Origin of the sequence: Halioglobus sp. Uisw_031, from assembly GCF_047729875.1 — a bacterium.
Taxonomy (GTDB): Bacteria; Pseudomonadota; Gammaproteobacteria; order Pseudomonadales; family Halieaceae; genus Marimicrobium.
Genome location: NZ_CP159826.1, coordinates 3,344,264 through 3,401,934 on the forward strand (window position 1 = coordinate 3,344,264; position 57,671 = coordinate 3,401,934).

Genomic DNA, 57,671 nt, shown 5'->3' on the forward strand with positions numbered 1-57,671 from the left:
CGATGCCGAGCGAACGATCCGGTGAATCGGGCAGCCACCCGCCAATACACAGGCGCACGAGTGGCAGCGTGATCCAAGACACCGCCGCTACCCCTAGAATGTTGCTGACTAAAAGTTTCACGGCCCAAAAATCCCGATAGTTTCAACTCCGCTTCTGCCATGCGGCCTAGCCAATTTTTAAACTGCTGCTCACAACCGGGACGGACGAGCCGTGTGACGACGAATATGACTTCACCACTGATTGATTCGATTTTTTTCCTTCAATTTACGGGGGCTCCCGCCGGAAACACCAGCACACACTTTCCAGCTCCAGATAAGGAAAAAGTTCGGCAATACCGAACTTCTTATATAGACCTCACTTACGAAAAATTTTTGTTTAGGTGATGGCGCCTGTCTCTGGCCCTTTCTTTACAATGTTAGTTGCCAGTGCAACCATCGATGCGATATCAGAAAGGTTAGCAGGTACAACCAGCGTGTTGGCTTCTTTCGCCAGATTGCCGAACTGCTCAATGTAGTCTTCGGCAACGCGAAGTTGCATTGCATTTTCACCACCGGGTTCGCTGACGGCAGAAGCGACTTGGCGCAGTCCTTCCGCAGTAGCGGTTGCAATCGCAAGAATAGCAGCAGCCTGACCGTCAGCCTCATTGATCTGCTGCTCTTTTACGGCTTCTGACTGTTTAATCACGCGTATTTTGTCACCCTCGGCCTCATTGATCTTTGCATCGCGCTCGCCTTCAGACGTTAGTACTACGGCGCGCTTCTCGCGCTCTGCACGCATCTGTTTCTCCATTGCGCTGAGAACATCAGCGGGCGGGTTAATATTTTTGATCTCATAACGCAGTACTTTTACGCCCCAAGGGTCAGAGGCTTTATCCAGCTCGGATACAACGTTGGAATTTATCGACCCTCTTTCTTCAAAAGTCCGATCTAGATCGATCTTACCAATTTCGCTGCGCAGTGTGGTTTGCGCGAGCTGTGAAATAGCGAACACATAATCGGTAATGCCATAAGAAGCACGATCCGGCTCGAGAATCTGCAAGTAAAGCACGCCGTCCACTCCAACCTGCACGTTATCTTTAGTGATACAGACCTGTTCAGCAATATCGATCGCTAATTCTTTTAAGCTGTGCTTATAGGCCGCCCGCTCGATAAACGGAATCAGTATATGAAATCCCGCGCGTAGTGTACGACTATATTTACCAAGGCTTTCGATGACGAAAGCATTTTGCTGCGGCACGATAACAGTCGTTTTTGCGAGAATAATAATAACGACAAAAACGACTGCCAATGCGACAATAAAAGTATTTTCAACCATTTCCTTTATGCTCCTAGTTTTAGATTGGGTTTTATTTAATGATTAGATTGAGGCCGCTTACTTCTGAAATTTTTGCTTCAGTGTCGGCAGTGATATCGGTTGCACTGCGGTTGACTACGGTCCATGTGCTACCACGGTACTCTTGACGGCAACTTGCACCCGCAGCCAGCGGCGCTTTTAAACGAACAAATTCACCGACAGGCCCATCCTGATAGTCCGTGCCACGGCTACGTAGTTTCTCATAGAGCCGGCCGCGAAAAGCGAGCATGGTGACAAGCGATAACGAACCGAAAATTAGCCATTGCACCCAAGCCTCTAGAGTCACGCCACTTAGCAGCACCAGACCTGTTATTGCCGCAGCGATACCAAGAAACACTAGATAAAAGGCAGCATCTAAGAACGTCAGTTCCGATCCCAGTAGCACGGCACCCAAAATCATCCATCCCCACCACTCCATTATCTGCTCCTCAAAAAGTGTGAGTGTCAATTTACTCGCTTATCCCTGCCCGTTATATTGCAGCCGGGCAGTAAACACCATCATATTGCATGCAGTATAGTCGAAATACATACGATGTGTTATGTTGACTGGCCTAGGCTGAAATCGTCAGGTCGCTCCGATCGGTCTAGGGAGCCCGAGATCAAATAGCGCGTGATAAGGTGGCGGCTTCCCGATGGGGAAGCTAGATGGGCCGATCCCCAATGATGGTGACACGATCCATCTGACGGCGTTGTGGCCAGTAGTCGTTCACAGCGTAATGCTGAACGACTCGATTATCCCAAAAAGCAACACTATCCCTCTCCCATTTAAAACGACACTGGTACTCAGGCACGCGGGCTTCAAGGAAAAGTCGACCAAGAAGCTCATCGCTTTCATTACGATCCATTCCCACAATGTGGCTGGTGAAAGGGGCATTTGCGTAGAGGGAGCGTGCTCCTGTTTCCGGGCTTGTGCGAACCAGTGGATGTTCGACCGCCGGAAATTTCGTTTGTTGCTCAGCAAGTTCCGCGGGAGCCAAGAAGCTGCCGAAGCTTTGCGTGAAATCGTTGACCGCACGCTTGCCCTCCAGTAGTTTTTTGGTTTCATCATCTAAACATTCGTAGGCTGCGACCATGTCGGAAAACAGCGTGTCGCCGCCAATGTCTGGCACCACATGTGCACGTAAAACCGAACCCAAAGACGGGATCTCGCGCCAGCTCACATCGCTATGCCAGACGTTTTCGACGCCCACCACCTTCTCATCTTTATCAAACCGGATAACCTCGGCATCAGGGGCGTCGGAAGGAATGAAGGGGTGTTCTTCAAGCTCACCAAAACCCTTAGCGAACTCCATATGTTGCTGCGAAGAGATGTTTTGGTCACGAAAGAAAATGACGCGGTAGGCGAGAAGCGCTGCATAAACCTCATCGAAGGTCTCCAAATCAAGTGGCTGGCATAGGTCCACTCCCCCGATCTCTGCACCAATGCACGGACTGAGCCGTTTCACGTTGATTTTCTTCCACTTGAGTTGGCCGAGCTGGTCGTTTCTTTCTTTGAGATAGTGACGAGGCCCTGGCGTGATGTTGTGTTGAGATTTCATTTTCGATTCCATCGTGTTGAACGAGAGCTTTGGCTGAGACCGCCATTGAGAGCTCAATGTACCTAAACTTTAGAGAGTATCCAAAGCCAATTCATTGATTATTTTATACGCCTTAGATTGAGTGGTATTAGCAATATAAAAGACAACCCTAATACGGCGATAAAGAGATAGAAGCTATTAGTGTAATCACCGTAAATATCAAATAGTTTAGCGCCTAGTATAGGTCCCGGCATCACCGACAATGCAATCACCGGCATCATGGCGCCCATTGCCCGTCCGTAACTCTTCATTCCGAAAACCACCGCAATCATCGCACCCCACACGGGCAACATGCCACCTGTCGCCAACCCCAGAAACAACGCAGCAACCAGCATAGTAGGATAACTAGGTTCGCTCGCTAAAATAGCGACACCGATAGCCGCTAATGAGATGGCCGCCCACAATCCATATTTAAGGTTAATACGGTCAGCGGCATAGCCAAACAGTAATTTCCCAATCAACCCCATCCCAGCCAGAGTAAATATTAAGGTCTTGGTTTTATCGCCCACACCAGCGCCTTGCATATAAGCGCCTATGTTAGTCAGCACTCCCGTCTGGCTCATAAATAGTAATCCCAAAGTTAAACCAATAAACCAAAACGCCGGCGTTGTAAGAATTTGTTTCACATTCAGGTCCGGCCCATCAGCCATTAGCTCGGCACTACTGAGGATAGCACTCGTGTTTGGAAGATTCGATTCCCCCACTAGACCTTTATCCGCAGGAAAGTTGCGCATTGTTAGATAGAGGTAAGGCAACAGCAATAACAATACGGTTATGCCGAAATAGAACATCATCTCGCGCCAACCTAGTTCAGTAATACCGCGATCGACTAAATAGGGTATGACCATTCCACCCAGCGAGGTCCCAACTGCGGCGATGCCCAGTGCACGCCCACGCGATGCCGAAAACCAACGGGCGACGACAGTCGAACCCGTTAGCGGTCCTAACAGGTTATTTGCTAAACAAATAAATACAGCAAATAATAATGAAAACTGTAATATATTTTCGCTTTTTGACAGCAAAATTAAACCGAAACCGAAAGCAGCAGCACCCACTACCATTAATCCACGAATAGACCATTTGTCCGCTAGCATGCCGATTAGTGGCGACACCAGTAACCCCAACCCAGTAGCCCAGGTAATGCCATACATCACTTCGGTTCGGCTTACGCCAAACTCGGCTTCAACTGGCATCACCATTAATGGGAAACCATAAGTGAAAAAACCAGTGACAAAAAATTGCGCTGTAAATGCGCCCGCGACTATCAGCCAACCGTAATACATTTATCTATCTACCTTTTATTATAATGATGAGTCGTCAGCCTACTCGACGCATTCTGTTTTTAATTTTTATACGTGTGGCCCTAGGTGACCATGGCACGCCCCTTTTGTGCCAGAAATATTGTGTGCCGACTGCCCTTCCCAGGGCGAGCCCTTACGGTCCGGGCAACAGCGTGAAACCCACTTTTTTTCAATCGAATAAGAAATAGTGGGTCCGAGGCAGCTGACCAAATAGCCAATGTACCCTCAGGACCAAGTGATCGATAAAGGGCGCTTAGTCCATCGACTGAATACAGCCAGCTGTTTTCAGAATGGGTGAGTCCCTCAGGGCCATTATCCACATCCAGTAAAATCGCATCAAACGATTGGCTATTTTGGGTCAATAGTTGCGCCACATCGCCGATGTACAGTCGCGTACGCTCATCTTGTAATGGCTGTCCTGCACATTCCCCCAGCGGCCCACGATTCCATTCTACGACGGCGGGTATTAACTCAGCCACGGTCACCTGTGCTGAAGGCAGAAGTGACTTGAGTGCGGCGGCAAGTGTAAACCCCATGCCCAGACCGCCTACTAACACGCGAGCACGATCAATAGCGCCGAGGCGGGCGCAGCCGAGTTCGGCAAGCGCTTCCTCCGAACCATGCTCACGGCTATTCATCAGATCGCCCCGTATACCCGAAAGCCGGATAGAGAAGTCTTGCCCTCTCTGCGACAATTTGAGTTGCCCGCCGTTATTGGGTATGTCTGCAGTGCCTAGAACGGCCCACTGATTCATGCGGTCTCGCTGACTTTTGTTAATTAATGAGTAGTGAATTTTACCATGAATTGGCAAAAAGGAAATTGACCGAGGGCCACGTATCAAGACCGGACGGTGATAGCTTCCTATGCGGACTTGGAAGCTCTCTAGATTTACCAACCCCAAGCCGATTGTCGGTCATACTGGCGGCCAGTAACGCTATCACGCTTCCTGTAGCGCGAGGGGCTTGACCAGCGCAGTCGAGTGCCCGACAAACCAAATGACGCGGTCGGTGGCACCCGGCTGACAGCGAGGACCGTCCGGGGTAATACCGCTTTGCAGCCCCCACCCATGATTTGTCGCTCAAGACACGCGGCCTAGTCAAAGGGCGTTCCTGGAAAACGTAAATTGCCACATTTCCATCATTTATTAGCTTGCGTTGGCGGCCAAGATGAGCTGCAATGATGGCAAATAATTAAACCGGAGCAGAATCATGTCTACACTGTTTAAAAGTACCCCGATTATCGCAGCGCTAGCACTGGCGACAGCCAGCCAGTTGGCAAGCGCCCAGCAGCTAGAAGAAGTCATCGTTACCGCGCAAAAGAAGGTTGAAAGCCTGCAGGACGTCCCTATTTCGGTCGTCGCGATGCAGGGTGAACAAATTCAGCAAGCGGGCATCCAAAATATGATGCAGCTGTCTGATTACGTGCCCAACCTGCATATCGCCATCGCCCCGGTAAACACCAACATCTATATGCGTGGCGTAGGCTCTGGCAATAATCAGGGCTTTGAACAATCGGTAGGTATGTATGTCGATGGCATCTATATGGGACGCGGTCGTCAGTATCGTAACGCCTTCTTGGATTTAGAGCGTGTGGAAGTCCTTCGCGGCCCGCAGGGCACCTTGTTTGGCCGCAATACGGTGGCCGGTGCCGTCAGTGTTATCACCGCCTCGCCCGTTATAGGTGAGGAGCTCAATGGCGCGATCTCCGTAGCCGCCGAGAGCAACAACGGGTTTATCACCGAAGGCTACATTGGCAGCGACATCACTGATACGCTGGCAGCGCGCTTTGCCTTTAAATATCGTGAAACCGATGGCTGGGTCGATAACAAGTACCTGAACGAAGACGAACCTAATCTTGAGGACACGACCTACCGCCTCACCACTGTGTGGCAGCCCACTGACGAACTCGACGTCAATTTTAAATACGGCCACTCTGACGAAAAGCGCACAGGCTCTACCGCTGCAACCTGGTTATATCTGACGCCAGCCCAGCGGGATGAATATGTGCCTAATCGCGGTCCGTTTGCCATCGCTGCTTACTCCTTAAACGATGAGAACTTTCCGGAACTCGCTGTGGAGGCAGGCCAGGACTTCACTGCTTACCGAGATAATAATTACGGCAGCCTGGATTACGTTGGCCTAGGCCGCAACCCCGACGGGGATAAAGGTGATGTCAATAACGTCGCCATGGCGATTAACTACGACCTCGACGGTTATATGATTACCTCGATAAGCGGTTATACGGATTATCATGTCACCAGCGGCGCAGACGTTGACTGGCTACCGCTGCGTTTCATTGCTCGCGACGACGACGAGAAGTTTGATCAGTGGAGCCAGGAATTGCGCGTACAGTCTCCCGGCGGAGACTTTATAGACTACACCGCCGGGCTGTATTACGACACCAGCACGCTCGATAACAGTCGCTTGGTTCCGGTAGACGGTTCTTTTCAGGGCCTGTTCGGCTCGATTCCAACCTGCTTGCTTGTCACCACTTTACCGTGCGTTCCAATCGGAACGCTTTTGGGCGCCGAGTCTCTGGTTGGCGTGGTGACGGATCCTCTTTTAGTGGGCTATACCAGCAATCAGCTCGGCCGTAATCACAGGTATATATTGGACTCAGAGTCTTATGCGGCGTTCGCACAGGGTATGATTAACATCACCGATGAAATCACTCTGACGCTGGGCTTGCGCTATACCAAGGAAACAAAAGACGTACAGAGCACCCAGTTCCTAGTGGACGATAACAGTGGTTACGACGCCCCGAGCGATAGTTTCTATCTAGCACAAATTCAGGCTACACAATTCAACACCTACGCCTATGACTACAAGCAAAACAGAGAAACCGAGGATTGGATTCCGTCAGCTGTTCTGCAGTGGAACTACTCCGATGACAGCATGCTCTATGCCAGCTTTTCGCAGGGCTTTAAAAGTGGCGGATTTACCGGCGCGGACGATGGACAGCCCGACAACTTGCCTGTCGGCGGGTTCCCTTGTGCCAATGGGAATGTCCCAGTGCAGCCTGCGGACGCCACCCTTGATGTTTCGACCTGCTACGATCCGACACAACCCAGTGACGACTTTCAGTTTGAGGATGAAACTGTGGATGCCTTCGAAATCGGTGGCAAGCACCGATTGCTAGACGGCGCTATGACCCTCAACTGGGCCGCCTTCTACAGTAAGTATGACAACCTGCAAACGGCAATCTTTAAGGGTGTTGGATTCGGCGTAACCAACGCCGGTTCTGTCGACATTCAAGGTATTGAGATTGAATCACGCTGGGCCGCTACCGACAATCTGACACTGGGTGCGAACCTTGCTTACTTGGATGCCACCTATGGCGAGTTCAAAGAAGCGCCTTGCACCGCGATACAACTCGATGCGAATCCACAGTGTGGCGTTGACGGCCCCACCAATGTGTTGAACACGTTCAACGATCTGGATGGCGAAAACACGCTGTACGCTTCGGATTACAGCGCCTCAGTGACGTGGGACTTTGTCTACCCGCTAAGTAGTATGGATGCGTTCGTCAGTGGCGAAGCCAATTATCGGAGTAAGTTTTTCTCCAACGGAGACAACGATCCCTTTGACCAGATCGACAGTTTTACCAAGGTGAACCTGCGTGTGGGTGTGCGGACAGAAAGCTGGGAGCTGACCGCTTACTCTCGCAACGTGTTTGATGAGGCCGCCCTATCACAGAGCTTCGATGTACCGGTGCTGTCTGGTTCACACGCGCACGTGATGGACGAAGGACGAGTTTTAGGTTTACGCGCAGCTTACATGTTCTAGGTAATAGCCTCGCGAAGTATTCGTGAAGTGAAGGGCGTGTTGCGAGTAGATTCTTTTCGATGTCCATAAAAGAATCTGAGAATCTCGCACCACCCCTGTCTAGCGATCACTATCTAAAGACCACCCCTAAACATCATCCCCTAAAGAATGGACTTCACCGTCCATTCTTCCTGTTTTTTCAGCACTATTTAGCCGTGTAATATCCCCTAATCAGCGGCAGGTCGGCGTACGTTCGAATGCCTGCATTCGCGTTGCATACGGCTGAAATAGCATTCACTACCGGCATAGCGGTGACCACGTTGGCCAGATCAGCGGGGCGACCTCCTTGCATTTGAGCTTTGGACGGTGCGAATTTCACCCGCGTGTGGATACCAGGATCACCTTGTACTTCCATCGTGTAACCGTGACTTACCGGCCAATCGGGCTGCAGTCCCTTGCCAGCATTCCACACCACTTCCAATTCAATCACCGCTTCTTGATCTACCATGCCGGTCCACACACATTTTTGTCCGGCGATGGTACCCGCAGGGATCGAGTAGCCGTGAAATTCTCTATCATCTGTGGCAGTTGCTGACTCATAGTCAAAACGGATCTCAGTGATTGGAATGTGCAGCAGGTCAGCAATTAAATCGATGCACTCAGCATAGGTTCCCAACACACTCTCATTGGTCGCACGCCACTTCTCCTCTGGCGGCTGCCCCCAACCCAGGTTGGCGTAATTGGCGATCGCTTCATAGTGTGTTAAATCCACCGATTCCAAAAAACGTATCTTGGTGAAGCCATAACTCGCCGATGCCATCAGCGCAGCGACAAAATTGGCAAAGCCCGGAAATATTCCAGACCCAAACAAACTGACCCCGCCTTCTTCGGCGGCCTTAATCAGGCGACCCTGAACCTCTGGGCCCCAAGAGCGAGCATTAATAAAATAGCTGGAGACCACATTTTTACCGGCGAGCAGGATGCGCTCAACCTCATCGATGTCAGGAAAGGTTGGCATATAGCAAACACAATCCGCATCCATTGCCAGCAAATGCTCTATGTCGCCGGTGGCGATCACGCCGGTGGGATCAATGCCACACAGTTCACCGACATCCTTGCCGGCCTTGTCCTTGCTCCACGCGTAACAACCGACGAGCTCTAACTCGGGGTGTCGCATAATGCCTTTGACAGCTTCGCGGCCAACGTGTCCGGTTGTCCACTGAATCACTTTATAAGTCATAACTGTAAATCCTTGCTAAGCAGTACGCGGCATCCCAGCGCGATTGGCGCGATCAGCCACGGAAGATTAAAAACTAAATAGTAACCCAAGTTGGGGGGCGGGTGATCGCCCAAAAATGTTTGTACAAAGTAAAAAAACATATTCGTCGTCCCCGCGCCCGCATAGATAAGACCGACGGGCACAAGCCAGGGGCGTTGACGAATCAATCCAACAACGACAAATAGCAGTATGGGCGCCTAAAAGAAGCCGTCAAACAATGTCGCCGCAATCAGGTTCGGCGGCGGATTGAGATGCGCCGGTTCCTCGGCGACGGCCCAGCCATGAAGTGCACGCAACGGTGGCCACGGACTGTCCGCTGACACCGGAACGCCCAGTCCCTCGGGCAGGCTAAAAAGAAATCCGTAGAGTATTGAGATTGAAAAGAACGCTAAGAAAAGTAGGTCAATGGGTCGCCTGATGATGGCTTTTTTGGGGGTGACACTGGAACCCGTTTCAGCAGCTAGCGTTTCAAAAACACGAAAATTCATATCATCCTCCTTCTCAAAGCACAGATCGCAGCGAAGCTTAGCTAAAACAGTATCAATCTCATGCCGCTAGCTCAACTAACGATGACAGGTAAGTCACTTGCCAGTAACATGGTGGCACATTAATAATAACATCACCTAACAGAGCAACTCGCCATGTTATCCATCGCATTAATCGTTATCGCAGTGTTATTTCTTGCGCCGCCATTGCTGTTTCTGGTCTGCCTTAAAGTGGCTCCTCGCCCGCTATTGCAGTGGGTAGATAATCGAGCCTATAAGGCACTGGATGTCGACGCCTATAACCGCAATAGCCCCTATAACGCCCCAGGATTCAAGCCTGTACATACCCTTTGTAGCAACGCTGTACTGCAAGTGTCAGGCAAGATTCCTGACGATCTAGAGGGCGTATACCTGCGCAACGGCACCAATCTGCAGTTTGAGCAGACCAATGGCCGCTATCACATGTTTAATGGAGCCGGTATGTTGCACCAAGTCCAGATTAAAGGGGGCAAAGCGAGCTACTCGAATACGTACGTCAAGACCCCACGCTATCAAATAGAGGATGCTATGGGTCAAGACCAGTATCTGCATTTCGGCGACCTGGCCGGCGGTGGCAAGGCAGGGCTGGTTAGGATGGCTGTTGCTGCATTGAAGCAGCGGTCTGGTGTGCTGCCAGCTTTGGAGGTGCTCGAGAGCGGGTCATCCACGACCGCCGTTCAGTACCATCACAGCAAGCTTTATTGCTTGCAGGAGACCGGATACCCCTTCGCACTCAACACGCGTTTAGAAAACGGCTATTTGATACTGGATGGCGAAGGCGAGTGGGATAACTTTAGCGGTAAACTTGATGGCCCTTTTACCGCACACCCCAAAATCGATCCAGTGACGGGCGACTGGTACACCTTCAGCACACAGTTCAGCAGCGGTCGGCTGTATCACTCTGTGGTGAGGCAGGGCAAGTTGGTGCAACACAGTGTCATCGACCAACAAAAACCGGCATTAGCTTTTCTACATGACTATTATCTGACAGAGCACTATTTGGTGTTCCCTGATCTGTCCTTAAGATTCAATCCAAAAGACATGTTCGGGCCCGAGAAGAGCCCCATGGTATTTGACGCCGATTACAAAATGCGCTGGGGTATTATAAAGCGCGATCATCAACCGGGCGACCCTGTTAGGTGGTTTACGACAGAGCAGCCCGGGCACCTCTGGCACGTGGTCAACGGCTGGGAAGAAACCCGTGACGACGGCGGTACCGATATCGTATTGTTCGCGCCCGTCTTTCGCAGCTATCCGTCGAATCTGCCCATTCACAATCCCCAAGAGCCGCATGCCAAATTCAATAAATGGCGCCTCAATCTTGACAGCGGCCAGGTCACCGAAGATCGAGTGTTACTGGATCATTTTTATGAGCGTCCCAGCTTTAATACGGCCTATATTGGGAGGCAAAATCGTTACGCTTATCTCCTCGACGAGGAAAAGGAAGGCATGATGGCCAGGGGAGTGCTGAAGTACGACATGGTCGACGAGCGGGAAGTCGCCTACTTCGATTATGGCGAATTTTACGGCGGTGAGGCTCTGTTCGTGCCGCGCATGAATGCTTCAGGTGAAGACGACGGCTATCTGTTGGAATTACTGATGATGGCAGACCGTGCCGAACTACTGATTATTGATGCCGCCACTATGCAAGAAATGGCCCGCCTGCATCTGCCCCAACGCGTGCCATTTGGCGTACATTCTTGCTGGCTTAATCAAGAAAAGGTGGCGAGTCTGGCCTGATGGTCTAACGCTCTTTCAGCCACTGCTCAGACAACTCCCACAGGCGTCTACCCGCCACCTCGTTCGCTGTTTCTGCGCTGGGCTTTGCTCTGGCGCAATGCGAAAAATAGTGTCCGCCTAGCTCATGGCGCTCTCCCCATGTCGCACAGAATACTGACGTTGCAGCGCCTTGATTAGCCGTTTTAGTAAAAGGACGCACCAGTCGCATAGCCAGTCTAACCAGCGCTGAATCACGGCCTATATCCGTGGTAACCATGGTGCCTGGGTGCAGATAACACGCAGTAAGGCCTTGATCAGCGAAGCGGCGATGCAACTCAACGGCCATTAAGGCATTACAAAGCTTTGCCTGACCATAGGCTTTCATGGTGCTGAACTTATCCTTAGGATAAGGCAGTGCAGCAAAGTTAAGGCGCGACGGTGTGCGGTGAGACTCACTGGATACCATCACCACGCGGGGTGCAGGTGCCGTTAATAATTCGGGCAATAGTGTTTTTACCAGCAAAAAGTGACCGACATGGCATACGCCTACAGTCTGCTCAAAACCGTCGCGGGTCTCCCCATACTCCGGTGCTACCAAGCCCGCGTTGCAGATGATGGTGTCTATTTTTCGTCGCGATAACTGCCTACAGAAATCACTGACACTGTCTAGGGAAGCGAGATCCATTACGGCGACTTCTACCGAGCTTTGAGGGTGTGCTTGCAGCAGCCGCTGAAGCGTGGACGCGGCTTTTTCGGTACTGCGGCAGGTGGCTATGACCGTGGCGCCGGCAGCCGCCAGAGAGCGCGCGGTTTCATAACCGATACCGGTATTGGCGCCGGTAACAATAATGACCTGCCCGCTAAGGTTCTGGTCACGCAACACGTCATCGGCGGAGCTGCGATGGTTAAAAGACGGTACGTCGGACATAGGGGTAAATCCTCACAAGGTTGCAGAATCTTAGCAGGCACGAATCAAAAGTGCTCTTATTCCATCCGACGCTCCACTGACGTTGCGTCTATCGCAGAAAAGGCAACGTCGCGGATGATATCGAGAGCGTATTGGGGTGTCTTATTGGCACCCATTGATCGGTGCTAGCCAATAAAGTGTTGTAACACATCCCGGTTCGATGTAGCGTACGCAATCAAATATAACACGTGTTGTATAACAGATGTCACAGAGAATGGTGTACCAGACCGAGGAAACCAGGGAGAAAATTCTCGTGGCGGCAGAAGCTCTGTTTATCGAAAAAGGCTTTTTCGATGCCCAGATGAAGGCATTAGCGGTGGCTGTCGGCATTAGTCGTAATAGCCTGTATCGCTATTTTCAGGACAAGAACGACCTAGGCTATGCGGTGCTAGGCGTGGTATTTAACAGGATCGAGAGCCGCTTTCACCTGCTGCTGACGGACCCCGTTTTAAACGCTGGTCTGTGTGGGCGCGAGCAGCTAAGAATAGTTCTGAAGACGGGGTTTTTAAATGAGGATTTACGGGCTGACTTCTCTTTTATGGCCGAGTTCGACGCCCACTTCTCAGGCAGTCGGATACCCCCCGACTTTCAATCCCGTGTAGGAACCTCTGTGTCGACGTCCATGTGGTCCAGAGTCGGCGAGATTGTGGCGACGGGAATAGCAGATGGATCGATTCGTCAGGATTTCAGTCAAAGTGCGCTAGAGACCTTGGTACTGTATTCGATGAAGGCCCTACAGGGGCATATTCTACTGCGCCGCTCTGCCCTCGTCGGACTGTCCAGCGACGAAGTCAATCAACTAGTGCCGAACCTGATCACCGTCCTGATCGACGGCTTGAAGCCAACCGAGCCACAGTGACGAGGTACCGAACATGATGAACTCCCCCACACCTGAGCTACTCGATAGAGTGCATAGGGAGACCGCAACCGACATGGTTCGGCAATTAAGCAACGTCGAGAAAGCGTCCCTCTGCACCGGCCGAACATTCTGGGAACTGCAGGGGGTAGAGCGATTCAATCTCCCCTCTATCTGGGTGACTGACGGCCCCCACGGCCTGCGAAAGCAGCAGGGGGACAGCGACCACATCGGCCTCAGTGACAGTGTGCCGGCCATCTGTTTCCCCACGGCGGTCGGTCTGGCGAGCAGTTGGAACAGGGGTCTACTGATGGCAGTGGGTGAGGCACTTGGGCAGGCCTGCGTGGCAGAGCAGGTCAGTGTGCTGCTGGGCCCCGGCGTTAACATCAAACGCAGCCCACTGTGCGGGCGAAATTTCGAGTACTTTTCAGAAGATCCTTACCTGTCTGGGGAGATGGGTGCTGCCTGGGTTCAAGGTGTTCAAAGTGAGGGTGTAGGGGCAAGCCTCAAACACTATGCCGCAAATAATCAGGAAGGCCATCGCATGGTTGTCGACGCCGTTATCGACGAGCGTACCCTGCGGGAAATCTACCTACCGGGCTTTGAGATCACCGTCAGAAAAGCACAACCGTGGACAGTGATGTGCTCATACAACCTACTTAACGGCACCTACTTGGCTGAAAATCACCTGCTACTCACCCGCATCCTTAAAGAAGAGTGGGGCCACACCGGTCTAATCGTCAGTGATTGGGGGGCATGTAATGACCGAGTCAAGGGCATTGCCGCGGGACTGGAGCTGGAAATGCCTGGCAATGGCGGCATTCATACGCCCGCCGTGCTGGCTGCGCTTGCGTGCGGCGAGCTGAGCGAAGCGCAGTTGGATGCCGCTGCCATCCGGGTCGTCGAGCTGATTCTTAAATCTAGGCCCGCCCTCGAGCGGAACGCCACTTACGACCGCGATGCCCATCATCTAATCGCTCGGCGAGCGGCCGAGGAATCTTGCGTATTACTCAAAAACGCGGCAGGCCTGCTTCCACTTTCCAAACAAGAGAATGTGGCAATTATCGGCGCGCTTGCAGCAACGCCACGTTTTCAGGGCAGTGGCAGTTCACAGATCAATCCTACCCAGCTCGATATTCCGCTGGAGGAAATTCGCAACCTGCTAGCCACCGATAATCCGCCACCCTTCGCCCCGGGTTACAGCCTGACGCACGATGACATTGACCAGCAGCTCATTGAGGATGCCTTGACCCTCGCGCGGGACGCCGGAACAGTGGTGTTATTTGCGGGACTGCCCGACAGTTATGAGTCCGAGGGCTTCGACCGAAATCACATGCGGCTGCCCGCTGCCCAGCTCAAGCTTATAGAAGCCGTGATGCGGGTTACCGACCGGCTGGTGGTGGTTTTACAGAACGGCGCGCCGGTCGAAGTGCCCTTTCTCGATCAGGTTGGGGCGCTACTGGAAACCTATCTCGGAGGCCAAGCAGGCGGGTCCGCCGTCGCTAGAGTGCTATTCGGAGAGGTAAACCCCTCAGGCAAGCTGGCAGAAACCTTTCCTCTGCGACTGGAAGATGCAGCCTGCCATGACTGGTTTCCCGGAGAGCCTCGCCAGGTTCAGTATCGGGAAGGGCTATGGGTCGGCTACCGCTTTTTTGACACCAGCGAAACGCCGGTGGCATTCCCCTTCGGCCACGGCTTGTCCTACACCACCTTTACCTATCACCAGTTACGTGACGCTGAAACCGATCTACCCCCCGAGCAAGTGGACAGCGATCAGCTGGGGGAATGGGATGGGCTAACAGTAAAATGCGACATTGAAAATACCGGTGCAGTGGCAGGCTACGAAATAGCCCAGCTCTATATCGGTGCCGACACTCACAGCGTTTACCGACCTCGGCGCGAACTGCGGGACTTTGTCAAAGTCTGGCTGGAGCCAGGCCAAACTCATACAGTAGTCTTTGAGCTGGGTCGCAGGGGCTTTGCCTACTGGGACAAGGATGTCCACGACTGGATGGTCGAGGCAGGCGACTACCGCATCGGAATCGGAGCATCCAGTGCCGACCTTCGGCTGTCTTGCGGGTTAAAGGTACTCTCGGGTACGGCGGCAACACCCCCGAATCCAGCTCTGCAGGCGTATTTAGAGCCAGGAAAGCGCACTTTTGATACCGCCGCGTTCACCGCTCTGCTGGGTCAGCCGATTCCGAAGGTCAATCCCACGTTTCCCTATCACCCCAATTCGACTCTTGGCGAGATTCGAGGCACCTTCATTGGGAGAAAGCTACATAAGCTGGTTCTGCGTTCCGTCAAAGAAATGGTGCCCGATGAAGTAGACGAAAAGCTCGACCGAATACTGGGCGCCATGCTGGGCGAAATGCCCCTGAGAAACTTAGTGATGCTGTCCGGTGGCAAGTTCCCACCGTGGCTTTTAACACTGTGTATCCATCTGATGAACGGCCAGTATTGGCACGCTTTGAAAACGTTGATCAGCAGGGGTAAGCGCTGAACACAGACCGATAAAACCAAACACAAAGGCAACCAAAATGGCATTCCCCAACACACAAAGCAATACCGTATTTATCGTTATTACAGCGCTTATAAGCACGTTCAGCACCTGTTCTCAGGCGCAGCAACCCATGATCGAGGAGGTGATGGTTACTGCCCAGAAACGAGAGCAGAATGCCCAGGATGTCCCCATTGCCTTGACCGCGATTGACGCAGACACCATTCAGCAGGCGGGCATCGAGACGACTCAGGACGTTGTGCGACTGGCTCCGTCTCTGACGGTTAATGAAGCGAATCACAAGCAGACCAGCTCCTTTAGCATTCGCGGTGTTGGAACGAATGTGTACGGAATCGGCGTGGAACAGGGCGTTGCCCTGCTGGTAGACGACGTTGCTGCCGTCCAGCCCGGGCAGACTCTGGGTAGCCTCGTGGATATTGAGCGAATTGAGATACTCCGTGGCCCACAGAGCACCCTATTTGGGAAAAATGCATCGGCCGGTGTCATCAGTATCACCACGAAGGCACCTTCCGATACCTTTGAAGGATCCATGGAGGCAACCGCCACCGATGACGGTGAGACCGGCGTCGTGGGCTCGGTGTCAGGCCCCATAATGGATAATTTACGCTACAGACTGACAGGGAAATGGAATGACCGAGACGGCTACATACACAACCTCACGCCTAACGTCGATGACAAGAACGGTGCTCGGGTCAAAAACCTCAGAGGTAAACTTGACTGGGACATAACGGATAGTGCCACGGTGAAATTCTCCGCTTACTCTATGAAAGACAAGTCAAAATGCTGTGCCTTAACATGGGAAAGTATGCCTCTGGGCAACTCAATTTTGGGTCTACCCATCGGCTATCCAGCGGACGACATAAGCCCAGGGAAGGACAATTTCGATTTCCGTGGAGAGGATGGCCCCTACAGCACATCCGAATCGACCGGTGGAAGCGTTCGATTGAACGCCGCAGTGGGCGAGTTCGAACTGGTTTCGATTTCTGCCCTCGACAACTGGAACTATGATATACAAGAGGACGTCGATTTCAGCGACTTAGACGTGCTGGGTTTCTTTAGCGGCGATCAGGAGCAAGGAGGCTGGTATTCCAGCGGTGACATTAGCACCAACTTCTACTCGCAGGAGTTTAGGCTGCTATCACCTTCCTATGAAAAGTATGAGTACCTAGTCGGCCTCTACTACGCGAATGCCAAGACTACCGAATATTTTTTCCGCAACCTGACCCTTGCACTCGCGGACAACGACACCACGGCCAAGACGGAAAGCCTCAGCGTCTTTGGTCAGCTCACTTGGCATTTTACTTCCGCTACCAGCGTCACCGGCGGCCTACGCTGGCTAAACGAGGAAATTTCCGCTGATCTCATAAGTTATCTGGATACGGTACCTGAAAAAGTATCCGGCAATGACAGTGACTCCCCCATCGTGGGCAGAGTCTCGTTACAACATTTTTTGCACGACGACATCATGACCTATGCCAGCTATGCGCGAGGCTATAAAGGCCAAGCATTCGATATCGGTGGGGGAAAGTTTAGCGAATATGCGGCGAACAATCCCGTCGACTCTGAAAGCTCTAACTCTTATGAACTTGGTGTGAAAAGTATCCTTTGGGATCGGCGCTTGCAGCTAAACGTCGATGTCTTTTACACCACCTATGAGGATTTTCAGGTACAGCGTACTGACCTCATCGATGGCGTCGTCGTTTTTGAGCTCGACAATGTGGGCGAGTTGGTGACTCAAGGTATCGAGCTGGATTCCCTGATCCTACTCGGTGAAAATATCGCACTGACAATGAACGCGTCCTATATCGACGCCAGTGCCAATGATTATGACGGTGCCGCCTGTTGGTCTGGACAAACAGCTGCAGAGGGATGCGTACTAGGGCTGCAGAATGTTGATAACGGTAGACTGCCGGTTTCACCTGAATGGAAATACACGGCAATGCTGGACTACAAGATTCCTTTCGACTCAATGCCCTTCGATGCGTTTGCCAATATTATCTACACCTGGCAAGACGATACCATCTTCAATATCAACCAGGACCCCAGCCTGACCCAGGGAAGCTATGGCCTAACCAATCTGCGGCTCGGATTGAACGACGAGGAAGGCCGCTATCGCCTGACATTCTTTGCGAACAATCTGTTCGACAAAGCCTACGCTAGCAATAAGATCAATTTGACTCAGCTGTTTGCGCCGGGGCTCACAATCGGACAGGTCCTGCCCCGCAGCGCGCAGCGCTATGTTGGCGTTCAGGCAAGGTATAATTTCTGAAATAGCGCATTAGCGTCAGGGAGGAACTAACACTGGCGTCAATGGTCTTAACCACTATAAGCCTTGATGCCACAAATTCATGTGGCATCTAACTGTTAATGTATCACCATGAAATTTCTGTCCGCCACACGCGCTCCCCGCCTCCCAGTGTTGTCTCTGGCATTTATTTGCTGGCTTGCTTTTGCGAGTTCCGCCAGCTTGGGTCAGGCAAGTCGGCATTGTTCCGAGGCTTTAGGACAAGTCCGGATCACTCCGGGAGAAGCGTTCTCCGGTGATCTGGAAATCCTTAGCTGGAACATTCAGAAAGCGAGCAATGACGGGTGGGCGCAAGATCTGGCTGTGCTTGCTGACGAGGTGAACCTGGCTTTTATTCAGGAAGCGTCGGTTCAAGCCGAGCTTTCGAACGCGATCAACAGTCCCCTGTATCAGACCTTCGCCGCCGGATATGCTGACTCTAGCCAACAGACAGGCGTAATGACCCTCAGCACCACTTCCCCCATTGGGCAGTGCAGCCTCACCAGCTGGGAGCCCTGGCTAGGCACGCCGAAAGCCACCAGCGTCGCCGAGTTCCCCCTCGCCGGACGCGAGGACCGACTGCTCACCATCAATCTCCATGCGGTCAATTTCGCGCTGGGACTCCACGACTTACGACAGCAGTTTCGAGCGCTGGCCGAGTTGCTTGAGCAACATCAGGGCCCGGTGATACTCGCGGGTGATCTCAACACCTGGAGCGGGCAGCGGCAAACAGTGGTGGATAACTTCACTAACGAGTTTGGTCTCGGTGCCATCGCGTTTAACCCAGACCTGCGTACCACGGTATTTGGCCGTGCCTTGGATCATATTTATATTCGCGGCCTGCAGGCACAGTCGGCTCAGGCCATTCCGGTCACCAGTTCCGATCACAACCCCTTAAGAGTTAGGTTGGTATTTAATTGAAACAAGCACCTGATAGCACCCTCGAATTCGGCGACTGAATAGCCTGCTCTGTCATCGGCTAGAGGATCGAGAGGGCCACAAGGATCAGCGATAATATTTATCCCGCGCCACAGGCCTGTGCTAATCTGTGCCGATACTAAGGATCATATTTTTTCCGCGAGTGCTCAAGATAATGACCAGATTAGTCGGCCAACAGCTACCCTCAATAACGCTTAAGACACAGAAATCTTTTGGGGTCGCGCCTCGAATCGGCATGCTGGTGACTTTAATGCTAATACTGGCAAGCGCCGTTAATGCACAGACAACAGGAGAGGCTCAAAACGAGCAATGGTCTGTCGCCCGTGCCTCGATCTGGTACGACCAACTACCCTGGCCTGTTGGCTTCAATTACGCGCCGCGCTACGCCATCAATCAGCTTGAAATGTGGCAAGAAGACACCTTCGACCCTGTGATTATCGATCAAGAACTCGGCTGGGCAGCTGGAATCGGCTTTAACATGGTCCGTGTCTTCCTGCACCATCTGCCTTGGCAGCAGGATGCCGCAGCCTTTTCACAACGGATTGATCTATTCCTGAGCATCGCTGAGAAACATGATATTGATGTTATGTTTGTACTGTTTGATGATGTGTGGAATCCGGTTCCTCAACTTGGCAAGCAACCCGAGCCAACGCCGGGCGTGCACAACTCGGGCTGGGTTCAGTCACCAGGTGCGGCAATCCTCGGAGATATTCATCGGCACGACGAACTAGAACCCTATGTGCGCGGTATCTTATCGCGATACGGAGACGATGAGCGTGTCGCCATATGGGACTTATACAACGAGCCCGGGAATCTCAATGCCATTCCTTACGGCAATGCGGAAGTGGATGATAAACCCAAGTATTCGCTGATATTGCTAGAGAAAGTCTTCGCGTGGGCGCGTAGTGAAAAGCCCATCCAGCCGCTAACATCCGGGGTCTGGCGAGTGAAAGATGGGCGCTGGCTGGGCGAGGATAAAGATGACCCAGGTGCGGCGCTTTTTGACTTTATGCTGCAACACTCTGACATTGTGACGTTTCACTCCTATTTAAATGCCGCCGAAACAGCTATCGCCATCGATTCGCTCGCACTTCTCGATCGACCCATGATCTGTACTGAATACATCGCCAGAGGGCACGACAGCACGTTCGAAACCCTCTTGCCGTTATTTGCCGAGCAGGATATTGGCGCTATCCACTGGGGCTTCGTGTCCGGAAAAACACAAACCATCTATCCTTGGCGTTCCTGGGTGGGGGCTATACGTTTCTGGGACAACCTGTTCTCAGACGAACCTGATCCCTGGCACCACGATCTGCTATATGCGGACGGCAGACCCTATCGTCCTGCGGAGGTAGAACTAATTAGCACCCAGATCAGTGAGAAGGTCGCACATGCAAAAAAACATTAAAGGAACATTCCGCTTAGGAATAACGCGGCCATCACCCCATCGACAATAATCCCCGGCAGCGACTGCTTTAAGCTCGTTTTATCGACCATCATCGAATAAAAACGCGCCAGCAGCCCGAACCCCCACGCGACACCGAGTGTCATGTAAATCAGTGGTTCATTGAGCGCCAGCGCCATGATGCCACCGCCCAAGTGCAGACCCCCGAAGACCACTCTGGCCTCCGATAGCGCCATTGGACTCCCCAACTCGATATGCTGCCCATCAGTGATCAAGCGTGGCTTGAAAAAACCAATCAGCCCCAGAACTACAGTGAACAGCGCACCAACGCGCGGTAGCCAGTCTATGAGCATATCCATATTGATTATCCTTGTGAGTCATTAATGTTAGCCTAGCAATAGTAGGGCCAGAAATCATAGTCCTTTGCCCTCTCTACTAATCCCGAGCATGTAATTTCGATGCGCAGCGCAACATGTTATACGGCCGCACTTAACAGCCCCTTGTGAGGGTATCGGTTGAAGGAGTTCAAGGGCATCATTGAGATCCATTCATCCGCAGTATAGCTAGGCAACCAACAGGGTAGCAGACATGAGCACAGAGTTTGATGTGACAGCATTCGGTATTCAGTTAGACGATGAGTTTCACCACCCCTTTAGTGACGACCACCCCGACTGGAACGAATCCTACTTTTTCGATTGGTACGATGCGTCAGGCAGTAATGCTGGCCACTGTCGCGTCGGCTGGCATCCCGTCCAACAACGCATTCTATTCTGGCTATACCTTTACAATGGCTCCGAGTGGCTGGTGATAGAAGAATACCGCCTACCATTTTCAGCGCTACGGCTTGGCTGTGAAGATAGCCCAGGGGCGGCCAAGAATGCCTTCTCTTATGAGGGCTGGGGTCTCGCCTTCAAATACCAACCACAACAACCGCTGCGCACTGGTCAACTCAGCGTGAGCGGGTTCGCACGAGTGCTTTGCGGTCAGAGGCAGGGCATGATCAAACCGGTTGAGCTAGAACTGACTATTAGCGCCATTGGTCCTCCCTACTCTCGAGGTGGCGGCGCGGTTGAAAGCCATAGTGCGGATAATTTTAGCACTGACCGCTACGAACAGCCGACTCAGTCACAGGGGTGGATGGCTATAGACGGCGAAAGAACCGAGCTAACGGTGCGAGGAGAACGCGATCACTCATGGGGACCGAGACCCTGGGATATGGGTTGGCAGTTCTTTGTCGTCAATAACGAACGTTTTAGCTTGCTCGCCACACAAGTACAAATACCCGAATGGCCACTTATAACTATGGGCTACTATCATGGCCACGGTGAAGCGATGGAGCAGCTCGCGGAGACAGAGCTTGTTCTTGATTTTGACAGCACCAATCCAACACAGGCTGTTAGCGGGACATTTAGTCTCCTGTGTGAAAGTGGACGTAAAGTGCTAGGGTCTATTGAAACCATTTCAGGCACTGAAATCGATATTACGCATACGTTTTCGACCCCCCATAGAAGTGAGTACAGACGCTCACTCATTCGCTGTACCTTCGATGATGGCACCCAAAGCATCGGCTGGCTCGAATGTAATCGTGAAACAAACTAGCCTCGCGGCCTCGCTAAACAAAAAACCACGGGGCCTACAGCCCAGCAGGTGGTTACAAAGAGAAGTCACTGCTCATGAAAATTCTGAACAATAAAACTGTTGTGATCACTGGAGCTGCAAGCGGCATAGGCCGAGCAGCGGCGCTCGCCTTTGCCCGCGAGGGCGCCAACATCATTATCGCAGACGTAAACTCCGCAAGTGGTGTTGAGCAGGAGGTAAAGGCGCTGGGCGTCGATGCTATTGCCTTCGCGTTGGATGTTTCAGATCCGGTGGTTTACCAACAATTTTCCGAAAAAGCCATTGCGTGGAAAGGTGGCGTCGATATATTGGTGAATAACGCGGGCTTTATGGCGGGCGGCGCCATACAAGACTATAGCCTAGAACAATGGCACAACATTACTAAGGTAAACGTGCACGGGCCATTCCACGGCGTGCATTTCTTCCTACCGCATATGTTGGCGCGCAAGTCAGGCCACATAGTCAGCACCGCGTCCTTGTTCGGACTGGCTCATTTACCGTTTGTCGGTCCCTATTGCATGACAAAGGCGGCAATAGTGGCCTTTTCCAATAGCCTGCGCGCCGAGGTTGCTCATCAGGGGGTCGGAGTGTCGGTACTGGTTCCGGGGTCCGTTGACACGAACCTGGTAAACAATGGCGACTGGCATGCCTCATCAGGTGGCAACATGATTCCTGACATGTTTGAAAAATATGGTTCCTCATCAGCAGATAAGGTCGCACTCGCACTGGTGAATGGCGTAAAGAAAAACAAGCGCCAGATATTGGTGGGGACTGACGCTCAATTGTTATCGCGCTTCATTCGTTTGATGCCTGACAGTCTAAACAAGAGCTTTTGTGGTTTTGCTCGAAAAACGATGTCTGCATGATGACGAAAGCAGCCTGGTGAGAAACATTCGGCGCTGCTTCGCACATTCGACCCAGATCGTGTATAACGTTGCATTAACCCGATCCCACAAGACAACTGAAAATGCCATCACACTACCTGCATATGGATCCCTTTCTATCCGCCGGCGATGCAAAAGATATGTTGTCTATCGCGCAGTCCTTTGGCAGTTTTGGCACCTACGCTGATGAAGGGACCAGTGACACCCTTGGCGAGGAGCTACCGCAGCGCTTTGATGTGGGGATCAACTACTTTAACCAGGGTCTAGACGGTGCAGGCAATAGTGATTCCCCTGAGGTCGCGGCCAGCCGAACCAATTATTTTCGAGAGACATACGCGTACGGCAATGATATCAAAGCTCCGGGCATTGAGCCTTTTCTGGAACATCCAGAACTTTCCCGAACAGCCAAAGCCATCTCGGGATGTTCCAACGTTGTTCCGGCGATCGTCTACGCAAACCTGCTTATACCCGGCCAGGAGTTGGCGATACATACCGATGTGCCTGAGTTCCGAGGTGCAAATCGAAAGGTCGTACCGCAGTGGCTTTTAGTGGTGATGTTGCATTCCGGGCTATTTGAAAAATGGCGGATCCCCATTGTCACCTGTGTGTCATGGTTTGGTGATGCTAAAGGAGGTGCGTTCACTTTCTATCCTGAGGGAGCGAATGGCAAAAAATCTGCAATTTCCGCGCAGCATAACTCAGCGATCCTGATCGACACTGACATGACATTTCATGGCGTTGAGCGAGTGGCGGGAGGACTACCTGACCTCGCCCTAATCGGGAAGAAAACACGTCTACACTTCTGTGGCGAGACTACCTGGGAATTGCGCGAGTCAAAAGAGGTCATTGATACATTCAGCTGGTCGGATATACGCTATTCGATCTCTTGGAAGGCCTACTGCTTTGCTGATGACGAAGCAGAAGCCTTGTGGAAATCGGGTATTGATACTCTTTCTGCAACGGACATTATCGATACCCTCGAGGCTGCTCTGCGGGCGCGCGGATTACTGAAGGTCGCACGACCTAATCCTACGGAGCTCGCGTTATTACTGGTAGATACGTTTGTTAAGTATCCCACCGCAGCACACTCAACCTGCGGGCGTTAGCCGGCTCCTAGAGAAGGCGGAGCAATAGACGTCGACACGGGAGCTAGCGCCGATTCGCTGCGGAGCCCGATAAAATGTGCTACGAAATGACAACAAAGGCACTAGGCCTGAGCAGTAATTAAGAATTTCTAAGGGATGCAATTATTCAGATGTACAGGATTTTAACCTAGTGCGATTAAACAAATTTATCAGTGAATCGGGTTTGTGCTCGCGGCGTGAAGCCGATGAGCTAATTATCCAGCAGCGCGTTACGTTAAATGGTGAAATCGCGGTTACGGGTGCGAAATGGCTAGAGGGCATGAGCGTGCTGGTCGATGGCAATATTGTCAAACTGAAGCCAACCACAAAGAATAAGCGTAAGCATATTTATATCGTCCTTAACAAACCTGCTGGAATTACCTGCACAACGGATGAAGCGATAGCGGGAAACATAATAAATTTCGTAGACCATAAAGAGCGCATATTTCCTATCGGACGTCTGGACAAGAATTCAGAAGGTTTGATCCTGATGACGAGTAATGGCGATATCGTCAATCAGATTTTGCGTTCCGAGAATAAGCACGAAAAAGAATATCTCGTTGGCGTGAACAAACCCGTCAACGACGTTTTTTTACGCGCGATGGCACGCGGGGTGCGCATCCACAGACAGGTCACCCTCCCTTGCAAGGTGTCGAAGCTCGCGAAATACGGTTTTAGAATCGTACTGACTCAAGGCTTGAATCGGCAGATTCGGCTGATGTCTGAGGTACTCGGTTATAAAGTCGTGCAATTAAGACGTACCCGAATTGTCAACGTGAAATTGGGCACGCTAAAGCCCGGTGTCTGGCGCAATTTGTCAGACTCTGAACTGTCGGGTCTGCTCCCAGATTTTACGGATTGGTAAAGCCTCAGCTTGTGTTTCGCTATCGCACGCTTAGCGTATGGACGGATTATGAGAGACGTATAAACTGGACGCGAGGCTTACTGAAGCGTTAGTTTCCCCACCTTCCGCCTCGACAAATGGCCACTGTCATAAAGCCAAAGAATCACTTCGGCCAATGTGTCCTCACTGTCCGCAAAATGCAGTCCTAGCTCAGCCTCAATCTTGCTGCTGTCAGCATAGACCCATTGTGAGGCATACATCATACCTTCAGCAGTAAAAGGGAATTCCTTACCTGTTATCTTAATGACAACATCAGCACAACGCCCCAACAGTCTCAGTATCTTCCCTGGAATGTGCACTGAGTGTAATGTTCTACCCGTCAGCCTAGTAACAACCTCGAGCATTTCTGTCCAGCTGTAGTAATGGCCGCCCAGTATAAAGCGATCTGGACCGTCAATACGCTCAATAATAGATACGTGCGCATCCGCAATATCTTGGACATTTACCAGCTGTACGCCGCTACTACTGGTAAAAGTGAACACGCCAACAAACAGTTTGATGCCAAAATGGGGTTCGGACAGCCCCGGATCATGCGCGCCGACCACACCGGCTGGGTAAGTGGTGATGATGGACGCGCCCCGTGCTTGCAATTCGCGCACATAGTGTTCGCACTCAATTTTGGTGCGAGCGTAGGGGCTTTTCGCAACACTTACCGGCGTATCTTCGGTTATCACCAGATCGCCTGCGTTAAATAGCGCACTGACGCTGGACACATAGATAATCTTTTTAATTCCTGCGGCAAGACAGCCATCAATGACGAGTTTAGTGCCACCCACATTGATCTCCCGCATTTCTTCAGCATGTTTATCTGCTGTGGAAACCATCGCCGCCGAATGAATGACTGCGTCACAACCTTTAATCGCGCGGGCAACTGCGACCGGATCAGTTACATCACCGACTATGATCTCATCGACGTCAACACCAATGGCCTTAAACACACACTCCGCTTTGTGCCCTGAGCGGGCAAGGACCCGAACGTGATGGCCGGTCTGCTTCAAGGCTTTCACCGTATGCGAGCCAACAAAACCCGTACCGCCGGTAACAAGAACGTTCATAATGTCCCCAACACAAGGCGTCTAGATTGACGGGCATGAAACCCACGCTTTCGAATTACCGACGACGTATTGATCAACGCAGAAATTCGCTCGAATCGGAAGCAGCGAATCACTGATGCCGGCCAAAAAATCGCCCCTGCAATGGAGATTGCATCTGTCTACTGTGCGGGTTTTTCCGCGACAATTCTCCAGTTTAAATCTGCTATTTTTGCTTTCTCAGCCATAGTCCAAGATTCACCGCCGGTTTGAAGAAGATCAAGTGATTCTTCTACCCATGGCGGCATTATCCGAATCCTTTCAAGGAACCTGACGATTTTTCGTGCAACAAGGATCAAGTCACGTTTTTGCTCGCAAATGGGCCACGCTTCGCTTTTTGACGGCGCGGAAAGAATAATGTTAAAACCAGCGCTTTCTAGCGCTGCGCACACATCCGCCGGATACATCGACTGAGTTGCCGCCAACGTCGGCAGGTAAGACCGGTGCAGACTTACATGTTCTTCATTATTCCAATCAAAGTAGGGAGATAATAAATACTCAGAACATGAATATCGCGTACCGGGCTTCAATACGCGGAACATTTCTCTCGCATGGTCGTCTAATTCTTCCTTTTTGAAAAAGGGCCAAACGGCTTGGACAGAATAACAACCATCAAAAAGCCCCGACTCGTACTCGAGTGGGTCGTGATGATTACCCACTTTATAATGAAGGCGTTCGCTCATCTGGGTTTCTGCAGCCCAGTCGATGGCATTTTCAACTTGATCAGGATCGATGTTATAACCCGACACTTGGCCGCCCGTCATTGAGGCAATGTAATGCGCGATTCTTCCCCTGCCGCAACCCATGTCCAACAGGTGCGACTTCTCAGGGTCCTGTAGCGCCATCTCCTTTAACATAGCTTGTTCGCATAACAACTGATTTCCATACAAGCCCTCCTTTTCGTCTAACTGTGGAGGGATGTAGAGTTTCTCCAAATCGAACACCGACAGCATATTGTTCAAGACCTTGTAATAGGCTGCAATCGCTTTTGTCTCGTCTTCGGTAGTGGTCTCCTCTCCACCTTGCATGCGCTGCAGGAATTTATAAGCATTGACGCACGCATCCTTGTCCTCCTGCGGCAATGTCACCAGACGCTTTATCCCTGTAAACGACGTCTTGATACGGTACCAGTTCGCCCTCAGATTCGAGTTTTCACGTTGAAAATACTTCGGCATTAGTAGGGCCATAATTCACCTCAATTTCGTGCTCTGTTAATCCGCTATGGGCAGCGTTTGCGCCCAGGGTTTGACGTTATTGGTAATAAGGTTGGCATGATTGTCTTGTCGACTGGGTAGCCCGCCCTTTATTTCTTTAAGATTGACCATAACGTATTGATCTCTCTTGCATCAATGCGGTAACATATTAACAAGATATGATAATGTGTAAAGTAAAATCATCACTTTCATCCAAAAAAGGTTCCGAGATTGAGCAAGTCACTTTGGTCTGGCAACAGACCTAAAAATGATACCGAGGCGAAGAGCCGCGTCTGTAAAGCCGCTCTGGAGTGCCTCAAGCGCCTGGGTCTTGAAAAGACCACCATGACTGATATAGCCAAAGAAGCCGGCATCTCCCGACCGACACTGTACAAATATTTTAGAAATAAAGACGAGGTTTTTTTCACCGCAATTGACATAGAGGCCCATGTCTTTGCCCGGGCAGTGGTTAAACACGCACGACAATTTGGCACGATAGAGGAGCGTATCGTCGAAACCATTATTTATGTTGTAGAGGAACTCCCCAAAGATCGTAACCTGTCATATGTATTGAATCATGAGCTGGCGGGAACATTAAGAAATAGAGCTTTCTCAGATGAAGCAACCCTAGTCTTCTCAGAAATGACCGCATTGCCACTGATTGAAATTCGACCAGAGCTGGCTGATCAGGGCGTAGAGATATCAGAAATCATGGCACGTTTTGCAATTTCCATGATTCTCTTCCCGGGAAAATATTCAAACGACTACGATGGCTTACGTAGCTTGATAAAAATACGAATTTTACCTGGATTAATATAAAATCTTTGCTATCAGTCCTCAGTTTTTTACGACACGGCTTACATGCCCGCTGTGGTTTTTGACTAATCAGCATCGGATTTATGATTGTGCAGAGAGCCTATGAACTACTCAGATGAATTTGAAGCGGCACTTGCCTTCGTTTTCATCGCCTCTCTTTTGTGGATTACTGCAAAATTGATGAAATTGAACGTTCCCCTTGTGTATGGCCGCCATGACAAGGGACAGTACCGCATCAAAATTCCTACTCGTCTATCGTGGATATTGATGGAGTCGCCCGCCTGTTTGGTTTTTAGCTATTTTATATTTACTGGACCCTTGCCTGTGACGCCGCCGATAGTCGTACTGTTTATTATGTGGCAGATGCACTATTTCCATCGTGCGTTTATTTACCCGTTCCAGTTGCAGGTTCGCGCAGGATCGTCTACCCCACTGCGCATGACGTTATTTGGCGCTATTCTTTGTACGGCCTGTGGCTATTTAAACGGAGAATATATTTCAAAATACGCTATCCATTTACAATCGAACGATTGGTTTTATTCGCCGGCTTTTATCATTGGCACCCTCATGTTTCTGATAGGCTACACACTCAACAAAGTCTCTGACCGCACGCTCACAAGATTACGCAAACAGAACCCGAACGAATATAGCATTCCTTACGGTGGCGCCTACAGATGGGTCTCGTGCCCAAATTATCTCGGCGAGATTATTACCTGGTTTGGGTTTTGCTGTGCAGCGTGGTCAATTGCAGGACTTACATTTGCATTTATGACGGCATCTAATTTGATCTTCAGGGCGCTAGACAACCATCAGTGGTATCGCGAAAAATTTCCTGATTATCCAAAAGAACGAAAAGCGATTATTCCTTTTATTTTGTAAGCGAGGGCCCGACCCCACCGCTATTTAGCGGCTGCCAGTTTATATTCACTGGCATCGGTAATAAAATCAGCGTGGCCATAGCTGTCCAAAAGACTGGCGATCTTGTTGACCAATTTTTTGTCCAATAGACTCCGCAATCCCGGGATGCGCATGCCTAAAGTGTAAAAGCCAGAACTGGCGATAATCACCAATATCGTGAGCGCTGTGGCCAGTTTGTCTTCGAGACGATAGTGTATTCCTATCTCCTCGGCACGCGCGGTCTTACCATCGCAAAAATTCTGAATGAGGAAATATTTGGAAAAGCCTCGCTCCATCCAACTATGAATTCGACCTCGAACAGAAGGATCATCCAGTAGTTCTGCGTCCATTGTTCCTCGAACGAGCTCCCCGCATGTGTCGTCATCAAACTCCTCCCTCAACGACAGTGCCCGAGCCATTATAAGATCAACAATTTCTTGGGGTGTCTCACCCAGCAGGTCCTGCGGCAGACCCAACAGAAAGCAACGATAGCGGGCCATTTCCACGCGCTCGCGTTCGGCCGAGGTAAAGTGAGTGCGACCTTTTCCGAGCAGCTTGAATGACAGCAGAAAGATACCGATCAACCCCGCTGGCATCTGATCAACCTGAGGGATAGGAATGCCGTAGGTAGCGACATCCCATTCCCCACTCTGCATGATGTTGTAGCGAACCATAGAATGCATAAGGCGCACTTTGGCAGCCGCTTGAAACCCACGACCGAACCGGGCCATGGCGCCGGGCATCGCAGTTGCCGTAAAGAAGCTTGCTGTTTCAAGTACGCGTCTTGCTGATTTTGAGTCTGACAGCGTACCGGTCATAGTCATTGGCAAGGCCGTGTACTTATTCATGAAAGTGGCAATGAACGCACCCCGGATAGCAAAGGGCGAGATAGTGACGAGCGGGATACGTTCCTGTCGAGCGCCTTTTTCAACAAGGTCCATGTCGACCCAATCGGGTGTTGCTTCCATAGCATGGATGAAGGTAACAAGTTCCTTGGGAGCATTGGAAACCGCGTCAATACCATTCTCGCAGGCGTCCTCTAGCATCGCGACCAGCGTGCGAAATCCATATTCGGGTATCAGCGCTGCATACGCATCGGCTACCCCATCACCCATCATTGTGTAGTTGCGAATGTTTGCGACCCGCTCGGGGTCAGACAGTGCGCTTTGGGCATAGCGCTTGTAGCGCGAGGGCAGGCTGTTGGCTAGATCCACGCCACTGACATAGCGCTCTGGCAGGATTGAGAAATCAACATCGCCATAAATTGCGGGAATCGCTTCTTTCTGCGCCAAAACACAGTCGCGATACATCGACACTTCACTAGACGCCATGAGCTTGCTCTCTCAGATTCGTAAAAATACCGTGCCATGAAGCTATATCATTCGAACGGTTTGTCAATGTGTGTCCGCCTATTGGTGACGAGATAGCCTTTGATGGATTATAATTCGCCGCCTTAGGGTGATTTTTAATTAGTTATTACTAGTATTTTTCTTTCAATGACCCCAATTAGCAAGGCCTTAGGCCCATAACGAAAAAAAGCTGTTACCATCTTCATCCTATAATACTCAGGTTGCCCATTATGGTCAGACGGATAAAATTCATGCCAAAGTGCGCTTGGCTCCCAGTGCTACTCAGCGCGGCGATCATTCAGCTTCAAGCATGCACAACGGACAAGGAGGCGGCGGCACCGAAAGGTATTCCCGTTACTGTCCTTAAGATTGTGCCAAAAGATACCCCCGTTACCCTAGAGTTCATAGCACAGACGCAAAGCTCTCAGGGCGTCAATATTCAGGCCCGAGTGTCGGGGTTCCTTGAGAAGCGCGTTTACATCGAAGGCTCAGAAGTCAAGAAGGGCGATGTTCTCTTCGAAATGGACAAAAAGCCGTTCCAAGCGCAAGTGGATGCGGCTAAAGCCGCGTTACAGCGGTATGAGGCATCCGTCGGGGTAGCTCGGGCAAATCTCGCGCGTACAAAGCCACTGGTTGAACAAAATGCGCTATCACAGCGCGACCTTGATGATGCTCAGGGCCAGTTTGAAGAAGCCTCGGCGGCTGTTGCAGAATCAAAGGCGCAGCTATACAGCGCTCAACTCAATCTTTCGTACACAACTATTACTTCACCTGTGGATGGCGTGAGCAGTTTGTCGGCGATGGCTGATGGTTCCTATCTCGATGCAGCAAACTCCCAGCTGACGACGGTCTCAGTGCTTTCACCCATGTGGATTAATTTTAGCCTGTCTGAAAATATACTGGCGCGCATCGTTGGGGAGGAGAAGAAGGGGGTACTAAAGGCACCTAAAGACAACCAATACTCTGTGCATATCGTGTTAGTAGATGGGACTACCTTCCCACAACGCGGCCGTATCGACTTTACAGATCCGTCCTACAACGTAGACACCGGGACATTCCTGATACGAGCCTCCGTTGATAACCCTGCTGGTGTTCTTCGACCTAACCAATATGTGCGTACTCAGCTTATCGGCGCAGTTAGACCCGACGCAATCCTCATCCCGCAGAGTGCTGTGCAGCAAAGCGCAAACGGCCACTTCGTCTGGCTCGTCGATAAGTCAAACAAAAGCAAGTTAAGATCTGTAACAGTAGGCGAATGGAACGGGGCCGACTGGTTTATCAATGAGGGGCTTGCCAGCGGTGACCGAGTCGTCGTCGATGGTGCGATCCGTCTGACTCCGGATGCGCTTGTCTCTATTACGGCGGCCGACGCGCCGCAAGATAAAGCTTCTCCCTCCGCAACATCAACTAAGTAGGTAGGGAGTCACCCAATATGTTTTCGCGATTCTTTATAGAACGCCCAATTTTTGCCGGTGTCGTGGCGATTGTCCTCTGTTTAGCCGGTTTAGTCTCCATGGCTGTTCTACCGGTGCAGCAATACCCGACAATCACCCCAGTCCAGATCAACGTTTCTGCCTCCTACCCCGGCGCCGACTCTCAGACGCTGGCGGATTCTGTCGCAGCTCCGATAGAAGCGCAGATCAATGGCGTCGACAATATGCTTTACATGACATCGACAAGCTCGGCCTCAGGCCGGCTTTCGTTGTCGATTTATTTCGAACTTGACACGGACCCCGACATCGCCCAGGTGCAGGTGCAGAACCGCGTCGCCCTCGCTGAGCCGCAGCTGCCGACCGCAGTGAGGCAGCAGGGTGTCTCTGTACAGAAGAAGTCGTCTTCTATCATGATGTTGATTGGTGTGTATTCGGACGATGAGCGTTATTCAAGTGATTACATCGCGAACTATGCAAACGTCTATATCCTCGATTCGCTCAAGAGGGTTCCAGGCGCCGGACAAGCACAAATTATGGGGGTACCAGATCAGGCAATGCGAATATGGATGGACCCCGACCGCATGGCCTCTCTGAAAATTACCACCACCGACATCAAGACCGCAGTCGGCAACCAAAACGCGCTATTTGGGGCAGGGCAAATCGGACAGCGACCAACGGATGGCCCGGTGCAACTTACGCTGCCGGTCGTGACGCAGTCTCCGTTCACAGACCCGAAGCAATATGAGGATATTATCCTGCGCGCAGACCCCGACACGAATGCCATCGTCCGGCTAGGCGACGTCGCTCGCGCCGAGATTGGACTGCAGCAGTATATTGTTGACTCAAAAATGAACGGCAAGGAGGCCACTTTTATTGCTGTCTACCTGCAGCCGGGGGCAAATGGACTCAAGGTATCCAAGGGCGTGAGGGAGACATTAGAAAAGCTGCAGCCAAGCTTTCCTGCAGGCTTGCAGTACGATATATCGCTCGACACGAATGACTTCGTCAAATTGTCTATTGAAGAGGTTATCTACACGTTGCTTGAAGCCATACTGCTTGTCGTATTTGTGGTGTTCATGTTTCTGCAGAGCTTCCGTACGACCATCATCTGTATGATTGCGATCGTCGTAGCGCTGATCAGTACCTTCACGGGAATGTTAGCCCTTGGTTTTTCGATCAATCTAATTACACTTTTTGGATTAGTCCTCGCCATTGGAATGGTGGTGGATGACGCGATAGTAGTGGTTGAAAACGTCGAACGGAATATGCATGAGCACGATCTCCAACCGAAGGAGGCCACGATAAAGTCGATGCAGGAGATATCAACGTCTCTGGTTGCAATCGTATTGGTGATGGCCTCGGTGTTTATTCCTGCTGCATTCCTCCCAGGGACGACCGGTCAGCTCTACAAACAGTTTGCTATCGTAATCGTAGTATCGGTAACAATTTCGGGCTTTCTGGCCCTTACTCTCACCCCTTCACTGGCCGCGCTGATTTTAAAGAAGAACCCACGGCCGAAACGCGGATTCTTTGCCTGGTTTAATCGCAAGGTAGACTCTACGACGGTTGGTTTTGGCCACGCTGTGGAATTTGTGATTAAGCGCTCGGGGATTGCACTGTGCCTGCTAGTGTTTTTCCTGTGGTCGATCTATCATTTATTCTCAATCATACCGACCGGGTTTGTCCCAAATGAGGATCAGGGATACGTAATGGCGGCGATTGTAATGCCCGAGGCATCCAGCATGGGTCGAACGCAGGCCGTCGCTGAGAAAGTGGATGCCGCATTCGAAAAAATTCCAGGCGTCGAAACACGCTCAATGATTACAGGCTACAGTCTACTAGACAGTGGCTTCAAGACTAACGCCGGAGCGTTCTTTGTAACACTGACAGACTTCAAGGAACGTTATTCATCAGCAGCAATGGCCAAAAAGGAAAATGCGCGCGCTGTACTAACGACGCTGCATGCAGAAACTGAAGACATACAAGAGGCAGTCATTATTCCGGTCGCACCGCCGGCCATTCCCGGCATAGGTTCCACGGGAGGAGTGGAGTTCTGGATTCAGGATATCGGTACCGGTGATTCGGCCCAGCTTGACAAAGTCACAAAAGACTATGTTGAGCGCGCAAGCAAGCTCCCTGAATTCACTAGGGTAACGTCTACGTTCGATGCGAACACGCAGCAATTGCGCGTTAACGTTGATCGCGACAAGGCCGCATTGCTAAACGTAGCAATAGCAGATGTGTATGAAACAATTCAGGCGCAGTTTGGATCGATAACCGCCAGCCAGTTCACGCAATTCAGTCGGGTCTGGTGGGTCGTCCTACAATCTGACGCTCAATATCGGCAAGAGCCTGATGACCTGCTGCATTTGTATGCCCGCTCGAAGAGCGGCGACATGGTCCCCCTGTCTGCACTAGTCAGTCTTGATTGGGTAACCGGCCCTGATATGTTGCCGCACTTCAATGGCTTCCCTGCGAGTAAGGTGACCGCAACTGCGGCGACGGGTTATAGCTCAGGGCAAGTGATTACAGCAATGGAGGCACTGGCCGATGAGGTGCTGCCCGATGGCTACACGTATGCCTGGTCAGGCTTGGCCTTTGAAGAGAAACAGTCGGGTAGCACCTCAATACTCGCCTTTGGATTCGGACTCATTATTGTGTTTCTAGTCCTCGCAGCACAGTATGAATCATGGACGTTACCCGGCGCAGTAATGTCCGCTGTGCCGTTTGGTGTTCTCGGTGCACTGCTGATGATTATGATGCGTGGCCTAGAGAATGATGTCTATTTCCAAATCGGTCTACTGGTACTTATTGGTCTGGGCGCCAAGAACGCGGTGTTGCGTGTCTCCGCTGCCGTCGATTTCCGCAAGCAAGGCAAATCGATTATGGAAGCGACCATACTGGCTGGAGAACAGCGTCTGCGCCCTATTATTATGACATCGCTCGCCTTTGCGGCGGGCTGTCTGCCAATGGCCTTAGCGATGGGAGCTGGCGCCAATGCGCGTCATTCTATCGGTACCGGTATTATCGGCGGCATGATAGGCGAAACGACGCTTGCAATGCTCTACGTACCGCTGCTTTTTTACCTCTTTGACCGTTTTGGCGAGGGCAAAAATAAGGACTCAGATGCTCCAGATGAGAGCGAGACCTCAGAAGAAATTGTCGATCCGCAAGCATCACGAGACGGGGAATGATATGAATAGCCCTCTATCATTGTTGACTCGTTCTCTTGCCGCTGCGGTGAAAAAAACCTGCCTGTACTCCTGCATGTTGGCAGTGCCGGCCGCACTGATGGTGACGTCCGGTTGCACGCTGGCTCCAGACTACGAAAGACCCGACGTGGAAATACCGACGGAATTTCGTTATGAACCCAGGGTGGTCAGTGAGACGGCAAATACTACATGGTGGACACAATTTGGCGACCCTGTGCTCGACGAACTGATCGCCACTGCTCTGGTTAACAACTACGATGTGAAGATCGCTGCAGCGAATGTTGAACAGGCGCTAGGCATCGTTACCCAGACACGTTCAGACCTATATCCGCAGATCGGTTATGGTGCAAGCGGCGAAAAGCGGCGCCTGGGCCGGGGAGACACAGAACTGTCTGGGGCCCTTCCCGATAATCTCAAAATTCCTAATAAACTGGAGACCTACCAGGCGTTCCTCTCCGCCAGTTGGGAACTGGATTTGTGGGGACGCATAAGAAGTCTGTCTGACGCCGCTCAGGCCAATATGCTGGCCACTGAGGAAGTTCGTCGTGGTGTCATTCTAACGTTGGTTTCCACGGTGGCAACGAGTTACATCAACCTACGTGGCCTCGATGAGCAACTGGCGGTAAGTCGGGCCACACTGGCGACTTATGCAGAGTCCGTGAGACTCTATAAGCTTCAGTTTAAGTATGGGCAGACGTCGCTAATGACCGTCGCACAGTCAGAATCTCAGTATGAGACCGCTGCAACACAAATTCCACAGATCGAGTCTCAGATCGTCCAACAAGAAAATGCGTTGTCGGTATTGCTTGGGGACAACCCGGGCGCCATTCCGCGCGGAAAATCGATCTCGGAATTAGTCAGCCCGACTGTCCCCGCTGGCCTGCCCTCATTATTGCTCGAAAGACGGCCCGACCTGCTGCAGGCAGAGCAGGGATTGATCGGCGCCAATGCGCAAATAGGCGCAGCCAAAGCGCTCTATTTTCCAACGATCTCTCTTACCGGTGCCTTTGGCGATTCGAGCTCCAATCTGTCTGATTTATTTAAGGGATCGAGCCGCACATGGAACTATGCCGGCCAGATCGTCGGACCGATCTTCTCCTTCGGTGCGGTGAGCGGTCAGGTCGCGCAATCGGAAGCCGCACAACGGGCAGCCCTGGCAAGTTATGAACTTGCAGTACAAAGCGCATTTGCGGATGTTGATAATGCGCTGGTAGCGTATCTAAAAACAGGCGAACAGCTGGAAGCACAGCAACGCCTCGTATCTGCATTAACCGAGTACGAGCGGCTCGCTAAATTACAGTACGATGCGGGATATGTCCCCTACTCCACTGTGCTGCAAGCGCAGCAAAACCTATTCCCTGCCGAGCTGGCACTTGCGGCACTTCGTGCGGCTCTATTAGAAGCATCTGCCAATATCTATAAGGCAATGGGCGGCGGCTGGATCGACGAAGCGGACAAGCTGAGCGCAAGTGCGCCGACTGTCACTGCCGAGCCGCCTACCGTACCCCCTTTGTTCTAACCCCGCCGCCCCTACAACATTCATCACGCTAATATGGGTGCAGTCCTCTCAAAAATGTGACAGGGTGTGAATAGATTCAACAGTGTCGGGCCAGTCGGAAATCGTAGCCAAATTGCTGCTTATATCATCCGGCAACGCTACCCGTAACAATAAATTCTGCGCCTGAACTTCGTCCTCCCAAAAAGCCACCGTATCACCATCAAAAAATGTCGTGCCGAAAGCCAACTTCCCTGCCGCCAGCTGCCGTGCCTTAGAGGCCAATGTAGTCGCCGCCGAATTATGCCCAACGTTAGTTACGTAAATCGACAGGTAGCCATTATGTTCATCCACGAGCTCCAAAACTCTGCTCTGCATCGGGAAGTCTATCGTGGATGTTGTCATTAACTCCCAAAAACCACCCTCGCCGTTTGCCGTCTGTAAGCTTTTTCTGTCTCTATGGCCGTGCCCGGTGAGATGGAGAATCACGTTGTCCGAGCTCACCAATAAGTCCTTTACCATTTCACCAGAGACTTTACGTTTATCGTGAAAGTCTTGCAGGCGGTGGTGCGAGACCACAATAACCAATTCATGCTGATCAGCAGCACTCACCAATTCCTCATGCAACCATGTAAATTGGTGCTCATCCATAGAACCCAAAGGGGTATTCTTTGCAGCATCCGTCGAGTCCAAGACAATCATCCTAATAGGTTTATCTGCAACGGGATAAACACTGTAATAGCTTTTTTGGGCTGCGATATCCTCTGGACTGTAACCATGGCCCACCGGCGCACCTCCGGCTTCGTAAAGCGTTTGTAGCAACTCTGTCTCATTGAGTGGTATTCGGGCGGGGTCTGGCGGTGTCGTAACACTGGCATCTAGAACGACCTGATGATCTGCCGTATCACCCGCGACATAGCCGGCCCACACTTTGCTAAGCGGGCTGCCAGTGAACAACCGATCGCCCTGTGCTGCATCTCGCAGCGCGCCGTCGATTAAACCGAAGCCGCCAACGTGCAAGACGTCGTGATTGCCCAGCGCGACGTACCAAGGCGAATCAATACCGATTGCAAGGAACGGATCATTGTAGTCATTCCCAGGGCCAGGGACCGGGTCATCATCAGCGCCAGAATCGGGGTCAATAACACCGCCATTCAGCGCCGTGATCATCCAGTCGAGCTCATTCTTTTGACTAGTGTCCGTCAGGTCGCCCGCGATAATCGCGAAATCAAACGGCCTGCTGCTCCTGTCGCTGATACGCCGTGCGGTGCGAATATTAGCTTCAAAAACTTGGGGCGTCAGTTGCCCGCCAGGCCGATACACATTGGCATAGCCGTCCATTCTTATGGGTGACTCTTCATCAATGATCTGCGGGTCTGCCAAAACGAGAATGTAGGCGAGACTGGATCGCTGAGCGCCCTGCACCAAAAACTCGGGTGCCAATTCTAGATGCTCTATCCATGGCAGACCCTGTTCCAATCGAGTGCCAAGTCCGTTCTGCGCATACTGACGGTGTTGGTAGACGGTAAAGGTGCCATCATCCATCATCGCCCGAACCTCAGGCGAAGGCTCATTGGGCACCCATACCTGTTGTAGCGACGTATAAGGCTTTTCAGTGAGCCCATATTCAGACGCGGATGAAGACAAAGAGTCAGAATCAGACGAGCTGCAACCGAACTGCAAGCTCACTGATGCTAATACTATATAGAACAATCGGCCCATATTAATCGCCTCGCAACTTACAATACCCTCGTCAATCATGCCATATCAGAGCACTAATAGACTCTCTTATACCGCATGTTTGCGAATCATTTCCTCACCTTTATCGATCTTTGGCCTGATTGTCCAAATTAGTAATATCAAAAGCAGGCACATATAACTGCGGGGCTTTTCCTCCATCGACGGGCAATACTACGCCGGTAATAAAAGAGGCGTCGTCGGAGGCGAGGAAACAGATAGCGTGGGCCACCTCTTCAGCTGTAGCGGCTCGCAGCATCGGGATTGCGTCAGTAATTATTGTCTTCACCGCGTCATTTTTCATGGTGGCCGCATTGAGCCCCGGCGTCTCAACGGCGCCGGGAGCAACCACATTAATACGCACGTTGTGAGGTGCCGCTTCCATAGCCGCACATAGGCTAAATTGATTAAGTGCCGCCTTGGCTGCACCATAAGCACCCGAAGCGATCCCTGCCCGAAGACTACTCACCGAGGAGATATTAACGATCGAGCCACTGCCCTGAGGAATCATAATCCTCAATGCCGCCTGCACACCAATAAAGACACTATCAACGCCAATACCGAAATTCGATCGCCACTGATCCAAAGTCTGATCGACGACCATGCCCCCTATAACGGATGGCGCGTTGTTGACCAGTACATCCAGCCGACCATACTGTTGTGCCGTCTCATTAATGAGTCTGGCGAAAGCCTCTGTATCGCCAACATCCAATTCATGTCCAGTGAAGCTGCCACTTAGATTTTTCGATGCTTCTTCCAGCTCATCCAATTTGGGCTTACGGCGGGCGCAAGTTACGACATGAGCACCCTCTTCTACCAGCTGCAGTACTGTGCTCCTGCCGATCCCCATACTGCCGCCTGTAACAATAGCGACCTTTCCTTTAAAGCGTGATCTAGTCATATTGGTTGTCCTATAGCCTTTATTTTTTCCCTGAAAGTGCCAGCGTGGCGCTTCCCGATATATGCATGCCTAGACTATTCTCTCCTATGAATGTAACTGTCACCAAATCGGCCGAAGGTTCTAGCGTCAGAGCAACGACCTCCCCCGTCATCACCATGACATCCCCGGGAAAGTTAGGCGCCCTCAAATCAAATTGAAGTTTTTCCAAGCGACTATTCGCACCAGCCCAGTCACCCAGATAGCGAGCAGCCAGTCCGCTGGTCGTCAGAATATTCATGAAAATGTCTGGCATTCCCGCAGCCTGTGCTATGCCCGCATTGTGATGCACAGGAGTAAAATCTTGTGTTGCTAGTGCTCCACCTACGATGAGCCTGTGGGTAATGGGGATAACAACCTTTGGTAGTCGATCGCCCACGTGAAGGGCGGATATTTCTATATCTGTAGAGTCAGTCTGCTCACTAGACAGCCCTTTGATCAAGGGTGCCCCTGCCTCCATCTGCTTACTGTGGTGGTGTGTGTTCTCTTCAGCCTTTCCCTCAGCTGCCTGATACTGAAAGTAAGTAATTAGAGCATCTGCGAACGGTTTTTCATCAACCGTTAAGTACTCGAGTTGTTCGGTAACAAAAAATCCTTCGCCAAGTGACGTCGATTTTTTATCGCTGATCTTCACAATAGTCGTGTAATGCTTCACACGCTCACTAATGTGCAGGTCTCGATGAAAATTAATATCGTAGCTGACAGCAACGTTAGACGAATAGCCCATTGTGCTCATTTCATCAAAAACATGATACGGGGAAGCATCGGTTGAATTCGGCGCATAGCGGTCGCTGATATCGCGCATCGTCCACATCTGCATCATTGCGGGAGGCGCGACCTGATCATTTCCGGGTGAGTAGCGGGGGCTGTTATCGCCCATCGCTGAGCACCATTGCCAGATCTGCGTCGCGCTAACAGGGTTATGGCTCAAATAAGGGCCTTTACGCTGCCCTTTGAGACTTTCCAACCGCTGCTCTAACGATAAATTTTTATTTAACATACTGACACGGCAATTTCATTAGTAGATACCCATTGTACACCGAGCGAGCAGTGTTCTAAATCCACCCAGGGCAGCCCTAGAAAAGAATACAACTTTGTGACGGCCAATACACCGCTGCGGCATTCGGGGCTTTAACGCGCGCAGGGATCGACGGAGCAAGCCCTGCTGCGCTTGGCGTTTTTTTCTCTCGATTAGGTTAGAGTTACTAGTCTAATATGCACAGATAGAGACTTTTCTATAGACTGGAATCAAAACGTATTTGACCTACTCACACGCAATGAGACTGGTCTGCATCCCCTTCAAGGAGAAAAAAATGGACGAAAGCAAGTTAGCATTTGATCAATCAGTTGCTGCACTCACAGAAGCAGGCTGCGATTTTGAGCTCATTCACCAATCAATCGACAATGTAGAATACACCGTCTATAAAAATGCACCACAAACGCTGCAAGAGGTCTATTTCGCAGCTACTGCTCACGGTGACAGTGAATTTCTAATCTATCAGGGTGAGCGCTGGACGTTTAACACTTTTTTTCAGCAGGCATGGTCACTGGCGGATGCCTTAAACACCAAACACCATATAGCGCCCGGTGACCGCGTGGGTATTGCGATGCGAAACTACCCCGAATGGCTCAGTGCATTCGTTGCTATTACATCGATTGGCGCACTGGCTGTGCCAATCAACAGTTGGGGTACAGCCCGCGATCTCTTGTTCGCAGCACGCAATAGCGAATGTAAAACGGTGTTTTGTGATCAACAGCGTCACACGCTCATGGCGGCAGGGCTCGCGGAGTCGAGTATTAATGCAGTGATCGCCCGCTCCAGTGCCGCTTCACCTATTGAGCTTGGCCAAACACTGGAAGACTTTATCGAAGATAGCAAAGACGCTTCGCGGCCAAATGTCACTATCGAGAGCGAAGACAGCGCACTCATTATGTATACATCGGGCACCACAGGACAGCCGAAGGGCGCAGTCTCCACCCATCGCGCGCTTTGCCAGGCCATTATGAACTTCGAGTGCACAGGAACTGCCTGCGCAATGGCCAACCCCGACCTGATTGGCGCAATGTTTTCCAAAGGATTTGCACCATCTCAAATGCTAGCGGTACCCTTATTTCACGTCAGTGGACTACATGCCATATTTTTTACGGCGCTCCGTGCCGGGCGAAAGATTGTCATGATGTACAAATGGGACACTAATTCCGCTCTGCAACTTATCGAGCAGGAGCGAATCACCATACTCAGTGCCGCGCCATCAATGTTGTTACAGCTGTTCGAGTCACCCGAGTTTGACCAGCATGACACCAGCAGCCTTTCCAGCCTCGGCGGAGGCGGTTCGGCAACGCCGGCCAAGGTGGCCGTACTGATGCACGAAAAAGTGGAGAATATGTATGGGGGAACGGGCTGGGGCATGACAGAAACCAATTCTATTGGCACGGCTTTCACCGGTCAGGCATTCATCGATAACCCAGGCAGCGTAGGCTTTTGCCATGCCACCGTTGAAGTCAAAATTTGTGACCCAAACGGCCACGAAGTCACTGCAGGCAAACCAGGCCGAATCTGGATCAAGACTCCGACCGTAATCAGTGAGTACTGGAGGAGACCCGATGCTAATGAGAAAAGCTTCTGTGAGGGCTGGTTCGACAGCGAGGATATCGGGTACTTTGACAGCAAAGGCTACCTGTACTTGTCCGATCGGGCCAAAGACTTAGTGATTCGCGGTGGAGAGAATATTTACCCGGCTGAAATTGAAGCCGTGCTGTGTGAGCATCCTGCCGTCCAAGAGGTGGCGGCTTTTGGCATCGCAGATGAGAAATTGGGTGAGCAAGTTGTTGTAGTCGTTGTGCTGAAATCTGGCGCATCACTAGCCGAAGACGCTCTGAAGAATTTTGCTTCGAAAAATTTGGCCGCATTTAAAATACCGTCTCGCCTGATAGTTGTGGAGGAAGCATTGCCTCGAAATCCTGCCGGTAAAGTACTGAAACATCTTTTAAAAGAAACTCACTACAAGAATTTATAACGGCTCTTTTCCTTACGCTGGCGCAGCGTGTCCAAGTTTTATCAACGACAGAACGTTGCGCACTTATCGAGTGTAGTCGCCGGGGTAAAACTCCTATTTCTTTCAGCGATATTGTAGTTGTGAAGACCACACAAGGCCGACATTTTTTATATATTTGGCTCGAAGCGTTCTGTAATTTTTCCTTCCCCGCTGCTCTGGGGCTATCTGATCGGATAGGTGCAAGCAACTGATCGTTTGAGTCCTACCCTAGCCTAGCCCGAGACGTACCACGAGACCATCCGCAATGATACGATGACGTAACTGGGAGATGAAAAACATGAGCGGCGTAGAGAATGGCAGAGAGCATATTCGACATGAAGTATGGGTTTGCGGTGGATCCAACACCATTTTTAATGGGGTTAGCGCCTGGCTGTTGATGAAAGGTGGGGGCAGCTTGCAATGGAGTGGAGACCACTCCTTTGCGGGCGACGTGGTGGCGACCGCGTTCCTTTTGCCACTGATCGTAGCGTTTATCGTCATTCCGCTGCAGCGCAGTAAGCTCAACAAGGGAACGCTGCAACCGATCAACCTCGGCCCATCGTCCCTTATGCAGTCTCTGGCCGATCGCTTCCCCGCCAGCACGGCAAAAAGCGCATTGCTATTTAGCCTGATCGGCATCTTGATCATCGCCCCATTAACCCTTGCTGGACTCTACCTATTTGGCGTCCAAACCATTACCCCAGAATACTATGCGATCTTCAAAGGCCTTTGGGCCGGGTTGATAGCAGCTGTCCTAGTAGTGCCCATGGTGTTGATTGCACTGCGTGAAAACGCATCCACACATACAGTAGCAGTGCACCGGAGCTAGTCATGTCAGCATTGAGTAACAAAATCGGCTTGGTCACAGGCTCCGGCCAAGGCATTGGACGCGCCATTGCGCTTTCCTTCGCTCGCGAAGGCGCCAAGGTTGTGGTGGCCGACTTCAATGAGGAGATGGGACAGCAGACAGTGGAATTGATTACAGATGCGGGAGGGACAGCAAGCTTCATCTATGGCGACATCAGCAAAGAAGATACCGTCAAGGCCACAGTAGACTTTGTACTCACCACCTATGGCCGTCTCGACATCGCTTGTAACAGCGCGGCAGTGAGTCGTGGTAGCGGCCCAATACACGAGTACGAGCGCAGCATCTTCGATCAAACCCTTGAGATGTGCCTCACTAACACCTGGCTCTGCATGAAGTACGAGATTGCCGCAATGCTGGAAAATGCTGGCGGCGCAATCGTCAATATCTCCTCCAACGCTTCATTGCGAGGTCAAGCGTTTAATACGGCCTATGCCGCCGCGAAAGGTGGAGTCAACATCCTCACGAAGAGCGCCGCTGCGGAGTACGGTGCCAAGGGTATTCGTATTAATGCCGTGTCTCCTGGCGTCATTCTCACGCCAGGCCTAGAACAATACTTTGAGGAGCAGCCCGATAAGGAGGACGGGCTCAGAAAGAAATCCGTAATGAATCGCTTAGGAGCACCTGAGGAAATTGCAGACGCGGTAAGCTTCTTGTCCAGTGACCGAGCTTCGTTTATTACCGGGCAAATTTTGTCGGTGGATGGAGGTGGCTCTGTCCGCTAAGTCGCTTTGTGTATTAATCGTCTAGCGCACACGGATTTTCGGTTCAGTTACATCTCCACGCATGGTGCGCAAGAACTCTTCCAGTGGCGCAGGGGCTGCAACCTCCGGCGCTTTGGCATCCGGGGGGTTGGCCCAGAAATCCTGCCAGGAAGGCCACAGATCGTGATACGCTCCGGCGTATGGCTCTCGGTCGGGCCAGCGCATTTTGTTGTCGCCCAAGGGCGGCTTATTCAGGTCGGTAGCGTACCAGTAACACGGTAATCGACGGCGAAAACACCAGCGACCATCAATGCGATCGTAATTGTCCCAGTATAACATTTGCATGATCACCCATTCTTTCCCCGTCTCATGCTCGTTCTTGGAATACACAACACCATGCGCGTGGTCGGGGTCATCAAACTCAATCACATGATTGCCAATATGATGCGATGTGCCGGTGAATTGATTGCGCAGGGTATCGTCAAGCCACTGTTTGAGATGAGCGCGCCCGGTCAGTTCGCGACTGACCCGAATATCCTCAGCGAACAGGTTAACGTGTGCGTCCAAATCGCGCATATCCAACGACAAGGAGTACTTAGCCACGAGTTGCCGGATTTCGTCCAGTGATTCCAACCGATCTATCCTTGCCAACAGATCCTGATCCATAATCTACCTCCTGATCCTAAACGCAACTCGCAGTGCATGTCCTAAACGCCATGGCGCATGCTATGTGAGGATAGCTCTAATTCCTAATAATAGACTCTATTTTACGTTTTTTGGTCCTCATGATCACTTTCAACCCGCTCAACCGCTGCGACGACAGCAATCATAATTGCGGGGTTCAGCCTCTTTCAAGATAGAGGGCACAGCTTGCGACATACCGAGCGCTTGCGACATATAAGTAGGGTATTTCTTCTATAGGTCTCAATGTTCTATGTCACTACGAGACAGGTGGTTATTGCAGCTACACGAGCAAAAACCCGTTAACTGGAATTAGCCGGAAATCAGTGTATAATTACCGCGCCGAAATCTACCTAACAAAACGGCAGACCTTATGCGGCTATCAGCTAAACGGGCGTAAGCCCTCCAAGTAAAATGTCACCTTCTTCTCACCAAAGGCGCATAAGGCGTCAGTAGTGATGGGAGGCGGCCAAAATGCTCCGCTTGCAATTACCCGCAGCGCGCTTTATTCAGGTACCGCTTTAATGCTCCACATCGGCCAGTTGAATCACCTTAAAGTACTGGAGGTTGGCGCCTATGCTGCCATCCTTGATGGCGATCAATCAGGGCGTCTTCCACTTTCGCTGCAACAGTGTCCTCAAGGCCTCGCCCCTGACGATGACTTGGAGGTTTTTATCTATCTCGATGCCGAAGGTGACCCGATACCGACAACCCTATGCCCCGCCGCCCACTTAGGCCAGGTGGCCTGGCTCGAGGTTGTAGAAGCGAACGATCTGGGGGCATTTGCAAGCTGGGGCCTGCCCAAAGACCTGTTCATACCCTTTGCTGAACAGCAGTATTCACTACGCAAGGGAACTCATACGCTGGTCAGAGTCTATCAGGATAATCAGGGACGGCTCGCAGGCTCAACGCGAATCGACTACTGGATCTCGGACGACTCGCAAGGACTAAACCAAGGAGACAAAGTCAGCCTGATCATTGGCGACAAAACGGAGCTGGGATTTAAGGCGATTATCAATCATGCATGTTGGGGACTTCTGTATGGTAATGAACTATACCGAAAGATTCGCAAAGGCCTCATCATCGACGGCTACATCAAGCAAGTACGTGAAGATGGAAAAGTCGATCTGACATTGGATCAGCCAGGCTTCAGCACCGACAAGATAGACATCGTCTCCAGCGCGATCCTCGCATCATTGAAAGACAATGACGGCTTTATCGGTCTAACAGATAAAAGCCCTCCCCCCGAAATTTACACCGCTTTCAGGGTCAGTAAAAAGGTGTTTAAGCAGGCGATTGGCGCCCTCTACAAGCAACGTCGGATAACACTGGAAAGCTCAGGTATCCGGTTGATTTCACCAAGCACAAATCAGGAATAAAATATCCATGCTATTTAAAGATCTCGGCCTTTCGGCTGAACTTCTGCAGGCCGTAGAAAAACAGGGCTACGACGAAGCTACCCCGATTCAAGCGCAGGCCATACCTCTGGTACTGGAAGGTAAAGATGTACTGGCCGGCGCACAGACCGGCACCGGCAAAACTGCAGGCTTTACGCTACCCGTGCTGCAACTGCTGCAGCGATCTCACCGTGCTAGCCAGAAACCCCATCCCAGGGTGTTAGTCCTCACGCCGACCCGAGAACTCGCCGCCCAAGTGCAGGAGAGTGTCCGAGACTACGGACGATATCTGCCCTTTCGCTCCGCGGTAATTTTTGGGGGAGTGAGCATAAACCCGCAAAAACAAAAACTCATCAAGGGGGTGGATATCGTTGTCGCCACACCCGGCCGTCTATTGGATCACGTAGGGCAGCGAAGTATCGACCTGTCCAAAATAGAAATACTGATTCTGGACGAAGCCGACCGCATGCTCGATATGGGCTTCATTCGAGACATCCGGAAACTACTGAATATCATTCCCAAACAGCGTCAGACCTTATTATTCTCTGCAACATTTTCTAAGGAAATCCGGAATCTGGCCTCCGAATTTTTAAAGCAACCCGCGCAGATACAAGTCACGCCCGAAAACACCGCTGTTGAGCTGGTAAGTCAAATTGTGTACCCAGTCGACAAGAAACGGAAACGCGAGTTACTCTCGCATAAAATAGGTGAAGAAGAGTGGCAACAAGTTCTGGTTTTTACTAGAACCAAGCACAGCGCAAATAAACTGACGGAACAGCTTGGTGACGATGGCATTACGTCCGCGGCAATCCACGGCAACAAATCGCAGGGAGCCCGAACCAAAGCGCTTGCAGACTTTAAGGCAGGTAACATCAGAGTGTTGGTTGCAACCGACATTGCAGCACGTGGCATTGACATAGAAAAACTACCTCACGTGGTGAACTTTGAACTCCCCAATGTACCCGAAGATTATGTTCATCGCATCGGGCGAACCGCGCGCGCAGGCCAAAAGGGTCACGCCATATCCCTCGTGTGCGTTGACGAATTAAAGCTACTTCGTGACATCGAAAAAGTTCTGGGTTTAGAAATCGAGAAGATCAACCTGCCAGGTTACGATGTGGACCCGCTTATCAAGGCCGAGGCAATTCGCAACGGTGGCGGTCGCAGCGGTGGCGGGCGCAACGGCGGTGGTCGTAGTGGTGACGGTCGCAATAATCCGGGTAATCGCGGCAACCATGGGGGCAAGGCCAGAGGAAATAGCCGTGCTGCTAGCGGACGACGATAATAGGAATGGGCACTTAACGGTAGAAAAGACTGCAATAGCGGCAATCATGTCATAAACTTCAACTGTGTTTGCCCACTTGGAAGCACAGGGGTCAAATTTTTTTTGATTTCAAAGAACAATACGTTAACCTGAACTCAAGTAGTTGGTCAGGCAGACATTGGAGCATTTTATGGACAGGCTAGAGAAGCTTAGAAACGACGTATACAGCTTTGCAGAGCTAGACACCTTGGAAAAAAATGCAAAAAAATTGGACGATCTAGAGACTCTTGATTTAATCGCGACAAGCCGGCTATCAAAGACTGCAAAAGGTGAACAGCCGCAAAAAGCAAAAGGTAGTGATGGCGATGAAACTCCGCCGAGCCGACGCGCCCGCCGCGGGAAAATCTAACCGAATCATAGTTGCTGGACATCTCATTGCTCCCGCTCTAGATTAGCAGTGCGCCGGGGAGTGCACGCCCGGGCTAGGTGAAGCAGGATGGCACGTCTGCCGGCTTCTCTCCCGGACACCCTACTCATTAGTTTTTCATAGCCTCTATACAGCCTAGCACCTCGGTCTGATATGCCTTCCCCCTCTCATTCACCAAATCCAATACGTTCAGTGAGGTAGGCACATAGCCAAAGCCGATCTTGTATTGTGGATGCCATTGAAATAGAGACCCGCCAAGCCCCATCCAGCCATAAAATCCTTCCCTTCCCGTATTGAGCGCTTTCTCAACCCTCGTACTGTTTTGGGATACCGCAGAGAATAGAGCGACACCGCCCTGCGTGAACCGGGTGATAGCGAAGCCCATATCTGCCTCACGCGGATTGTCATGCATTGCCTTACAACCTTGCTCATCAAGATATTGCCTCCCGTCCCACGTCCCGCCTGCTGCCATCATCGCGGCTATTTTCGCCAAGCCTCGAGCGGAACAGTTTGCATTTGCCGATGGCGTTTCACCGGTTGCGACTGCGGGGTCATTGAAAAAGGCGATAGCTCTCATACCCTTAAATGGCGGAGGTGCGCCGCGAACGGATGATCTTCGTATCGCGGGAATCAGCCTTATCAATTTGCCAAGGATTTGAAACACATTAAATTCCATTCGTCTTTTCAGGAACTTGGGTTTCAAACTCTCCAAGAATTGAAAACGGACGCCAAGCAGTGCGACCTTTTTTACTCGACCCAGATCTTCCTGCCCCAAACCAATAAATACGTCTGCGCCCAGCGGAGCGCTGATGTCTTCACGCAGGAACTCACCAATAGTGCGTCCCGTCGGGTCCACGCGGCGAAAGAGTTCATTCACAATCCAGCCTCTTGTAATGGCGTGATACTCTCTCTTTCGTTCTCCACCGCGCGGGTATGTCTGGCCGTGCGCTTCAATAATATGGCCCACCTTATTTTTCTTTATATTTTCGGTAAGTAGATCTTCCGGTTCTATAGACACCTTAAACACTGCTAGCCCAGCTTCATGCCGCATGAGTTCAGCCACTGTCAGCTCTTCTTTGCCGTTCGCACCGAACTCTGGCCAATAGTCAGTGATCCTGGCATCGTAACTAATCAGTCCCCGCCCTACGAGAGAGGCCATCGCAATGGCTTCAAGACTTTTGCCGCTACTGAAGACATTGACCAGGGAGTCCGCAGAGAAATCAGGCTCTTCCGTTACTGATGCCCAAAGGTCTACAACTTTTTCGTCTCCATAATAGACACACAGCTGTGTGTTGCTTTCAGCCAATGTCCGCATATTGTGTTCATAGAGCCGTTTAACTGACTCAAAACCAGGCATGACTGTTCCCTTTATCTCGAATTCCTTCATAGTAATGGCCTCTTCTGCGTATGGTGACTCACTGAACCGGCCTTTACGCCTTGTGCGCAGTGACAAGCCCTGGTGACCTCAGACTAGATTTATTTAATCACTTACAGTGGTATACAGGTTGGAAGATTGCTTGTCATGCCCCGATCAACTATTTAACATAGGCTCCGCTGAGGCGTATGCTCTGCGTACAACGACAGTGATACTTACACGACCAGATCTTACCCATCTGGTCAGTGAGGTGCAGAAAGCCTGAAATATCAACCGAGAGACAGAAAATGACTGATAGCAAACCCAAGATTGATGACTTTCGACTAGAAGTCAGTACCTGGTTAGAAGAAAACTTTCCCAAGTCACTAAATGGCAAGGCGTCTGAACTAAGTCTCGGAAAAAACGTGTCCGGCAAGCTTGTAGAAGACAGCGACACCTGGCGTAAAAATTTGGCAGCCCAAGGTTGGGGCACTCCAACCTGGCCGCTTGAATACGGTGGCGCAGGATTAAGTCAGAAGCATGCCCAGATCATCAACGAAGAAATGCACAAAAGAGGGGCATTTAATCCGATTCCAATGCTAGCGGGCATGGGAGTGACAATGGTAGGACCCACTATTCTTGAATATGGCACCGAGGCGCAAAAACGCCGCCATCTACCAAGAATGGCCAGCGGCGAGATATTCTGGTGTCTGGGCTACTCTGAACCGGGAGCCGGTTCAGACCTGGCTTCACTGGCAACTAAAGCGGAAGATAAAGGCGATCACTGGCTTATCAACGGACAAAAGGTCTGGACGTCCGGTGCTGATATAGCCCAGTGGTGCGGGGCACTAGTGCGGACGGACCCTAAAGCAAAAAAACGCAGCGGAATCAGCTTTGTCATGTTTCCCATGAATCAGCCTGGCGTTAGAACAAGACCGGTTAAGCTGATTTCAGGTGACTCCCCTTTCTGTGAAATGTTCTTTGATGATGCTAAAGCGGAGAAGGACGAATTGCTCGGCGATTTGAATGACGGCTGGAGTCTGGGCAAACGGCTGCTGCAGCATGAACGCCAGAGTCAAACAGGTGAAGGTGGCCCCGCAACTGGTGGAGAATTTTTAGGCGATATCGCCAAGCGCTACGTTGGCACTAACGAAAATGGCACGCTAGAAGATACAGACCTGCGTTTGCGCCTAGCCAACCACCTGATGGACGAAAAAGCACACAAACTGACTATCCGCAGGATAATGGCGGAAGCCAAAGGAAATGTGGAAGTTACTGCAGTCGCATCAATTCTTAAAAACTCCGCCACTGACGTTGCTCAATCGCGCACTGAACTGCTGATGGAGTTAATGGGAAGCCAGGGCCTCGGTTGGGAAGGCGACGAATACAATCAAGATGAACTCGCCAGTGTACGAATGTGGTTGGGCGTAAAAGCCATGTCTATCTACGGCGGATCCTACGAAGTGCAGAAAAACATTATTTCGAAAAATATTCTGGGCTTGCCAGAAACAACTCAGAAGGGTTAGGTCAATGGCTGCACTTACCGAAGAACAAACAATGATCCAACATCAGGCCGAGTCCTGGGTTACAAAAAACGCGTCTGTGCAAGAATTTCGTGACGTTAGGGATGGCGACAGCGAGGTTGAATTTTCACCACAGATCTGGAACGAAATGGTCAGCATGGGGTGGGCCGGCATCATTATTCCGGAGGCTTATGGAGGTTCTGATCTTGGTTACCTCACATTTGGACTGATACTAGAACAAACAGGACGCCAGTTAAGTGCATCGCCCCTCTTCGCATCTGCTTTAGTCGGCGCATCGGCAATTTTAATGGGGGGTTCTGAAAGCCAGAAAAAAAACCTGCTCGCCGGCATAGCCGATGGCAGTGAAATCGTCACTCTGGCACTCGAAGAAGGCCCTCGGCACGCGCCTAAAAACATCGCCTTAACAGCAGATTCCGAGGCAGGTGTATTCACCTTAAACGGAAGCAAAACCTTCGTTTGTGAAGGCATGTCTGCAACATCGTATATTGTGGCTGCTAGAACTCATGGCAAGGCAGGTCATACAGATGGCATTACATTATTTGTCATCCCTGCAGACGCTGCTGGTATTACGCGGACGAAACTTAACACCGTCGACAGTCGGGGCTATGCCAATATCGAATTTACCCAAGTAAAAGTGACAGACGATGCCGTACTGGGGACAGTAGGAGAGGGGTATGGCTTATTGGAGTCTGTCCTCGATCGCGCACGTGCCGGTATTGCTGCTGAAATGTTAGGCACCGGCTCGCAAGCATTCGAGATGAATCTTGAGTACCTCAAAACCCGCGTACAATTTGGTCAGGTGATAGGTTCATTTCAAGCACTCGGCCACCGCGCTGCTGGTTTTTATAGTCAGAAAGAACTGGCGAGGTCTTGTGTGGAAGCGGCGCTTCAAGCTATTGATGCCAGTGCTGAAAATATCGATGAAATGAGTTCATTATCAAAATGTAAAGTCGGCGAGTTTCTGCATGGCATGTCAAATGAATTAATTCAGATTCACGGTGGAATCGGAATGACTGATGAGTTTAATGCAGGTCTGTATTTAAAAAGAGCGCGCGTACTGGAATCCAGCTATGGCAACCAAGCCTACCACCGAAACCGATACGCACAGATAAAGGGGTTTTAACGAAAACGCCTACTGCATCACGAACAGCAGCCGTGTAGGCCCGAATCTAGCGTGGTCCTATCAGCATGGCTTTGGCCACAATCGCCGGTAGCGAAGAAAATTCGCTAAAGACCCAGTCATGCTGAATCTCGCTAACCGGCGTTTGACGGTAGCCCTCGGAAAAGAGTGCTAGTGGCACTCCTGCGCGGCTCGCTGTCTCTGCGTCGACCTCACTGTCGCCAACATAAAGGGTAGGGCCACCACCCAAATCTTCAATCGTTTTCAACAGCATGGCGGGGTCTGGCTTGCGGCTACTTATCATGCCAGCAGCCATCACCACATCAAAAAATGACTCCATTCCCATGTGTCGTATTACCGCACGGGCAGGCAACTCTGGCTTATTGGTGCACAGCCCGAGGCTGTGCCCATCTGCTTTGAGTGCGGTAAGAGTGGCAATCACCCCTGGATAGAACTCTGCTTTATCGACTGAAAATTCATATTGTGCGATAAAATCTTCATGCACTGCGGTGTGGGTGTGTTGTGCCTCCTCGATACCCCGCGCATTCATCATCCGCCTGACAAATACCGCCGAACCTTCGCCAATGAAACTTCGAGTTTCATCGAGCGTGAGACCGTTCTCCCCGAGCTTTTCAAGGACCGTGGAGGCCACCGACTGTATGTCCGGCGCGCTATCAATTAGCGTGCCGTCGAGATCAAAAATGATATTCATTCGACGCTCTGCGGTTGAGGCGTCTGTCGGTCGCGGCAGTGGACGCCGCAGTACTCCATTCGCGTTGCCCGTTTCATACGCTCGCGCCAGAAAGACTTAACAGTCTTTGCGCATTTCCGCGTAACAGCGCAAAGCGCCTGTCTGGCTGTCCTTCAGTAATGATTAGCAGTTTTGCAAGGCTGGCAGCCAAGTGATAGAAAGGCCAGTCAGTGCCAAACAGCATGCGCTCACCCCCGGTTTGGTTGAGCATGTCGTGCAATGTGCTAACCCCCTGCCCATGAGTATCCAACCAAACGTTGTCATAACGCACTGCCAGCGGCAACGCTTCCGCCACGTCGCGTGCACCAGAGTGGCCGAGAATAAACTGCAGGTTGGGATACGTCTTTAGTGCTGCTTCATAATGGCGCGGCATGGCATAACGGTGGGTTGATTCCGGCTCAATACCGGCGCGGCCACAGTGGAAAAATACGATAAGTCCCAGTCGCTCACACTCGCTGTAAAGCTCCATCATTACGTCGGAATCGGGATAGGCGCGTTGCATCGTCGGGTGAAACTTGATGATGCGAGCTCCCGCGCTAGCGTAACTGCGCAACTTTTCAAACCGGGCCGGATCTTGCGGATGTACCGAACAACCAGCGATTAAACGTCGTTGTGCTCCCGCTATTTCTATCGCCTCTATCCAGCGCTCCGTCAGGTCGTCACCGAAGGGCAGATCGAAGGCGATCGGCATTATGCTGGCGCGCTCAACACCACAGGCATCCATCTCGTGCAACAGGTTGGGTATGGTCTGTGTACTGGCGCTACTACTTCCCCACAGCCCTTGGGCTGCTGAGCCCCACCATAGTGCATCAACTGCCTGTTCACTAAAATTACGATTGATATACACATCGAGGTCCAGCTCACAGCCAGGGTTTGTCGCATCGCAATCGAGAAGATGAATAACGCGCCCCGTGGGCTTCTGTAAATCTACGTCCGGCGCCAGCAACAGTGACATTCCCAAGTGGCAGTGCATATCAATCGCTTTGGGTAAATCGAGGGCGACATTGTGCAGCTGACCATTATCGTCGAGCTCGAACCAGGGAAGCTCCGCCAGACCACGATAGCCGTTAAAGCGCAGCGGCCCAAACGGGCCTCCTCCGGAACGCAATCCCTCATCAAGCCTTTGCTGTGCGAGCTTGGCAATATCAGAGTTGGTATACCGTGTGCCGGTTTCTTCAGAGCCACAGGAGGGTAAAATGACTCCAGCAGCAGCCATGGCTGCCAACTGCAGAAATTTCCGTCGATCTAAACCCGTCATCATGGTGAGCTACCTGAAGATTTTTCAATGCCAAGTTGACCACATCTTTGGTGCTGACACCACAGGTACTGAATCACTCTATACACGATGTATTGACCGCCAGATGACAATGTCTCGATCCAGTGGCCCCAACGGAGATGGGACTGGAGCAGGAAGATGGCTTATACCTAGAAGACCTTTACCAACCATTAGAAAATCTTCTGTCGCTGGGGGTGTCATGAAAGTACCGCTTGTTAATGTCGGCTATTTGTATACATTGGTAGCTCGCCACGCAGAGACAGTCTGCTAGTATTGAAAAACTAAAAAATCTCCTACTAAAACTGGGCATGACAGGCGCTATGACACACGAGACTACGATCCATGAACTAGAGCCCATCAAGATTGGCTTGCTCGAGACAATTCGCTTGATTCGAAAGAGCTATGTCAATCCATTGCAGCACGCACAGGAGATGCAAGAGCGTTTCGGCAATGCGGTTATGCAAAAGTTTTTTCGTATAACGTTTGTGAATCTTTATGGCGCTGATGCGCACCGTCTCGCACTAATTAATAGCGATCAAGTATTTTCAAACAAGGAAGCCTGGGACCAAATTATCGGACGCGTCTTCCCTAACGGACTAATGCTCAGAGATGGCGATGACCATCGTTATCATCGCCGCCTGATGCAGGCAGGATTCAAGAACAAAGCGTTACACCGTTATCTTAGTGAAATGGGACCGCAGGTGAATGAGGCCGTCGCTAGCTGGCCGGTACACCCTGATCACCCGTTGCTTGCGTTCCCGACATTCAAAGAAATGACGCTGAACCTAGCCGCTACCATATTTCTCGGCATGGACCTGGGTGATGAGGCCGCTCGACTGAACAAAGCGTTTGAAGCAACCGTTGCGGCTTCTATGCCGAGAATTCCGTTGGCTATTCCAGGCACAATACTGTGGAAGGGCATTCGTGCGCGTCAGTATATGTGTGAGTATTTTCAGCGCCTGCTGCCTGCAAAGCGAACGGGTAATGGTGCGGACATGTTTTCGCTACTGTGTCAGGCGACGGACGAGGAGGGAAATCAATATACTGATGAGGAAGTTATTGACCACATGAACTTCCTGATGATGGCCGCCCACGACACCACCACCAGCACGCTAACGAGTATGACCTATGCCCTCGCAAAACACCCAGAGTGGCAAGAGCGGCTTCTGGAAGAGGTGCAGAGCCTTGGTGTAAAACAGCTGCAATATGAAGATCTTGAGAAAATGGAATTGACTGACTGGGTCATGAAAGAGGCACTACGGATGTATCCACCACTGTCGACTCTGCCCAAGTACAGTCTCAAGTCATTTGAGTTTGAGGGCTTAAGAATTCCTGCCGGGGCAATGGTAGCGACCTATCCCATTCACACACACTACATGGAAGAATACTGGTCTGAGCCGCTAAAGTTTGATCCTTTACGCTTTAGCGCCGGTCGTGCGGAGCACAAAAACCATCCTTACTGCTGGGTCCCTTTTAGTGGCGGTGCACATATGTGTATCGGACTACATTTCGCGGTCATGCAGATCAAGGTAGTGATGTTTGAAATGCTGCGTCAGTATCGTTGGTCAGTACCTGACAATTATACGATGGCAGTACAACAGTCTCCGATTTCCAAACCACGCGACGGATTGCCCGTCTATTTGAAGCCTAGAGACAAGCAACATTAACAGCGGCTCCGATTAACCCGTTCGCATTAAAGCATTAGCCCATCTACGTGTCACCAGGGCTGCCTCCCTTAAGCAGTCTGCTGGCTAGCATCCCATTGGCAGTCTTCAATATCTTAGCTACAATCATGGCGCAGTGAGGTTTTTCAGGTGGGCAGCATCAACAGCATAGACATTGCTGTCCGTCCGAGCCACGCTAACACGCACAATTTGTGAAGGAGAGCGCTATGATTACAATACACCACCTCGGTATTTCGCAGTCGGATCGAGTAGTTTGGCTAATGGAAGAGCTAGGCCTTCCGTATGAATTGAAGTGGTATAATCGCGGTGAAGATTTTCTTGCACCGGCGGAATACCGGGCGCTTCACCCTGTAGGCACAGCGCCCATCATTAGTGATGATAACCTCGTAATGGCAGAATCGACAGCCATCGTTGAGTACATATCTCAACAATACGGTGGAGGCACTTTGTCTGTATTGCCCGGTGATCCTGACTACGCGCAATATCTGTTCTGGATGCATTTTAATAATAATCTGCAGTCCGTTCTTTTCATGAAGCTGGCATTTCAGGCGGGAGGCGCGCAAGCGGGCGACGATAACCCGATGACCACGACCACCCAACGCCGAGAAGATGGGATTTACAATGCGCTGGAACAGCGCCTGAAAGAATCGGACTATCTGGGCGGCAACCGCTTTACCTGCGCCGATATTATGTCGATGTTTAATCTGACATCACTGAGCATGCTGGGAGCTCGACAGATCGATGACGCGCTTCCCAATACGCTGGCTTACGTCCAGCGTGTCACGGCAAGGCCCGCTTACCAAAAGGCCATGAGTATCGCCGGACCGGAAGCGACGCCGCCTGCAGCTTGACTACTGCATGCACAATGATGCGTGGCAATATTTGCCGGCTTAGGGTGACAGTGCCGCAGGCGTGCACTCACCCGAGTTAACCGGATTACACCGGGCAATGAAGTCTCCAGGTATTGTCACCTTGTATGCACTGAAAGCGACATCAGCCGCCGGATAATCGGTGCTGACATACTGGGCGCCACTAGCAAGTGCCGCCTCACGCTGTGTCGTGTCATCCGAGCGGGCTTGAACCGTATCAGCATCGGCACGGGTTCGCACCATATAGCCCTGCCGCACAAGGTCTTCTATCACGCCAGGCTCGCTCAGTGGATTATTCAACTTGATAAATGCCGCCTCAGGGGTGCCTGGAGGAGAATTGGTAAACAGCACACGGCCCTCGAGTGACGGATGACCGTCGATATACCGTTCAAGTATTTCACCGCCATTATCCAGCGCGAATAGGATTTTCCCGCGCGCCTTCGACAAAAGTGGCCAGCCTTCAGTCAGCACAGCGAGTTCAAGCGTGACAGCATCCCCTCGAACAGTCTCTGGCAAAATTAATTGCTGGTCCGGGAATATACTGCGAATTTCTGCATCGATAGTATCGAGTGCGATAGAGCCGAACGGAAGCGGAATGGTAAAGTTGAGATTGAGTGGGTCCGGTATCTGCTCATCCTTTGCTTCAACCAACACCATTATCGGCAAATGCTTTGGATTCGCATCGGACCATTGTTTTATCTCCTGTAGGCAACTGGTAAAGAGATCGCAAGTCGTTTCATAATCGACTTCCTGCACATGCAACACCTTTAACCCTGGCTCACTCAGGGCAGGGACACCCGAAGCAGGATCTTCGTCGAAGAGTGTGAGTGCTTGGTGTGCTGCGTAGAGCCCACCTTGCGGGTCATGAAAGACGTCGAGCTCTATCTGGCGAATCCCTTGCGTGGAGAACTGCTCAGTGAGCGGAAGATGCGCATACTCAAGGGTGGGGGCGACATCGGGAATGTAGACTAGCAACAGATCAAAAATATCCTCCCGCACGCGCAAGTGGTAACTATTATGTGTACCAAGATACTGCAATTGATTCATCATCACGTTGTCTTCTGCCGGGTTGTTCTGGTCGTCGTCAGAGGAATTGCTACAGCCACTGTAAAACGGCAGTGCCAGTAAGCATGCCACTGCCCCGATGAAGCCCAACTGCTTGCAGTAAAGTAATGTCATAGGTATCTCTTCATATTATTCTATCGAAGATAGCATGCAGTAGCCGTTACAAGGGCGCAAGGGCTACTAGCGCTACTCTCTTCCTTAAATTTAGACTCATCGGCGCTGTCATGCGGCTCTTGCCCATTGAGCGACCAGTGTGAAGCGGGCTCAGTCCTTATAGGTTGCGTGAAAGGACTCTATAGGTTAAAATTAAGTTTTATTATGAAACTAATAAATAAACATTAGCGGCTATGAAGCACACATCCTTTAAAGACATGAACTGCTCCTTGGCACAGTCGCTAGAAATTGTCGGTGAACGCTGGAGTCTTCTGATTATCCGCGATACTGCATTTGGCAT

At 51.2% G+C, this 57,671-nt stretch carries 48 protein-coding genes (2 of these 48 running past the window's edge); 27 read left to right on the top strand and 21 right to left on the bottom strand.

The genetic code is table 11. The features are described 5' to 3' along the window. From ABXT62_RS15150 to ABXT62_RS15175, 6 genes are all read right to left on the bottom strand, one after another. Positions 1-161, bottom strand: the 5' portion of a protein-coding gene (locus ABXT62_RS15150) for a hypothetical protein (RefSeq protein WP_415356111.1). It extends 76 nt beyond the left edge of the window; the window shows 161 of its 237 coding nt (coding positions 1-161); it begins with the start codon at positions 159-161; its stop codon lies off the left edge, out of view. A gap of 215 nt (positions 162-376) precedes the next feature. Then, positions 377-1,315, bottom strand: coding sequence for an SPFH domain-containing protein (locus ABXT62_RS15155; protein ID WP_415356112.1), 939 nt, complete (start codon positions 1,313-1,315; stop codon positions 377-379). Positions 1,316-1,346: 31 nt separating this feature from the next. Beyond that, a complete protein-coding gene (locus ABXT62_RS15160; protein ID WP_415356113.1) occupies positions 1,347-1,772 on the bottom strand; it encodes an NfeD family protein in 426 nt (141 codons plus the stop codon). A gap of 223 nt (positions 1,773-1,995) precedes the next feature. Continuing rightward, a complete protein-coding gene (locus ABXT62_RS15165) occupies positions 1,996-2,892 on the bottom strand; it encodes a TauD/TfdA dioxygenase family protein (RefSeq protein ID WP_415356114.1) in 897 nt (298 codons plus the stop codon). A gap of 98 nt (positions 2,893-2,990) precedes the next feature. Continuing rightward, the gene (locus ABXT62_RS15170; RefSeq protein ID WP_415356115.1) at positions 2,991-4,214 is read right to left on the bottom strand and encodes an MFS transporter; all 1,224 of its coding nucleotides are present in this window, start codon (positions 4,212-4,214) and stop codon (positions 2,991-2,993) included. An 80-nt stretch (positions 4,215-4,294) separates the two neighbouring features. Continuing rightward, positions 4,295-4,987 (bottom strand): MnmC family methyltransferase, encoded by a 693-nt coding sequence (locus tag ABXT62_RS15175; RefSeq protein ID WP_415356117.1) that lies wholly within the window; start codon positions 4,985-4,987, stop codon positions 4,295-4,297. A 454-nt stretch (positions 4,988-5,441) separates the two neighbouring features. Here ABXT62_RS15175 and ABXT62_RS15180 point away from each other — a divergent pair, with 454 nt between their 5' ends. Further along, on the top strand, positions 5,442-8,018 hold the full coding sequence (locus ABXT62_RS15180; RefSeq protein WP_415356118.1) for a TonB-dependent receptor: 2,577 nt from the start codon (positions 5,442-5,444) through the stop codon (positions 8,016-8,018). A gap of 184 nt (positions 8,019-8,202) precedes the next feature. Here ABXT62_RS15180 and ABXT62_RS15185 read toward each other — a convergent pair whose 3' ends face one another. Together ABXT62_RS15185 and ABXT62_RS15190 are read right to left on the bottom strand one after the other, a co-directional pair. Beyond that, positions 8,203-9,237 (bottom strand): hypothetical protein, encoded by a 1,035-nt coding sequence (locus ABXT62_RS15185; RefSeq protein ID WP_415356119.1) that lies wholly within the window; start codon positions 9,235-9,237, stop codon positions 8,203-8,205. 236 nt (positions 9,238-9,473) lie between these two features. Next, positions 9,474-9,764, bottom strand: a complete 291-nt coding sequence (locus ABXT62_RS15190) for a hypothetical protein (protein WP_415356120.1) — start codon at positions 9,762-9,764, stop codon at positions 9,474-9,476. Positions 9,765-9,917: 153 nt separating this feature from the next. On the opposite strand from ABXT62_RS15190, the gene ABXT62_RS15195 reads away from it, so the two are divergent. Next, positions 9,918-11,540 (top strand): carotenoid oxygenase family protein, encoded by a 1,623-nt coding sequence (locus ABXT62_RS15195; RefSeq protein ID WP_415356121.1) that lies wholly within the window; start codon positions 9,918-9,920, stop codon positions 11,538-11,540. Positions 11,541-11,544: 4 nt separating this feature from the next. Here the strand turns inward: ABXT62_RS15195 and ABXT62_RS15200 are convergent, their stop codons facing one another. Next, positions 11,545-12,447, bottom strand: a complete 903-nt coding sequence (locus tag ABXT62_RS15200; protein WP_415356122.1) for an SDR family NAD(P)-dependent oxidoreductase — start codon at positions 12,445-12,447, stop codon at positions 11,545-11,547. 241 nt (positions 12,448-12,688) lie between these two features. Here ABXT62_RS15200 and ABXT62_RS15205 point away from each other — a divergent pair, with 241 nt between their 5' ends. From ABXT62_RS15205 to ABXT62_RS15225, 5 genes are all read left to right on the top strand, one after another. Next, a complete protein-coding gene (locus ABXT62_RS15205) occupies positions 12,689-13,345 on the top strand; it encodes a TetR/AcrR family transcriptional regulator (RefSeq protein ID WP_415356123.1) in 657 nt (218 codons plus the stop codon). A gap of 13 nt (positions 13,346-13,358) precedes the next feature. After that, positions 13,359-15,845: a beta-glucosidase family protein gene (locus tag ABXT62_RS15210; RefSeq protein ID WP_415356124.1), complete on the top strand. Its 2,487-nt coding sequence runs from the start codon at positions 13,359-13,361 to the stop codon at positions 15,843-15,845. Positions 15,846-15,882: 37 nt separating this feature from the next. After that, complete coding sequence (locus tag ABXT62_RS15215; protein WP_415356125.1) at positions 15,883-18,132, top strand: TonB-dependent receptor; 2,250 nt, start codon at positions 15,883-15,885, stop codon at positions 18,130-18,132. 108 nt (positions 18,133-18,240) lie between these two features. Further along, complete coding sequence (locus tag ABXT62_RS15220) at positions 18,241-19,068, top strand: endonuclease/exonuclease/phosphatase family protein (RefSeq protein ID WP_415356127.1); 828 nt, start codon at positions 18,241-18,243, stop codon at positions 19,066-19,068. Positions 19,069-19,240: 172 nt separating this feature from the next. Then, the gene (locus tag ABXT62_RS15225) at positions 19,241-20,494 is read left to right on the top strand and encodes a hypothetical protein (RefSeq protein ID WP_415356129.1); all 1,254 of its coding nucleotides are present in this window, start codon (positions 19,241-19,243) and stop codon (positions 20,492-20,494) included. Here the strand turns inward: ABXT62_RS15225 and ABXT62_RS15230 are convergent. After that, positions 20,491-20,850, bottom strand: a complete 360-nt coding sequence (locus tag ABXT62_RS15230; RefSeq protein ID WP_415356130.1) for a hypothetical protein — start codon at positions 20,848-20,850, stop codon at positions 20,491-20,493. The genes ABXT62_RS15225 and ABXT62_RS15230 overlap by 4 nt on opposite strands. A 229-nt stretch (positions 20,851-21,079) precedes the next feature. On the opposite strand from ABXT62_RS15230, the gene ABXT62_RS15235 reads away from it, so the two are divergent. The 4 genes from ABXT62_RS15235 (at position 21,080) to ABXT62_RS15250 (ending at position 24,981) form a co-directional block, all read left to right on the top strand. Further along, positions 21,080-22,090: a hypothetical protein gene (locus ABXT62_RS15235; protein WP_415356132.1), complete on the top strand. Its 1,011-nt coding sequence runs from the start codon at positions 21,080-21,082 to the stop codon at positions 22,088-22,090. A 74-nt stretch (positions 22,091-22,164) separates the two neighbouring features. Next, positions 22,165-22,974: an SDR family NAD(P)-dependent oxidoreductase gene (locus ABXT62_RS15240; RefSeq protein ID WP_415356134.1), complete on the top strand. Its 810-nt coding sequence runs from the start codon at positions 22,165-22,167 to the stop codon at positions 22,972-22,974. Between the two features lie 101 nt (positions 22,975-23,075). Then, on the top strand, positions 23,076-24,098 hold the full coding sequence (locus ABXT62_RS15245; RefSeq protein ID WP_415356135.1) for a hypothetical protein: 1,023 nt from the start codon (positions 23,076-23,078) through the stop codon (positions 24,096-24,098). 169 nt (positions 24,099-24,267) lie between these two features. Next, a complete protein-coding gene (locus ABXT62_RS15250; RefSeq protein WP_415356137.1) occupies positions 24,268-24,981 on the top strand; it encodes a pseudouridine synthase in 714 nt (237 codons plus the stop codon). A 77-nt stretch (positions 24,982-25,058) separates the two neighbouring features. Here the strand turns inward: ABXT62_RS15250 and ABXT62_RS15255 are convergent, their stop codons facing one another. Beyond that, positions 25,059-26,075, bottom strand: a complete 1,017-nt coding sequence (locus tag ABXT62_RS15255) for an NAD-dependent epimerase/dehydratase family protein (protein WP_415356138.1) — start codon at positions 26,073-26,075, stop codon at positions 25,059-25,061. A gap of 158 nt (positions 26,076-26,233) precedes the next feature. After that, positions 26,234-27,298: a class I SAM-dependent methyltransferase gene (locus ABXT62_RS15260; protein WP_415356140.1), complete on the bottom strand. Its 1,065-nt coding sequence runs from the start codon at positions 27,296-27,298 to the stop codon at positions 26,234-26,236. A gap of 237 nt (positions 27,299-27,535) precedes the next feature. On the opposite strand from ABXT62_RS15260, the gene ABXT62_RS15265 reads away from it, so the two are divergent. Together ABXT62_RS15265 and ABXT62_RS15270 are read left to right on the top strand one after the other, a co-directional pair. Next, positions 27,536-28,123 carry a TetR/AcrR family transcriptional regulator gene (locus tag ABXT62_RS15265; RefSeq protein WP_415356141.1) on the top strand — a complete coding sequence of 196 codons (588 nt, stop codon included), beginning with the start codon at positions 27,536-27,538 and terminating at the stop codon, positions 28,121-28,123. Positions 28,124-28,222: 99 nt separating this feature from the next. Beyond that, the gene (locus tag ABXT62_RS15270) at positions 28,223-28,999 is read left to right on the top strand and encodes a DUF1295 domain-containing protein (protein ID WP_415356142.1); all 777 of its coding nucleotides are present in this window, start codon (positions 28,223-28,225) and stop codon (positions 28,997-28,999) included. A 20-nt stretch (positions 29,000-29,019) separates the two neighbouring features. On the opposite strand, the gene ABXT62_RS15275 is transcribed toward ABXT62_RS15270, so the two are convergent. After that, a complete protein-coding gene (locus ABXT62_RS15275; RefSeq protein WP_415356143.1) occupies positions 29,020-30,348 on the bottom strand; it encodes an oxygenase MpaB family protein in 1,329 nt (442 codons plus the stop codon). A 269-nt stretch (positions 30,349-30,617) separates the two neighbouring features. Here ABXT62_RS15275 and ABXT62_RS15280 point away from each other — a divergent pair, with 269 nt between their 5' ends. From ABXT62_RS15280 to ABXT62_RS15290, 3 genes are read left to right on the top strand one after another with little or no spacing between them, the layout of a single operon-like run. Then, positions 30,618-31,781, top strand: coding sequence for an efflux RND transporter periplasmic adaptor subunit (locus ABXT62_RS15280; RefSeq protein ID WP_415356144.1), 1,164 nt, complete (start codon positions 30,618-30,620; stop codon positions 31,779-31,781). 17 nt (positions 31,782-31,798) lie between these two features. Then, the gene (locus ABXT62_RS15285; RefSeq protein WP_415356146.1) at positions 31,799-34,993 is read left to right on the top strand and encodes an efflux RND transporter permease subunit; all 3,195 of its coding nucleotides are present in this window, start codon (positions 31,799-31,801) and stop codon (positions 34,991-34,993) included. A gap of 1 nt (position 34,994) precedes the next feature. Beyond that, a complete protein-coding gene (locus tag ABXT62_RS15290; protein ID WP_415356147.1) occupies positions 34,995-36,530 on the top strand; it encodes an efflux transporter outer membrane subunit in 1,536 nt (511 codons plus the stop codon). A gap of 48 nt (positions 36,531-36,578) precedes the next feature. Here the strand turns inward: ABXT62_RS15290 and ABXT62_RS15295 are convergent, their stop codons facing one another. From ABXT62_RS15295 to ABXT62_RS15305, 3 genes are all read right to left on the bottom strand, one after another. Beyond that, positions 36,579-38,228: a metallophosphoesterase gene (locus ABXT62_RS15295; protein WP_415356148.1), complete on the bottom strand. Its 1,650-nt coding sequence runs from the start codon at positions 38,226-38,228 to the stop codon at positions 36,579-36,581. A 100-nt stretch (positions 38,229-38,328) separates the two neighbouring features. Continuing rightward, entirely contained in the window at positions 38,329-39,144 is an 816-nt protein-coding gene (locus ABXT62_RS15300; RefSeq protein ID WP_415356149.1) for an SDR family NAD(P)-dependent oxidoreductase, read from the bottom strand. Between the two features lie 19 nt (positions 39,145-39,163). Then, positions 39,164-40,180, bottom strand: a complete 1,017-nt coding sequence (locus ABXT62_RS15305; RefSeq protein WP_415356150.1) for a MaoC/PaaZ C-terminal domain-containing protein — start codon at positions 40,178-40,180, stop codon at positions 39,164-39,166. A gap of 313 nt (positions 40,181-40,493) precedes the next feature. On the opposite strand from ABXT62_RS15305, the gene ABXT62_RS15310 reads away from it, so the two are divergent. The 3 genes from ABXT62_RS15310 (at position 40,494) to ABXT62_RS15320 (ending at position 43,805) form a co-directional block, all read left to right on the top strand. After that, the gene (locus ABXT62_RS15310; RefSeq protein ID WP_415356151.1) at positions 40,494-42,197 is read left to right on the top strand and encodes an AMP-binding protein; all 1,704 of its coding nucleotides are present in this window, start codon (positions 40,494-40,496) and stop codon (positions 42,195-42,197) included. A 316-nt stretch (positions 42,198-42,513) separates the two neighbouring features. Next, positions 42,514-43,044 carry a hypothetical protein gene (locus tag ABXT62_RS15315; protein WP_415356152.1) on the top strand — a complete coding sequence of 177 codons (531 nt, stop codon included), beginning with the start codon at positions 42,514-42,516 and terminating at the stop codon, positions 43,042-43,044. A 2-nt stretch (positions 43,045-43,046) separates the two neighbouring features. Beyond that, on the top strand, positions 43,047-43,805 hold the full coding sequence (locus tag ABXT62_RS15320; protein ID WP_415356153.1) for an SDR family NAD(P)-dependent oxidoreductase: 759 nt from the start codon (positions 43,047-43,049) through the stop codon (positions 43,803-43,805). Between the two features lie 21 nt (positions 43,806-43,826). On the opposite strand, the gene ABXT62_RS15325 is transcribed toward ABXT62_RS15320, so the two are convergent. Beyond that, entirely contained in the window at positions 43,827-44,450 is a 624-nt protein-coding gene (locus ABXT62_RS15325) for a nuclear transport factor 2 family protein (RefSeq protein ID WP_415356154.1), read from the bottom strand. 473 nt (positions 44,451-44,923) lie between these two features. Between ABXT62_RS15325 and ABXT62_RS15330 the strand changes: the two genes are divergently transcribed. From ABXT62_RS15330 to ABXT62_RS15340, 3 genes are all read left to right on the top strand, one after another. Next, on the top strand, positions 44,924-45,844 hold the full coding sequence (locus tag ABXT62_RS15330; RefSeq protein ID WP_415356156.1) for a S1 RNA-binding domain-containing protein: 921 nt from the start codon (positions 44,924-44,926) through the stop codon (positions 45,842-45,844). Positions 45,845-45,851: 7 nt separating this feature from the next. After that, positions 45,852-47,147: a DEAD/DEAH box helicase gene (locus tag ABXT62_RS15335; RefSeq protein WP_415356157.1), complete on the top strand. Its 1,296-nt coding sequence runs from the start codon at positions 45,852-45,854 to the stop codon at positions 47,145-47,147. A gap of 169 nt (positions 47,148-47,316) precedes the next feature. Continuing rightward, positions 47,317-47,535: a hypothetical protein gene (locus ABXT62_RS15340; protein ID WP_415356158.1), complete on the top strand. Its 219-nt coding sequence runs from the start codon at positions 47,317-47,319 to the stop codon at positions 47,533-47,535. A 127-nt stretch (positions 47,536-47,662) separates the two neighbouring features. Here ABXT62_RS15340 and ABXT62_RS15345 read toward each other — a convergent pair whose 3' ends face one another. Next, positions 47,663-48,940 carry a serine hydrolase domain-containing protein gene (locus ABXT62_RS15345; RefSeq protein WP_415356159.1) on the bottom strand — a complete coding sequence of 426 codons (1,278 nt, stop codon included), beginning with the start codon at positions 48,938-48,940 and terminating at the stop codon, positions 47,663-47,665. Positions 48,941-49,215: 275 nt separating this feature from the next. On the opposite strand from ABXT62_RS15345, the gene ABXT62_RS15350 reads away from it, so the two are divergent. Beyond that, a complete protein-coding gene (locus ABXT62_RS15350) occupies positions 49,216-50,433 on the top strand; it encodes an acyl-CoA dehydrogenase family protein (protein ID WP_415356160.1) in 1,218 nt (405 codons plus the stop codon). 4 nt (positions 50,434-50,437) lie between these two features. Next, positions 50,438-51,574 carry an acyl-CoA dehydrogenase family protein gene (locus ABXT62_RS15355; RefSeq protein ID WP_415356161.1) on the top strand — a complete coding sequence of 379 codons (1,137 nt, stop codon included), beginning with the start codon at positions 50,438-50,440 and terminating at the stop codon, positions 51,572-51,574. Positions 51,575-51,620: 46 nt separating this feature from the next. Here the strand turns inward: ABXT62_RS15355 and gph are convergent, their stop codons facing one another. Then, on the bottom strand, positions 51,621-52,283 hold the full coding sequence (gene gph / locus ABXT62_RS15360; RefSeq protein ID WP_415356162.1) for a phosphoglycolate phosphatase: 663 nt from the start codon (positions 52,281-52,283) through the stop codon (positions 51,621-51,623). Positions 52,284-52,356: 73 nt separating this feature from the next. Next, positions 52,357-53,583, bottom strand: coding sequence for an amidohydrolase family protein (locus ABXT62_RS15365; protein WP_415356164.1), 1,227 nt, complete (start codon positions 53,581-53,583; stop codon positions 52,357-52,359). A gap of 335 nt (positions 53,584-53,918) precedes the next feature. Here ABXT62_RS15365 and ABXT62_RS15370 point away from each other — a divergent pair, with 335 nt between their 5' ends. Together ABXT62_RS15370 and ABXT62_RS15375 are read left to right on the top strand one after the other, a co-directional pair. Continuing rightward, complete coding sequence (locus ABXT62_RS15370) at positions 53,919-55,265, top strand: cytochrome P450 (RefSeq protein ID WP_415356166.1); 1,347 nt, start codon at positions 53,919-53,921, stop codon at positions 55,263-55,265. A gap of 224 nt (positions 55,266-55,489) precedes the next feature. Beyond that, positions 55,490-56,134: a glutathione S-transferase family protein gene (locus tag ABXT62_RS15375; RefSeq protein WP_415356168.1), complete on the top strand. Its 645-nt coding sequence runs from the start codon at positions 55,490-55,492 to the stop codon at positions 56,132-56,134. Positions 56,135-56,173: 39 nt separating this feature from the next. On the opposite strand, the gene ABXT62_RS15380 is transcribed toward ABXT62_RS15375, so the two are convergent. Further along, the gene (locus ABXT62_RS15380) at positions 56,174-57,331 is read right to left on the bottom strand and encodes a phosphatidylinositol-specific phospholipase C1-like protein (RefSeq protein ID WP_415356169.1); all 1,158 of its coding nucleotides are present in this window, start codon (positions 57,329-57,331) and stop codon (positions 56,174-56,176) included. A 233-nt stretch (positions 57,332-57,564) separates the two neighbouring features. Here ABXT62_RS15380 and ABXT62_RS15385 point away from each other — a divergent pair, with 233 nt between their 5' ends. Further along, on the top strand, positions 57,565-57,671 hold the 5' end (the start) of the coding sequence (locus tag ABXT62_RS15385; protein WP_415356170.1) for a winged helix-turn-helix transcriptional regulator. It continues 355 nt past the right edge of the window; the window shows 107 of its 462 coding nt (coding positions 1-107); its start codon is at positions 57,565-57,567; the stop codon falls past the right edge of the window.

Bases quoted from the DNA above. Each gene is read 5' to 3' on its own strand.
- ABXT62_RS15175 (WP_415356117.1), bottom strand. From the start codon at position 4,987: ATGAATCAGTGGGCCGTTCTAGGCACTGCAGACATACCCAATAACGGC.
- ABXT62_RS15220 (WP_415356127.1), top strand. From the start codon at position 18,241: ATGAAATTTCTGTCCGCCACACGCGCTCCCCGCCTCCCAGTGTTGTCT.
- ABXT62_RS15195 (WP_415356121.1), top strand. From the start codon at position 9,918: ATGTTATCCATCGCATTAATCGTTATCGCAGTGTTATTTCTTGCGCCG.
- ABXT62_RS15325 (WP_415356154.1), bottom strand. From the start codon at position 44,450: ATGGATCAGGATCTGTTGGCAAGGATAGATCGGTTGGAATCACTGGAC.
- ABXT62_RS15215 (WP_415356125.1), top strand. From the start codon at position 15,883: ATGGCATTCCCCAACACACAAAGCAATACCGTATTTATCGTTATTACA.
- ABXT62_RS15295 (WP_415356148.1), bottom strand. From the start codon at position 38,228: ATGGGCCGATTGTTCTATATAGTATTAGCATCAGTGAGCTTGCAGTTC.
- ABXT62_RS15190 (WP_415356120.1), bottom strand. From the start codon at position 9,764: ATGAATTTTCGTGTTTTTGAAACGCTAGCTGCTGAAACGGGTTCCAGT.
- ABXT62_RS15165 (WP_415356114.1), bottom strand. From the start codon at position 2,892: ATGAAATCTCAACACAACATCACGCCAGGGCCTCGTCACTATCTCAAA.
- ABXT62_RS15345 (WP_415356159.1), bottom strand. From the start codon at position 48,940: ATGAAGGAATTCGAGATAAAGGGAACAGTCATGCCTGGTTTTGAGTCA.
- ABXT62_RS15315 (WP_415356152.1), top strand. From the start codon at position 42,514: ATGAGCGGCGTAGAGAATGGCAGAGAGCATATTCGACATGAAGTATGG.
- ABXT62_RS15285 (WP_415356146.1), top strand. From the start codon at position 31,799: ATGTTTTCGCGATTCTTTATAGAACGCCCAATTTTTGCCGGTGTCGTG.
- ABXT62_RS15350 (WP_415356160.1), top strand. From the start codon at position 49,216: ATGACTGATAGCAAACCCAAGATTGATGACTTTCGACTAGAAGTCAGT.
- ABXT62_RS15225 (WP_415356129.1), top strand. From the start codon at position 19,241: ATGACCAGATTAGTCGGCCAACAGCTACCCTCAATAACGCTTAAGACA.
- ABXT62_RS15210 (WP_415356124.1), top strand. From the start codon at position 13,359: ATGATGAACTCCCCCACACCTGAGCTACTCGATAGAGTGCATAGGGAG.
- ABXT62_RS15380 (WP_415356169.1), bottom strand. From the start codon at position 57,331: ATGACATTACTTTACTGCAAGCAGTTGGGCTTCATCGGGGCAGTGGCA.
- ABXT62_RS15310 (WP_415356151.1), top strand. From the start codon at position 40,494: ATGGACGAAAGCAAGTTAGCATTTGATCAATCAGTTGCTGCACTCACA.
- ABXT62_RS15275 (WP_415356143.1), bottom strand. From the start codon at position 30,348: ATGGCGTCTAGTGAAGTGTCGATGTATCGCGACTGTGTTTTGGCGCAG.
- ABXT62_RS15365 (WP_415356164.1), bottom strand. From the start codon at position 53,583: ATGATGACGGGTTTAGATCGACGGAAATTTCTGCAGTTGGCAGCCATG.
- ABXT62_RS15160 (WP_415356113.1), bottom strand. From the start codon at position 1,772: ATGGAGTGGTGGGGATGGATGATTTTGGGTGCCGTGCTACTGGGATCG.
- ABXT62_RS15240 (WP_415356134.1), top strand. From the start codon at position 22,165: ATGAAAATTCTGAACAATAAAACTGTTGTGATCACTGGAGCTGCAAGC.
- ABXT62_RS15200 (WP_415356122.1), bottom strand. From the start codon at position 12,447: ATGTCCGACGTACCGTCTTTTAACCATCGCAGCTCCGCCGATGACGTG.
- ABXT62_RS15355 (WP_415356161.1), top strand. From the start codon at position 50,438: ATGGCTGCACTTACCGAAGAACAAACAATGATCCAACATCAGGCCGAG.
- ABXT62_RS15370 (WP_415356166.1), top strand. From the start codon at position 53,919: ATGACACACGAGACTACGATCCATGAACTAGAGCCCATCAAGATTGGC.
- ABXT62_RS15180 (WP_415356118.1), top strand. From the start codon at position 5,442: ATGTCTACACTGTTTAAAAGTACCCCGATTATCGCAGCGCTAGCACTG.
- gph (WP_415356162.1), bottom strand. From the start codon at position 52,283: ATGAATATCATTTTTGATCTCGACGGCACGCTAATTGATAGCGCGCCG.
- ABXT62_RS15185 (WP_415356119.1), bottom strand. From the start codon at position 9,237: ATGACTTATAAAGTGATTCAGTGGACAACCGGACACGTTGGCCGCGAA.
- ABXT62_RS15300 (WP_415356149.1), bottom strand. From the start codon at position 39,144: ATGACTAGATCACGCTTTAAAGGAAAGGTCGCTATTGTTACAGGCGGC.
- ABXT62_RS15270 (WP_415356142.1), top strand. From the start codon at position 28,223: ATGAACTACTCAGATGAATTTGAAGCGGCACTTGCCTTCGTTTTCATC.
- ABXT62_RS15205 (WP_415356123.1), top strand. From the start codon at position 12,689: ATGTCACAGAGAATGGTGTACCAGACCGAGGAAACCAGGGAGAAAATT.
- ABXT62_RS15330 (WP_415356156.1), top strand. From the start codon at position 44,924: ATGGGAGGCGGCCAAAATGCTCCGCTTGCAATTACCCGCAGCGCGCTT.
- ABXT62_RS15245 (WP_415356135.1), top strand. From the start codon at position 23,076: ATGCCATCACACTACCTGCATATGGATCCCTTTCTATCCGCCGGCGAT.
- ABXT62_RS15290 (WP_415356147.1), top strand. From the start codon at position 34,995: ATGAATAGCCCTCTATCATTGTTGACTCGTTCTCTTGCCGCTGCGGTG.
- ABXT62_RS15280 (WP_415356144.1), top strand. From the start codon at position 30,618: ATGCCAAAGTGCGCTTGGCTCCCAGTGCTACTCAGCGCGGCGATCATT.
- ABXT62_RS15170 (WP_415356115.1), bottom strand. From the start codon at position 4,214: ATGTATTACGGTTGGCTGATAGTCGCGGGCGCATTTACAGCGCAATTT.
- ABXT62_RS15155 (WP_415356112.1), bottom strand. From the start codon at position 1,315: ATGGTTGAAAATACTTTTATTGTCGCATTGGCAGTCGTTTTTGTCGTT.
- ABXT62_RS15335 (WP_415356157.1), top strand. From the start codon at position 45,852: ATGCTATTTAAAGATCTCGGCCTTTCGGCTGAACTTCTGCAGGCCGTA.
- ABXT62_RS15340 (WP_415356158.1), top strand. From the start codon at position 47,317: ATGGACAGGCTAGAGAAGCTTAGAAACGACGTATACAGCTTTGCAGAG.
- ABXT62_RS15230 (WP_415356130.1), bottom strand. From the start codon at position 20,850: ATGGATATGCTCATAGACTGGCTACCGCGCGTTGGTGCGCTGTTCACT.
- ABXT62_RS15235 (WP_415356132.1), top strand. From the start codon at position 21,080: ATGAGCACAGAGTTTGATGTGACAGCATTCGGTATTCAGTTAGACGAT.
- ABXT62_RS15375 (WP_415356168.1), top strand. From the start codon at position 55,490: ATGATTACAATACACCACCTCGGTATTTCGCAGTCGGATCGAGTAGTT.
- ABXT62_RS15320 (WP_415356153.1), top strand. From the start codon at position 43,047: ATGTCAGCATTGAGTAACAAAATCGGCTTGGTCACAGGCTCCGGCCAA.
- ABXT62_RS15260 (WP_415356140.1), bottom strand. From the start codon at position 27,298: ATGGCCCTACTAATGCCGAAGTATTTTCAACGTGAAAACTCGAATCTG.
- ABXT62_RS15255 (WP_415356138.1), bottom strand. From the start codon at position 26,075: ATGAACGTTCTTGTTACCGGCGGTACGGGTTTTGTTGGCTCGCATACG.
- ABXT62_RS15305 (WP_415356150.1), bottom strand. From the start codon at position 40,180: ATGTTAAATAAAAATTTATCGTTAGAGCAGCGGTTGGAAAGTCTCAAA.